Below are 57,537 nucleotides of genomic sequence, written 5' to 3' on the forward strand. Positions count from 1 at the left end.
GATGTTGGGCTCCCGCACCCCGGTCCAGCGCTCCAGGAAGCGGACCACGGAGGTGTGGTCGAAGACCTCGGAGCAGACGTAGCCGCCGACGGACCAGGGCGAGACGACGAGCATCGGCACCCGGACGCCGAGCCCGGTGGGCCGGCCCTGCCACCACTCGGCCGTGACCTCGCTGGGGGCGACGGGCGGCGGCACGTGGTCGAAGAAGCCGTCGTTCTCGTCGTAGGTGATCAGCAGCACGGTGCGCCGCCACACCTCGGGGTGGCGACCGAGCGCGTCCAGCACCCGGTAGACGATCGAGGCGCTGTGGGCGGGCGAGGAGACGCTCGGGTGCTCGGAGTCGACGGCCGACGGCACCAGGTAGGAGACCTCCGGCAGGGTGCCGTCGGCCACGTCCCGGGCGAACTCCTCGGCCAGCGTCCCCGTCGGCACCCTGCGCAGCCCGCGCTCGAAGAGGCTGCGCCGCTCCGCGTCGAGGCCGGCGACGCCTTCCTCCAGCAGGGCCAGCAGCCGGGCCCGCTCGGTCGCGTCGCGCGCGTCGCGCACGGCGGCGTAGAAGGACTCCATGTAGGTGTGGCCGCCGGTCCGGGCGAGCGCGGCGCGGGCGACGCCCTTGAAGGTGGTGAAGAACTCGATCTGGTTGTCGGTGAAGTTCTCCCACTCCGTGTACGTCTTCCAGCTCCGCCCCGCCCGCTCCAGGCGCTCGGCGTAGGTGGTCCAGCCGTAGCCGGGGTGGGTGGCCTCCGCGTACGCGTCGTTGCCGACGGCCCGCGCACCGCTGGCCTCGAAGCCGGTCCAGCCGCTCCACAGGTGGTTGCGGTTGGGGCTGGTGGAGCTGTGGACGGAGGAGTGGTACGCGTCGCAGACGGTGAAGGTGTCCGCCAGCTCGTAGTGCAGGGGCAGGTCGCGCCGGTCGTAGTACGCCATGGTCGCGGCGGACTTGGCGGTGACCCAGCCGTTCATCCATCCGCCGCCCCATGCCTTGGCGCCGCCGCTGAAGGAGTGGTCGAGGGCGCCTATGTGCTGGAGGTCCTTCTGCTGGACCTCGGCGGCCTCGCGCACCGAGAAGGGCAGCACGGCGCCGCCGGGGGCGGGCTGCTCGAAGACGGGGGCGCCGGTGGGCAGCGTCACGGCGTTGCGGTCGCCGAAGCCCCGCACGCCGCGGAGGGAGCCGAAGTAGTGGTCGAAGGAACGGTTCTCCTGCATCAGCACCACGACGTGCCGCACCTGGTCGAGACCGCCGCGCTCCGCCGGGGGTTCGGCGGCGAGCGCCGTGCGCAGGGAGGGCGGCAGGAACGACCCGACGGTGGACGCGGCGACCGCGGAGGCGCCGACGGCCCCGCCGAGGGCGAGGAGCCTACGGCGCGACACGTCGTGCCGGTCTTCCCCGGGCGGTGCTTGGTGCCGTGCGCTGCCCGGGGTGTCCGGGACGCCCGTGTGATCCGTGGACACGTGATCTCCTCCATGGTCCGGTGCCGCAGCGGCGACGCTACGCGGGGCGGGTGGCCCCGCGGCGTCCCGCGCAGAACGGCACGGTGAACACGCGTGGTGCCGAGGGCCGCGGACGCAGGTACTGGTACAGGTTCTCGTTCCGTCGTGGTGCGAATGATCCATGCAAACGCCCGCACTGGCCAGCCACCGACGGCGCATATGCCCCGGTCTTGACGTAACGTCAATTCACTCTGCACGCCCGCCAACCGGGCAGGACGCGACCGACCGACCACCCGTCAGGGCACGCCGTGATTAACCCCGGGACCGTTGTCGGTGACGACTGGCACGATGGGTTCATGGAGACGATGGGGACCAACCAGCCGATCCTGGATCCGTACGCCGCGGCCGAGTTGGCCCGGGTGCTGCACGACTCCCCCGGCGGGTTCCTCGGCCGCGAGCCGGTCCCGGTGCACGCCTTCGCCCCCGGCGCCTCCCTGCGCGAGCGGCGGGAGTCCTTCGCCGAGGTGTACGGCACGATCGTGGCCCGCATCGGCGAGCCGACGCTCTACGGCGGCTCGGCCTACGGCCCCAACGTCCGCTGGCGCAGCGCCGAGCGGACCGTCCTGCTCCACTGCGCCGGTCACTGGGCCCTGCTCTCCGCCCACCACACGGAGTCCCTGGAGAGCGCCGAGGACCGCTCGTTCGCCTGGAGCGGTCCCTGGGCGGCGACCGAGCCGCACGAGTTCGACCTGCTGCCGTACGTCTGGCAGCTCGACCGCGGCGGCCCCGGCGAGCAGCCGTCCGAGCGCCCCGCCGGCCGGATGGCCTCCTGCCTGGAGCACTTCGAGGCCGCCCTGGAGCTGACGCTGGCGGCCTGGGTCGAGCAGCTCCCGGTGCAGGTCGGGGGCGACTGGGCCGGATTCACGCTGACCAGCAGCGCCGACCGCGGCCGCCGCCTCCAGGTGTCGTACGCCCTGGAGGACGGCCTGCACGTCTCCGTCGACGACCGCGACGGCGAGGACACCCCCGAGCGGTCCTCCCTGATGCGCGCCCGCGGCTGGCAGTCCCGCGACCGCGGCTGGTGGCAGGCGGAGTTCCCCGCGCCGGAGCGGCCCGAGACCTCGGAGGCGGCCCGCCTCACCCTGACCGAACTCCGCGCCCGCGGCACCCGCGCCCCGAAGGAGCTCCGCGCGCGCGACGTCAGCTGCAAGGACCGCGGCGAACTGCTCCTGCCCGGCCTGGGCATACGCCACTAGGGTCTTTCGTTTGGATCAGGCATGGGTGAATGGGGGTCCCCCCACGCCCTCCGGGCGCAGGGGGAGGGGTCTGGTGCCGTGGATCGCAAGGCGGAGGATGGGGGCACCTCCGAGGCCGAAGGCCCAGGAGGAATGGTGCCAGGGCATGCGAACCCAGCAAGATCCGGACGAGAGGCCCCAGGAAGCGTACGGGCCGGCGGCGCCCCTACGGGTCGGCCACGACGCGAGGGGCGGCCCCCACCCGGTGGTGGGGGCCGCCCCTGTTGCGTACAGCCCTGAGCGTCAGCCTTCGGTGACGCCCAGCTTCTCCAGGATCAGCTCCTTGACGCGGGCCGCGTCCGCCTGGCCGCGGGTGGCCTTCATGACCGCCCCCACGAGCGCACCGGCCGCCGCCACCTTGCCGCCGCGGATCTTGTCCGCGACCGCCGCGTTCTGGGCGATGGCCTCGTCGACGGCCGCCCCGAGCGCGCCCTCGTCGGACACCACCTTCAGGCCGCGCTTGTCGACGACGGCGTCCGGGTCGCCCTCGCCCTCGAGCACGCCCTCGATGACCTGGCGGGCCAGCTTGTCGTTCAGGTCGCCCGTGGCGACCAGCTCGGCGACCCGGGCCACCTGCACCGGCGTGATCGGCAGCTCGTCGAGCCCGCGACCGGACTCGTTGGCGTTCCGGGCCAGCTCGCCCATCCACCACTTGCGTGCCTGGTCGGCCGGCGCGCCCGCGTCCGTCGTGGCGACGATCAGGTCGACCGCGCCCGCGTTCAGGATCGACTGCATGTCGTGCGCGGAGACCCCCCACTCCTCACGGAGCCGGTTGCGGCGCACCCGCGGCAGCTCGGGCAGGGTGCCCCGCAGCTCCTCGACCCACGCGCGGGCCGGGGCGACCGGGACGAGGTCGGGCTCCGGGAAGTACCGGTAGTCCTCGGCCTCCTCCTTCACCCGGCCGGACGTCGTGGAGCCGTCGTCCTCGTGGAAGTGCCGGGTCTCCTGGACGATCGTCCCGCCCGACTCCAGGACGGCGGCGTGCCGCTGGATCTCGTACGTCGCCGCCCGCTCGACCGAGCGCAGCGAGTTGACGTTCTTGGTCTCGGAGCGGGTGCCGAACGTCGACGAGCCCTTGGGCATCAGCGACAGGTTCACGTCGCACCGCATCTGGCCCATCTCCATGCGCGCCTCGGAGACCCCGAGCGCGCGGATCAGCTCCCGCAGCTCGGCGACGTACGCCCGGGCGACCTCGGGCGCGCGCTCGCCCGCTCCGACGATCGGCTTGGTGACGATCTCGATGAGCGGGATGCCGGCTCGGTTGTAGTCCAGCAGGGAGTGGGACGCGCCGTGGATGCGGCCGGTGGCACCGCCGACGTGCGTCGACTTGCCGGTGTCCTCCTCCATGTGGGCGCGCTCGATCTCCACGCGGAAGACCTCGCCGTCCTCCAGCTGGACGTCGAGGTAGCCGTTGAAGGCGATCGGCTCGTCGTACTGGGAGGTCTGGAAGTTCTTCGGCATGTCCGGATAGAAGTAGTTCTTCCGGGCGAAGCGGCACCACTCGGCGATCTCGCAGTTCAGCGCGAGACCGATCTTGATCGCGGACTCGACGCCGATCGCGTTGACGACCGGCAGCGACCCGGGCAGCCCCAGACAGGTCGGACACGTCTGCGCGTTGGGCTCCGCGCCCAGCTCCGTGGAGCAGCCGCAGAACATCTTGGTCTTCGTACCGAGTTCGACATGGACCTCCAGGCCCATGACGGGGTCGTACTCGGCGAGCGCCGCCTCGTACGACACCAGTTCAGTGACGGTCACAGTAGAAACTTTCCCTCTCAGCCCAGCAGGACGTCGTCATCGCCGATGCGCTTGAGCTCGCGCACCAGCAGGGCGATGCCGGTGACGATGGCGGCCCCGGTGATCACGGCGTCGACCAGCCGCAGCGCGTCGTGCTCGCTACGGGCCTTCTGCACCTGCTTGGCGACGCTGACGGCGCCGAACGCCGTCGTGCCGATGGACAGGTACGTGCCCGCCTTGGACTTCTTGAAGCCCTTGGCCTTGCTCAGTGCGTTCACAGGGACGGTGCCTCCTCCAGGAGTGGGTGACCCCACTTTTCCACGAACGCGGCCTCGACGGCGGCGCCGACCTTGTACAGCCGGTCGTCCTTCATGGCGGGGGCGATGATCTGCAGACCGACCGGGAGGCCGTCCTCGGGGGCGAGGCCGCAGGGCAGCGACATCGCCGCGTTGCCCGCCAGGTTGGTCGGGATGGTGCACACGTCGGCGAGGTACATCGCCATCGGGTCGTCGGCCCGCTCCCCGATCGGGAACGCGGTCGTCGGCGTCGACGGCGAGACGATCACGTCGACCTGCTCGAAGGCCCGCTCGAAGTCCTGCTTGATCAGGGTGCGGACCTTCTGGGCGCTGCCGTAGTACGCGTCGTAGTAGCCGGAGCTGAGGGCGTACGTGCCGAGCATGATCCGACGCTTGACCTCGTCGCCGAAGCCGGCCTCGCGGGTGAGCGAGGTGACTTCCTCGGCCGACTTCGTGCCGTCGTCGCCGACGCGCAGTCCGTAGCGCATGGCGTCGAAGCGCGCGAGGTTCGAGGAGCACTCGGACGGCGCGATGAGGTAGTACGCCGACAGGGCGAGGTCGAAGGACGGGCAGTCCAGCTCGACGATCTCCGCGCCCAGCTCCTTCAGCAGGACGACGGACTCGTCGAAGCGCTGGACGACGCCGGCCTGGTAGCCCTCGCCGCGGAACTGCTTGACGACGCCGACGCGCATGCCCGCCACGCTGCCGTTGCGGGCGGCCTCGACGACCGGGGGGACCGGGGCGTCGATGGAGGTCGAGTCCAACGGGTCGTGGCCCGCGATGACCTCGTGCAGCAGCGCCGCGTCCAGGACCGTACGGGCGCACGGCCCGCCCTGGTCGAGCGAGGACGAGAAGGCGACCATGCCGTAGCGGGAGACGCCGCCGTACGTGGGCTTGACACCGACCGTGCCGGTGACCGACGCGGGCTGGCGGATCGAGCCGCCGGTGTCCGTGCCGATCGCCAGCGGGGCCTCGTACGCGGCGAGCGCGGCGCTGGAGCCGCCGCCGGAACCGCCGGGGATCCGGGTGAGGTCCCAGGGGTTGCCCGTCACGCCGTACGCGCTGTTCTCGGTCGACGAACCCATGGCGAACTCGTCCATGTTCGTCTTGCCGAGGATGACGACGTCCGCTTCCTTCAGCTTGCGCGTGAGGGTGGCGTCGTACGGCGGGATCCAGCCTTCGAGGATCTTCGAGCCGACGGTCGTCGGGATGCCCTCGGTGGTGAAGATGTCCTTGAGCGCGAGCGGGACGCCCGCGAGGGGACCCAGTTCCTCGCCGGCGGCGCGCTTGGCGTCCACGGCGCGGGCCTGCGCGAGGGCGCCCTCCCGATCGACGTGCAGGAAGGCGTGCACCTTCTCGTCGACGGCGGCGATCCGAGCCAGGTGGGCCTCGGTGACCTCGACGGCGGTCAGCTCGCCGGAGGCGATCTTCGCGGCGATCTCGGCCGCGGTGAGCTTGATGATGTCCGTCATGACGTTCTCAGTCCTCCCCCAGGATCTGCGGCACCTTGAAGCGCTGCTGCTCCTGGGCCGGGGCGCCGGAGAGCGCCTGCTCGGGAGTGAGCGACGGACGGACCTCGTCGGCGCGCATGACGTTCGTCAGCGGCAGAGGGTGGGAGGTCGGGGGTACGTCCTGGTCGGCGACCTCTGCGACACGGGCGACCGCGCCGATGATGTCGTCGAGCTGACCTGCGAAGTGATCGAGTTCCTCGCCGGACAACTCCAGACGTGCCAGCCGGGCGAGGTGGGCGACCTCCTCGCGCGTGATGCCAGGCATGCGGAGATCCTCATCAGGGTGAGTGTTGGTTTTCCCCAATCCTATGGGTCGCCCCCGCCCTGGCACGAAACGGCTGCCTCACCACCGCTCTCCAGGACCCCCACCGCCCGGTGACGGCCAACGCGCCCGCAGGACCACGACGAGCTTGCCAGGGCGCGAGGAACTGCGCGAGAACCACCCGCCGGCCCGCGGACGGGCCACGGGCCGAACCTCAACGGCGTACCCCGCACCCCGCCCGCGAAAGCCTCACCGCACCGCCCGCCCCGACGTCTCGCCGGTCTCCAGGTCCGGCGACGGCCGCCCCGCACCCGCCGCGCTCGCCGTGGCCGGCGCGGCCATCGGAGCCGCTGGAGTCCCCGCACTCGCGGGCGCCGAGTCCCCCGAAGCAACCGGCGCAGCCGAAACCGCAGCCGAGACCCCACCGGCTCCGCCGTCCTCCTGCCGGTGCCACCCGCGCTCCCCCCGCGCCCGCAGCCACGCCGTCGTCTCCTGCGGCGGCATCGCCGCGGCGACCAACCATCCCTGGACCGCGTCGCACCCCAGGTCCCGCAGCCGCTCCCAGGTCTCGTCGTCCTCCACGCCCTCCGCGACGACCAGCAGCCCCAACGAGTGGGCGAGATCGACCGTGCAGCGCACGATCTCCGCGTCCTGCGCGTCGACGGCCAGCCGCGCCACGAAGGAACGGTCGATCTTCAGCTCGCTCACCGGCAGCCGACGGAGGTGGACGAGGGAGGAGTACCCCGTACCGAAGTCGTCGAGCGACATGCGCACGCCGTGGTCGCAGAGCCCCGCGAGGGTGTCCGCGGCCCGCTGCGGGTCCTCCAGCAGCACGTGCTCCGTTATCTCCAGTTGGAGCGCCCCCGCGGGCACCCCGTGCCGCGCCAACCGCGCCGCTACGGAACCGGCGAACCCGGGGGTGTGGACGTCGCGCGGCGACACGTTGACCGCCACCGGCACCTTCAGCCCCTGCGAGCGCCACTTCGCCACCTGCGCGAGCGCGGTGTCCAGGACGTACTCGGTGAGGTGCGGCATCAGCCCGGAGGACTCGGCGATCGCGATGAACTCGTCGGGTGGGACGCGCCCGCGCTCCGGGTGCACCCAGCGGACCAGCGCCTCAAGTCCGGCGACCTGACCGTCGAAACGGACCTTCGGCTGGTAGTGCAGCTCCACCTCGTGCGCGTCCAGTGCCCGCCGCAGGTCTCCGAGGAGCCCGAGGCGGTCGGGTGTGTTGCTGTCCCGCTTGGACTCGTACACCTCCACGCCCGTGCGGTCGCGCTTGGCCTGGTACATCGCCACGTCGGCCCGGCGCAGCAGCCCCTCCGCGTCCAGCGCGTGGTCGGGGAAGACGGCGACCCCGGCGCTGGCCTCCAGCACGAGGGTCAGCCCGTCGAGGTCGAGCGGCGACGAGAGCTCCGCGGCGAGTTGACGGGCGACGCGCTGCGCGCTGGTGATGGAGTCCGCCGTCGGCAGCAGTACGGCGAACTCGTCGCCGCCGAGCCGCGCGGCCTCCGCACCGCGCGGCAGCGCCTGCCGCAGCCGCTGGGCTATCTGCAACAACAGTCGGTCACCGGCGAGGTGTCCGAGCGTGTCGTTGACGGAGCGGAAGCGGTCGAGGTCGATCAGGACGAGCGCGGCGCGCGTGCCCTGGCCCTCCGCGTCCTCCAACGCCGTCCAGGTGCGCTCCAGTAGCCACTGCCGGTTCGGCAACCCGGTGAGCGGGTCCCTCAGTTGCTCCTCGGCCCGGACCCGGGCGATCCACAGCGTGGAGTCCAGCGCGATCAGCGGTACGGCGAACAGCGGCAGCAGCAGCGGCCGGGAGACGGCGACCACGCAGATCAGGGGCGCGATCCCGAGGAGTGCGACGGCCACCAGGCCCTGTCGGATCAGGGCGGTGCGGGCGATCGTCGGCAGTCCGCTGCTCTGCGGCGCGAGCACGTACCAGAGCAGCAGCCGGGTGACCAGGAGATAGGTGACGGCGGCGAGCAGGACTTCCGGCGCGGCCCCGATCCCCCAGTCGAGTGGGGACCAGGGCCGCTCGACGCTGGGCAGGCGGTCGAAGAAGGACAGGACGAGGGCCGCGGTCCCGACGCCGAGCACGTCGACGGAGCCGTGCAGCGCGCCGTGGCGCCAGCGGTGGCGCCGGGCCGTGCCGACCAGGGTGACGACGGCGAGGCTCACCAGTCCGGCCGGCACCCAGCCGTACAGGAGGAGCACGGCGAGGGTGAGCGCCGCGCCCGACCCCGTACCGCCCCACCAGCGGTCGCGGCCCATGGCCACCAGATGGGCGACGACGATGCCGGTGAGCACCGCGAGCGACCAGCCGGCGGTGGCGTCGGGGAACAGCGCCCGGCCCTCCTGCACGGCGGCGAAGACGCCGGTGCCCATGACGAGCACCGCGCCGGCGGCCACGGCGACGGGAAGTCCGGGTGACATGCCCGCGAGCCCACTGGCGAGGGCCGCCGCGTACCCCCGGGGCCGCGGGACCGGGGCGGCGCTCTCAGTCGGTTCCATTCCCGTCCCTCTCACAGCCGGTGGTGCCGATGCCTCGCGTGGTTACGTGGTCATGCCACCACGACCGAAATCCCACCACGCAGCCGTGCACGACAGGCGCACGTCTCAACAGTAGGCCGCGGCAGGCTCCGACGGGCAGCGCTCTACAGCTCTTGCCCGAATGCGACCGGACCACCCTTATCCATCTGCTATGCGCCGAACGGGTGACTGTTACCGGTCGCCACCGGGGCGGGCAGGACGTCTGGTTCTCATCCCTTACGCCCTGTTCGACCACTGCTGAGAGGTCGTCACCCACCTTGTCCACGCCGCCCTCACTCCGTGTCAGCGTTCACCGGAGGGCACTCGGACCCCCGCCGTCACTCCTCCACGGGCACAGCAGCCTCACGAGCCGCATCCGCCCCCTGCTCCAGGAGGATCACCAGACCGTCCTCGTTCAAAACCGGCACCTTGAGCTGCATCGCCTTGTCGTACTTCGAGCCCGGGTTGTCACCGACGACGACGAAGCCCGTCTTCTTCGACACGGATCCGGTCACTTTCGCGCCGAGGTTCTGGAGCGCCTCTTTTGCGCCATCCCTGGTGTAGTTGACGAGGGTGCCGGTGACGACGACGGTCAGACCTTCGAGCGGGCGGGGCGCCTGCTCCTCCCCCGCGCCCTCCTCCTCCATCCGGACGCCCGCGGCCCGCCACTTGCGCAGGATCTCCTGGTGCCACTCCTCCGCGAACCACTGCTTCAGCGAGGCGGCGATGATCGCGCCGACGCCGTCCGTGGCCGCCAGCTCCTCCTCGGTGGCCTCCTGGATGCGGTCGATCGAGCGGAACTCCCGGGCCAGCGCCTCCGCCGCGACCGGACCCACGTGCCGGATGGAGAGGCCGGTCAACACCCGGGCGAGCGGCCGGTCCTTGGCCGCTTCGATGCTCTCCAGCAGCGCGAGGGTGTTCTTCTTGGCCTCGCCCTGCTGGTTGGCGAAGACGGTCGCCTTCTTCTCCTGGCCGTCCGGGTCCAGCTTGGGCAGTCCGCTGTCCTGGTCGAGGACGTACGCCACGATCGGCAGCAGTTGCTCGACCTTGAGGCCGAACAGATCTCCCTCGTCCTTCAGCGGCGGCTCCGCGGGCTCCAGCGGCCGGGTGAGCGCTGCGGCGGTGACGTAACCGAAGTGGTCGATGTCGAAGGCCCTGCGGCCGGCGAGATAGAACAGCCGCTCCCGCAACTGGGCGGGGCAGGACCGGGCGTTGGGGCAGCGAAGATCGACGTCGCCCTCCTTCATGGGCCGCAGCGCAGTCCCGCACTCCGGGCAGTCGGCCGGCATCACGAACTCCCGCTCGCTGCCGTCGCGCAGGTCCGCCACCGGCCCCAGGATCTCGGGGATGACGTCACCGGCCTTGCGCAACACGACCGTGTCCCCGATGAGGACGCCCTTGGCCTTGACCACGTCCTGGTTGTGCAGGGTGGCGAACTCGACCTCGGAGCCGGCCACCTTCACCGGCTCCACCTGCGCGTACGGGGTGACGCGACCGGTGCGGCCGACACCGACCCGGATGTTCACCAGCTTGGTGTTGACCTCCTCCGGGGGGTACTTCCAGGCGATCGCCCACCGCGGCGCCCGCGAGGTGGAGCCCAACCGCCCCTGGAGCGGGATCTCGTCCAGCTTGACGACCACCCCGTCGATCTCGTGCTCCACGGAGTGGCGGTTCTTGCCGTAGTACGCGATGAACTCCCGGACGCCGTCCAGGGAGTCGACCACCTTGAAGTGCCGCGAGGTGGGCAGGCCCCACTCGCGCAGCAGCTCGTAGGCGTGCGACAGGCAGTCGATGTCGAAGCCGTCACGGGCCCCGATGCCGTGCACCACCATGTGCAGCGGCAGGGTCGCCGTGACCTTCGGGTCCTTCTGACGCAGGGATCCGGAAGCGGAGTTGCGCGGATTGGCATACGGCTGCTCGCCGGCGGCCACGCGACGCGCGTTGAGCTCCTGGAAGGCGTCCATCGGGAAGAAGACCTCGCCGCGGATCTCGACGAGGTCCGGGATCCGGTCGCCGGACAGCCGTTCGGGGATGTCGGCGATGGTGCGGATGTTGGGTGTGATCTCTTCGCCGACGCGGCCGTCACCCCGGGTCGCGGCCCGTACGAGCCGGCCCTTCTCATACGTGAGGTTCACCGCGAGGCCGTCGATCTTCAGCTCGCACAGGAAGTGGAAGTCCGTGGTGCCGACGTCGCGCGCGACCCGCTCCGCCCAGGCGGTCAACTCCTCCTCGTCGAAGGCGTTGTCCAGGGAGAGCATCCGCTGCCGGTGCTCGACCTTGGTGAGCTCGGTCTCGTAGTGACCGGCGACCTTCTGGGTGGGCGAATCGGGCGTGCGCAGCGCCGGATACCGCTCCTCCAGGGCTTCCAGGGAGCGCATCAGCGTGTCGAACTCGCCGTCGCTGATGACCGGCTGGTCCTTCACGTAGTACCGGAAGCGGTGCTCGTCGATCTGCTCGGCGAGCTGGGCGTGCTCCTCGCGCGCCCGTGCCGGCAGGTCGGCGTCGCCCTGCACCGCCGACAGGTCCGCCTCGTCCGTCCCGTTCCGCACGTCCTGTGAGGGCTCTTCAGTCCGCTCTTCGCCAGTCACCGTCTCGTCCTCCCGATTCCCCGGCATTGCCCCGTCACCCCGTCACTCAGGGTGTTCTGCGAGTGATCTCGCGGCCCGGACGCAGTGGGCGAGCGCGGCCCGTGCGTACGCCGGAGAGGCGCCCGCCAGACCACAGGTCGGGGTGATGACCACGGACTCGCTCAGAGTCCCCGGATTCAGTCCCAGCCTGCGCCACAACGTCCTGACACCCATGACGCTACCTGCCGGGTCTGACAATGCGGTGTCAGTGGACGGCACGACGCCCGCGAAGAGTCGGACGCCGCTCTCGACCGACTCGCCGATCGCCTCCTCGTCACGCTCGGTGAGCAGGCCGAAGTCGAAGGAGATGCCGGCCGCGCCGGCCCGCCGCAACAGCGCGAAGGGCACGTCGGGCGCGCAGGAGTGCACCACGGCGACCTCGTCGCCGATCACGTCCCGCAGCGCCCCTTCCACGATCTGACGGTCCACCGCCCGGTGCGTGCGGTAGCCGCTGGCGGTCTTGACCTGCCCGCGCAGCACGGCGGTCAGCGACGGCTCGTCCAGTTGGAGCGCCAGCCGGGCGCCGGGCACCCGACGGCGCACCTGCGCCAGGTGCGCCCGCAGCCCCTCGGTGAGCGAGCCGACGAGGTCGCGGCAGGCACCGGGGTCGGCGAGCGCCGACTCCCCGTTGCGCAGCTCCAACGCGGCGGCGAGCGTCCACGGCCCGACGGCCTGGACCTTCAGCGGCCCCTGGTAGCCCTGGGTGAACTCCTCCAGGGCGTCCAGGTCCTCGCCGAGCCAGGAGACGGCCCGGCGGGTGTCGCGGCCCGGCCGGTCGCTGATGCGCCAGCCGCTGGGCTCGACGTGCGCGTACACCTCGACGAGGAGCCCCAGGGTCCGTCCGATCATGTCGGCGCCGGGTCCCCGGGCGGGCAGTTCGAAGAGGTGGGGAAAGTCCTCGAAGGACCCCGTGACGGTCTTCGCCGCCTCCCGGGCGTCGCCCCCGGGCATGGACCCGACGCCGGTGGCCGGACCCCAGCTGAACTCGCGCTTCTCACTCACCCCGGCAGCGTACGTGCCGTTCGGCGACGGGTGCTCGCCACGGTCCCGACCGGCCCGGCTTCCCGGCGCCGGAGGCCGGGCCGGTACGCGCTCAGCGACCCGGCCGTACGGTCAGGTCGTTGATCTCGGCGTCCTTGGGCAGGTCGATCGCGGTGATGAGGGCCGTGGCGACCGACTCCGGGTCGATCCAGCGCGCCGGGTCGTACTCCTTGCCCTCCTGCGAGTGGACCTTCGCCTGCATGGGGCTCGCGGTGCGGCCGGGGTAGACGGAGGTGACCCGTACGCCGTTGTCGTGCTCCTCCGCCCGGAGGGAGTCGGCGAGGGCCTTCAGACCGTGCTTGGAGGCGGCGTACGCGCTCCACTCGGCGCTCGCCCGCAGCCCGGCGCCGGAGTTCACGAACACCACGTGCCCCTGCGAGACGCGCAGTTGTGGCAGGAGGAGCCGGGTCAGCTCGGCCGGGGCGACGAGGTTGGTGTTGAGCTGCTGGTGCCAGGTGACGGGGCGCAGGTCGGCGACGGGGCCGAGGTCGACCACGCCGGCGATGTGCAGCAGGGAGTCCAGCCGGTCCGGCAGCTCCTGGTGGGACAGGGCCCAGGAGATGCGGTCGGGGTCGGACAGGTCGGCCACGAGCGTGCGCGCACCCGGGTAGCGCGCGGCGAACTCCTTGGCCCGTCCGGCGTCGCGGGCCAGCAGTACGAGGTCGTCGCCCCGGGCGTGCAGCCGGGCGGCGACGGCGGCACCGATGCCGGAACCGGCTCCGGTGATCACATGGGTCGTCATGGCGCCCATGCTCGCACCCGCGCCCCCGGTGACGGAAAACGTGGCGGCGCCCACGGCGTCCCCCGTGTGTACGACGGGCCGACTACTGGATCCCGATCGACTCCTCCAGGTACGCGAGCGCCGAGACGCCGTCCTCGGCGAAGAACACCAACTCCGTCAGGGGCAGCGGCAGGAAGCCCTCCTCCTCCATCCGTCGGAACTGCGCCTTCAAGCCGTCGTAGAAACCGGCCGTGTTCAACAGCACCACGGGCTTGTCGTGCTTGCCGTGCTTCTTGAGCTCCAGGATCTCGGTGGCCTCGTCCAGGGTCCCGGTGCCACCCACCATGATCACGACGGCGTCAGACTTGGCGAGCAGCAGCGCCTTCCGCTCGGCGAGGTCCTTGGCGACCACCATCTCGTCCGCGTCCTCGCGGGCCACGTGGGACAGGAAGTCCACCGAGACGCCGACGAGGCGCCCGCCCGTCTGCCGCACGCCGTCGGCGACGACCTTCATCAGCCCGCTCTCCGAGCCGCCCCACACCAGGGCGTGGCCCCCCTTGCCGAGGAGTTCGGCGAACTCCCGGGCAGGGCGGGTGTATCGGTCGTCGAGGTCGGCGGCGGAGAGGAAGACGCAAATGTTCATGACGCCACCGTACGGGTCCTCGGCACACCTCGGGGTGACGGCCGTCAAACCTGTGGATGAACCTGTGGATGACGCACGCCCCCACCGTCGGCGGAACACCCGGAACCGGCGCTGACCTGGGGCGTGGGGAGAAACTGAAAAATGTCGTGCGTCAGCGATGAGTTGTGCCGACCCGCCCGGTCAGCACTGCCATGGACTACACGAGCCGTACGCTCAACAGGGCGCGCTCGGCGGACGGCACGCCCATCGCGTACGAGCAGCGCGGTGACGGGCCCGCCGTGGTGCTGGTCAGCGGTGCGCTGGACACCGCTGCGGCCCAGGCACCGCTCGCCGACCTGTTGGCGTCGCACTTCAGCGTCTTCACCTACGACCGGCGCGGCCGGGGCGGCAGCGGTGACACCGCCGGGTACGCGGTGGAGCGGGAGGTCGAGGACCTGGCCGCCGTCATCGAGGAGGCGGGTGGTCGGGCCCGGGTGCACGGCTCGTCGTCGGGCGGTGCGCTCGCGCTGCGAGCCGCGGCCTCGGGTCTGCCGATCACCCAGCTCTCCGTCTACGAGCCGCCGTTCGACCCGGCCACGCCGCCCGGCTGCCCGGTGGGGGACCACTTGGCGCGCACCCGTGAGCTGGTGGCCGACGGCAAGGTCGACGAGGCCCTGGTGCTCTTCCTGGACCTGGTGGGGACGCCGGGCAACGTGATCGAGCACATGCGCGACTTCCCCGTCTGGTCGGAGCTGGCGGCGACGGCGCACACGCTCCCGTACGACTACGCCGTCATGGGCGACGGCGCGGTGCCGGTGGGCCTGCTGCACGAGGTCGCGGTGCGCGTGATGGTGATCGAGGGCGGCGCCAGCGCCCCGTCGATGCGCGAGGCGGCGCGGCTGGTGGCGGAGGCCCTGCCGCGCGGGCGCCACCGTACGTTGACGGGGCAGACGCACGACGTGGCGCCGCACGTACTGGCGCCCGTGGTGGCGACGTTCTTCGCGTCCTGAGCCGGCGCGCGCGGCGTGCGCCGGCGCGTTGAGACCAGAGACTCCCAGGGGTTGCTGAAGGCCGTGGTGGCCGGCGTCGGAGTTCCACGGGGGTGGACTCGGGCACGGCCCGCACGGCCCCTTCGGCGTGCCCGTGGAACCGGCGAGTACCGCGGCGCTCAGGCCACGGAAGCCGTGGCTCGCTGCGTGGCGGAGATCGTCGCCGAGCCCACCACGCGGGTGCCGTCGTACAGCACGATCGCCTGGCCGGGGGCGACGCCGCGCACCGCTTCGGCGAAGGTCACCCGCAGCTCGCCGTCGACCATGACGGCCGTCACCGAGGTCTCGCCGCCGTGGGCGCGCAGCTGGGCGGTGTACGCACCGGGGCCCTGCGGCTCGGCGCCGCACCAGCGGGGCTTGATCGCGGTCAGCCCCGTGACGTCCAGCGCCTCGGCCGGCCCGACGGTCACGGTGTTGTTCACCGGCGAGATGTCGAGGACGTAGCGCGGCTTTCCGTCGGGGGCGGGGTGGCCGATCCGCAGCCCCTTGCGCTGGCCGATCGTGAAGCCGTACGCGCCCTCGTGGGTGCCGAGCCGGGTGCCGGACTCGTCGACGATGTCGCCTTCGGCGGTGCCGAGGCGGGAGGCGAGGAACCCCTGGGTGTCGCCGTCGGCGATGAAGCAGATGTCGTGGCTGTCGGGCTTGCGCGCCACCGCGAGGCCGCGGCGCTCGGCCTCGGCGCGGATCTCGTCCTTGGTGGTCAGGGTGTCGCCGAGCGGGAACACGGCGTGCGCGAGCTGGCGCTCGTCCAGCACCCCGAGGACGTAGGACTGGTCCTTGGCGGCGTCGCTGGCGCGGTGCAGCTCTCGGCGGCCGTCCTCGGTGACGACGACGGTCGCGTAATGGCCCGTGCACACGGCGTCGAAGCCGAGGGCGAGCGCCTTGTCCAGCAGCGCGGCGAACTTGATCTTCTCGTTGCACCGCAGACAGGGGTTGGGGGTGCGGCCCGCCTCGTACTCCGCGATGAAGTCCTCCACGACGTCCTCGCGGAACCGTTCGGCCAGGTCCCAGACGTAGAAGGGGATGCCGATGACGTCCGCCGCGCGGCGCGCGTCGCGCGAGTCCTCGATGGTGCAGCACCCGCGCGCACCGGTGCGGAAGGACTGCGGATTCGCGGAGAGCGCGAGGTGGACGCCGGTCACGTCGTGCCCCGCTTCGACGGCTCGGGCGGCGGCGACGGCGGAGTCCACGCCTCCGGACATGGCGGCGAGCACACGGAGCGGGCGCTGGGGAGTCTCAGTCATAGCCCTACCAGGGTACGGTCACGGAGAACCAAGAGCTCGCGAGTATGCGTTGTAGGGGATATGGGAAGCGAAACGAGACGCGGGCGCGGGGAGCGGGACGGGGGCGACCGGGCCAAGGGCGGCCGGTTGCCGGGGCTGAACCGGCGGGGTCTGCTGATCGGGAGCGCGGCGGCGCTGGTCGGCGGCGGTGTGCTGGCCCGTGACGAGCTGAGTCGGCTGTGGTGGAAGATGCCCGGCATGTCCAAGCCGCGCAAGGAGGGCGAGCTGGACCACGCCGGCGCGGAGTGGACGGCGGCCTCCCGGTCGAACTGGCGGCTCGCGGACCGCCCCGACGACTACCGCATCGACCGGGTGATCATCCACGTCGTGCAGGGCAGCTTCCCGACGGCGCTGCGGGTCTTCAAGGACCCGGGGCACGGCGCCGCGACGCACTACGTGGTGCGCAAGGACGGCCACGTGGCGCAGATGATCCGCGAGCTGGACGTGGCCTTCCACGCGGGGAACCGTTCCTTCAACGAACGCAGCGTCGGCATCGAGCACGAGGGGTTCGTGGACCGTCCGCAGGACTTCACGGACGCGATGTACGAGGGGTCGGCACGGCTGACGGCCGGGATCTGCGCGCGGTACGAGATACCCGTGGACCGCGAGCACGTCATGGGGCACGTGGAGGTGCCGGGGACGGACCACACCGACCCGGGGCCGCACTGGGACTGGGACCGGTACATGAAGCTGGTCAGCGATGCGATGCCGGCGGCACGGCAGGCCTTGGAGACGACGAAGAACGCGAAGGGGTAGCCGCCTGCGCGATGCCCGGCGCGCTGGACGGGGCCGGGGTCGCCGGAGGCACGCTCGGTCGAGGCGCCGCCCGACTGGGGGTCCTCTCTGGCGGTCCGCCAGGGGGAACAGAGCGGGAAACGGGGAACAGGGCGGGAAACAGGGAGGCGGAAGCCGACGCTTCGCTTCCGCTTCTGGCGTGTGGACGCCACACCGCGGTGAACGGGTTCGCCGCGGGGCAGAGTCAGGTCAGACCCGCCGTTCGGGCCCGGTCGACCGCCGGCCCGATCGCCTTCGCGACCGCTTCCACGTCCGCCGTGGTGGAGGTGTGACCGAGGGTGAAGCGAAGGGTCCCTCGCGCCAGGTCCGGGTCGGTGCCCGTCGCGAGGAGGACATGGCTGGGCTGGGCAACCCCGGCGGTGCACGCCGACCCCGTGGAGCACTCGATGCCCTGTGCGTCCAGGAGCAGGAGCAGCGAGTCGCCCTCGCATCCAGGGAAGGTGAAGTGCGCGTTGGCGGGCAGTCGGTCATCGGGGTCGCCACCGAGGAGCGCGTCCGGCACCGCGTCCAGTACGGCACGGACGAGCTGGTCCCGAAGGGAGCCGATCTCTCGCGCGAACTCCTCACGGCGTTCGGCGACCAGCTTGCCGGCCACAGCAAAGGAGGCGATGGCAGGAGCGTCCAGGGTCCCGGAGCGTACGTGGCGCTCCTGCCCGCCTCCGTGGAGCACCGGCACGGGAGCGTAGTCCCGGCCCAGGAGTAGCGCGCCGATCCCGTACGGCCCGCCGATCTTGTGCCCGGAGACCGTCATGGCCGCGAGCCCGGAGTCGGCGAAGCTCACGTCGAGCTGGCCGACGGCCTGGACCGCGTCCGCATGCAGCGGGACGTCGTACTCGCGCGCCACCTCGGCGAGCGCGGCGACCGGCATCACGGTGCCGATCTCGTTGTTGGCCCACATGACGGTGGCGAGGGCGACATCGTCGGGGTTGCGCTCGATGGCCTCGCGCAGGGCCTCGGGGTGTACCCGCCCGTAGGCGTCGACGGGCAGGTACTCCACCGTGGCGCCTTCGTGGTCGCCGAGCCAGTCCACGGCGTCGAGGACGGCGTGGTGCTCCACGGGGCTCGCCAGCACCCGGGTGCGGGCGGGATCGGCGTCCCGTCGCTGCCAGTAGAGGCCCTTCACGGCGAGGTTGTCCGCCTCGGTCCCGCCCGAGGTGAAGACCACCTCGCTGGGGCGGGCACCGAGCGCGTCGGCGAGGGTCTCACGCGCCTCTTCGACGGTGCGTCGAGCACGCCGCCCGGCGGCGTGCAGTGCGGACGCGTTGCCGGTGACGGTGAACTGCGCAGTCATCGCCTCGATGGCCTCCGGAAGCATCGGAGTCGTCGCGGCGTGGTCGAGGTAGGCCATGGTGGCCTCGATTCTACGAGGCAGGAAGGGGGGCGCGGACGCGGCGCAGGGAGGTACGGAAAGGCAGGAGGTGAGGGAGCATCGCACAGAGCGGGTGCACGGCGGGGGTTCGGCGCTGAATACGGGCAGCGCCGGCTCACCCCGTCCCGTACAGAGCGACCACGTCGGCGGCGGTGCGGGCGAGCTGTTCCCGCGCTTCGGGCGGGGTGAGGACGCGTACGGAGGAGCCGAAGGTGAGGAGGGTGCCGACCTCGCCCAGCGCGGAGAAACCGAGCACCAACCGGCGCCATCCGGCGCCCTCAGCGCCCTGGGAGTCCTCGGTCTCATCGGCGTCATCGGCCTGCTCGGTCCGACCAGCCTGCCCAGTCAGCTCTGCCTGCCCTGTCAGCTCTGCCTGCTCGGGGTGGTCGCTGAGGATCCGGTGGGCGTGGAGGCGTAGGAAGAGCTCCAGGCGGTCGTGGTGCACCAGCGCCGTCACGGTGATCAGCGGCGGCCGGGCCTCCAGCCGATGGCGCAGGGTCTCCCAGACCTCGGCGAGTTCCAGGCCGGGGCGGCGGCGCACGTCCTCGTCGACGACCACGGCGCGGACCACCCGGTCCGCCCGGAACAGTCGGGGCGCCCCCTCCTCGTCGGCGACGAGGTACCAGACGCCGGCCTTGACGACCAGGCCGTAGGGGTCGAGCAGATGGCCGTCGGGCGCGGCCGACCGGTTGCGGCGGTAGCTCAGACGCAGCCGGCGGTCGGCGAAGACGGCGGCGGTCAGCACGTCCAGGTCGACGGCGGGCGGCTGCGGGGAGAGCCAGCGGGCCGGGTCGACCAGGATGCGTCGGCTCGTCAGCTCTGCTGCGGGGCGATGGGGTTCGGGTAGGGCGGCCATCACCTTGCGCAGGGCCGAGCGGAGGGCGGCGTCCAGCCCGAGGGCGGCGTGGGTGCCCTGGGCGGCCAGGACGAAGAGCGCCCGGGACTCGTCCTCCGTGAGTCCGGTCACGTCGGTGCGAAAGCCGGGGAGCAGGGTGATCCCGCCATGTCTGCCGCGTTCTGCGTAGACGGGGACGCCGGCCGTGGACAGCGCCTCGACGTCGCGGTAGATGGTGCGTACGGACACCTCCAGGCGCTCCGCGAGTTCGGAGGCGGGGACGAGGTCGCGGGTTTGGAGGAGCAGCAGGATCGAGAGCAACCGGTCTGATTTCACGGGGCGTCCACCGGGGCCTGGAGCTGGGGAAACGGGACGGAGCAGATCAGGCTATCCCGCGCCGTCCGACGGTCCATCGGCACGGCGTCCCCAGGCTGTGTCCGCCCGGGCCGTGTCCGCTCAGAGCTCGCCCACCCGGCCCGGGCACCCGTGAGCCGCGCCCACCCGGCCGGGGCCGGGCGGACGCGGTGGGTGGGCGGGAGGGGTCAGCGGGGCGCCTTCGCCAGTTGTCGGGACTGGGCGACCAGTCGGCCCCGGCTGTCCCAGATCTCGGCGTCCTCTTCCAGGAAGCCGCCCGCCATGTTGCGGGTGGAGATCGCGACGCCGAGCGGGCCGGGGGCCGGGCGGCAGCGGATGTGGGTGGTCAGCTCGACGGTCGGGGTCCACCCCTTGAGCCCCAGGTCGAAGGAGGTCGGCGGCATGGCGTCGACCGTGAGCAGCAGGGAGAGCGGGTCGGCGTCCCGGCCGTCCGCGAGGCCGAACCAGCCCCGCACCTCCCCCTTGCCGGAGGGGGCTCCGACGGCCCAGCCGACGGTGTTCGGGTCGAGCCGGAGGTCCAGGCGGCCCAGGATCGCCCACTTCTCGGCGAACTCGGGGTCGGGTGCGTCGGCCGAGCTGAAGCACTGGTCGTACGGGGATATGGAGGGCGGGGTCGCCGAGGTGCGGACCTCGTCGGTGAGGCCGTTCAGATCGCCGTGGGTGGCCAGCACCCGGATCCGCTCGACCTCCGTGCCGTCCTCGGCGTACTGGAAGAGGGATGCCTGGCCGGTGGAGAGCGTGCGGCCGGTGCGGACGGTCTGCGTCCGGATCACCGCGGGGCCGGGGGTGCTCGCGCTCACGAAGTGGGCCGAGGTCGTGAAGGGGTCGGGGTGCGGTAGGGCCTGTCCGAGGGCCCGGCCGATGACCGCCAGCAGATAACCGCCGTTGACGGCGTGGGCGATCGTCCAGCCCGCCGAGAGCTGGGCTTCGTAGACGCCTGGTGTGCGCAGGGTGACGGCGGTGTCGCGGTCGAACTCGCTGTCGCCGATGGATGCCTGAACTGCCTGTGCCATGTCGGCACGGTACCCCAGGAGCATACTAAGCAGTAGCTTTTGAGGTTCGCGGCCTTCGTCAGACTTCTTCCACCGCCGTGGAGCGACGGTTCCAGGCACGGGGGGCGCGCCAGTGGAAACGTATGGCCAGCAGCCGCAGCGTGAAAGCGGTGAGGGCAGCGAATCCGCTGGTCAGCCCGTTGAGGGTGTCGAACTGGATGAAGAGCGCCACCATCGTCGCGCCGACGATGGCCGGGACGGCGTACAGGTCGCGGTCCCAGCGCAGCAGGGACGGCACCTCGTTGGCCAGGACGTCCCGGAGCACACCGCCGCCCGCGGCGGTCGCCACACCCAGCGCCGCCGACGAGGTCAGCCCCAGCCCGTACTCGTACGCCTTGGTGGTGCCGGTGACGCAGAAGAGGCCGAGGCCGGCGGCGTCGAAGACGTTCACCCCGGTCTGGATGCGTTCGACGACGGGGTGCAGGAAGAAGACGAGGGCCGTGGCGACCAGGGGCATCAGGAAGTACCCGAGGTCGGTGAAGGCCGCCGGCGGGACGGCCCCGATGATCAGATCGCGCAGCAGCCCTCCGCCCAGCGCGGTGACCTCGGCGAGCACCGCCATGCCGAAGACGTCGAAGTTCTTGCGGACGGCGAGCAGTGCGCCGGAGATCGCGAAGACGAAGATTCCGGCGAGGTCGAGCGCGTGCTGGACGGAGGGCGTGAACAGTTCTTGGAGCACCGGACGATTGTGCCGTCTTCGCCCCGGTGCTCCGGACCGGCGGCTAAGCCTTCGAGGTGCCCCCTTCGCCCCCTTCGTCGCCTGCGTCGCCTGCGTCTCCCCGTGCCGCCTCGTCCGTGGCGTCCTCGGCGGCCGCCTCCTCGGACTTCGAGACCGCGGTCACCACCTCGATCGCCTCCTTGGCCGAGGCCAGCCGGGACTCGTCGGGGGCCTGGTCCGGTGCGTTCTCCGGGTGGTGGCAGGCGACCTGCTGCCCGGGGCGCAGCTCGATCAGCGGGGGCTCCTTCGTCGTGCAGAGCTCCGTCGCCTTCCAGCACCGGGTGTGGAAGCGGCAGCCCGTCGGCGGAGCGATCGGCGACGGCACGTCGCCCTTCAGCAGGATGCGCTCGCTCTTCGCACCGCGCCTGCGCGGGTCCGGCACCGGCACCGCGGAGAGCAGGGCCTTGGTGTACGGGTGCATCGGCGCCTCGTACAGCGACGCGCGGTCCGCCAGCTCCACGATCTTGCCCAGGTACATCACCGCGATCCGGTCCGAGACGTGCCGGATCACCGAGAGGTCGTGGGCGATGATCACGTACGTGAGCCCCAGCTCGTCCTGGAGGTCGTCGAGCAGGTTCACCACCTGCGCCTGGATCGACACGTCCAGCGCGGAGACCGGCTCGTCCGCCACCACCAGCTTCGGCTTCAGCGCCAGCGCCCGTGCGATCCCGATGCGCTGGCGCTGACCGCCGGAGAACTCGTGCGGATAGCGGTTGTAGTGCTCCGGGTTCAGGCCCACCAGCTCCAGCAGCCGCTGGACCTCCTTCTTCACCCCGCCCTCCGGAGTGATGCCCTGGAGCTTGAAGGGCGCGGAGACGATGGTGCCGATGGTGTGCCGGGGGTTCAGCGAGGAGTACGGGTCCTGGAAGATCATCTGGACGTCACGGCGCAGCGGGCGCATCCGCCCCACGCCCATGTGCGTGATGTCGTGACCCTGGAACTCGATCCGGCCGCCCGTGGGCTCCAGCAGCCTGGTGATCAACCGGCCCATGGTGGACTTGCCGCAGCCCGACTCCCCCACCACGCCCAGCGTCTCGCCCGGGCGCACGTCGAAGGAGAGTCCGTCCACCGCCTGCACGGCGCCGGTCTGCCGCCGCAGCAGCCCCGAGCGGATGGGGAAGTGCTTGACCAGCCCCTCGACCTTGAGCAGCGCGTCCGGTGCGGTGGTCGATCCGGTCTCCGCCGCCTGGTGGGGAATCTTCACGTTGTCACTCACAGCTTGGGCGCAATCTCTTCGGTCCAGATCCGCGTCCGCTCCTCCTGCGCCATGTGGCAGGCGGAGAAGTGCCGGCTGCCGACCTCGGTCAGTTCGGGGCGGACGGTGCGCGTCACGTTGTCCTTCGGTACGTCCGCGTAGGGGCACCGCGGGTTGAAGGCGCAGCCGTCGGGGATGTTGATCAGGCTGGGCGGGGAGCCCTTGACCGGGATGAGCCGTTCGGTCTGGTCGCGGTCGATGCGCGGCATCGAGCCGAGCAGCCCCCAGGTGTAGGGGTGCTGCGGTTCGTAGAAGACCTGCTCGGCGGGGCCCCGCTCCACGCACCGGCCGCCGTACATCACCAGGATGTCGTCGGCCAGTTCGGCGACGACGCCCAGGTCGTGGGTGATGATGATGACCGCCGAGCCGAACTCCTTCTGCAGGTCCCGCATCAGGTCGAGGATCTGCGCCTGGACGGTGACGTCCAGAGCGGTCGTCGGCTCGTCGGCGATCAGCAGTTCGGGGTTGTTGACCAGCGACATCGCGATCATCGCGCGCTGGCGCATGCCGCCGGAGAACTCGTGCGGGTAGCTGTCCACCCGCTTGTCGGGCTGTGGGATGCCGACCCGGTCGAGCATCTCGACGGCCCGGGCGCGCGCCACCTTCTTGTCGACGTCGTGGTGCACCCGGTACGCCTCCACGATCTGCCGCCCGATCGTGTAGTACGGGTGCAGCGCGGACAGCGGGTCCTGGAAGATCATCGCCATGTTCCGGCCGCGGAGCTTGCGCACCTCGTCCGGTTCGGCGCCCAGGAGTTCCTGGCCGTCCAACCAGATCTCGCCGGAGATCCGGGCCTTGCGGCGACCGTACTGGCCGGCGGTGTGCAGGCCCATGATGCCGAGCGAGGTGACGGACTTGCCGGAGCCGGACTCGCCGACGATGCCGAGGGTCTTGCCCTTCTCCAGCTGGAAGCTGAGGCCGTCGACGGACTTGACCACGCCGTCGTCGGTCGGGAAGTGGACCTTGAGGTCGCGCACTTCGAGGAAGGCCTCGGGGGCGGGTGCGCCGGCTCGGGCGACCTCGCCGGGGGCGGTGGCCGGGCCGGTGGCGGCCCCGGACTTGTTCAGGTCGGTCATCCGAGCCTCACTCGTGGGTCGACGACGGCGTACAACATGTCCACGACGAGGTTCGCCACGCAGATGAAGAGGGCCGCGAAGAGGGTGACGCCGAGAATCAGCGGCAGGTCCTTGGTCTGGATGGACTCGATCGCCAGCTTGCCGAGCCCGGGCAGGTTGTACGTGGACTCGGTGAGCACGGCACCGCCGAGCAGCGCCCCGAGGTCGAGCCCGAGCAGGGTGAGCACGGGCGTCCAGGTGGAGCGCATCGCGTGCCGTCCGATGACGACCCGCTCGGTGAGCCCCTTGGCGCGGGCGGTGCGGATGTAGTCCTCGCCCATGATCTCCAGCATGGTGGCCCGGGTGAGCCGGGCGTACATCGCCGCGTACAGGAACGCGAGGGTGATCCACGGCAGCACCAGGGTCTGGAACCACTGGGCGGGGTCCTGGTCCAGCGGTGCGTACTCGCCGCTGACCCAGTCGAGTTGCCAGCTGAAGACGGCGAGCGAGAGCAGCCCGGTGAAGTAGATCGGGAGCGAGACGCCGGCGAGCGCGACCGTCATCGCGGCCCGGTCCCACAGGGTGCCCCGGCGCAGCGCCGAGACGACGCCGGCCGCGACGCCGCCGCCGACCCAGAGCAGACAGGCGCCGGCCGCGAGCGAGAGGGTGACCGGGATCGATTCGGAGAGCTGGGGCCAGACGGCCTGCTCGGTACGGAAGGAGTAGCCGAAGCAGGGGGCAGGGCACTTCGTGACGTCCGTGCCGTTGGCGTACTCACGGCCGGCGAAGATGCCCTGGACGAAGTTCCAGAACTGCACCAGCACCGGGTCGGCGAGGCCCAGCTTCTCCCGGATGCCCTCGATCGCGGCGGGGTCGGCCTGCTTCCCCGCGAACAAGTACGCGGGATCGGCCCCGGCCCACTTGGGGAGCACGAAGAAGATGACGAAGGTCGTCAGGGTCACGACCAACAGCATCATGGCGACGGCGAACAATCGCCGGATGACGTAAGCAAGCACTGTGCGCGGCCCGACGGCGGCCCCGTGAGCCCGGATGACGGGTCGTGGGGGTCGCCGCCCGAGGCCATCACCTGCCCTTCGGGACTGGCGGTTTGGGCGTTGGCGGTGTGGTGCCGGTGGTGACCCGCGGCTCGGGGCAGCGGGTCACCACCGAGGATCCTCGGGAGGGGTGAGGACTACTTGACGACGCCCAGCGAGACGTAGTCGTAGCGACCGCTGTACGCGCCCGTGGAGTAGGCGTTCGTCAGCCGCGAGCTGCGCCAGGTGATGTTCTTCTCGTAGACGAGCGGCATCTGGACGGCGAGGTCGGAGACCGCGTGGTTCATCTGCTGGTAGATCTCACCGGCCTTGTTGGGGTCGGTCTCCAGCAGCGCGTCGTCGAAGAACTTGTTGATCTTCGGGTCGTTCGTCTGCGACATGTTGTAGTTGCCGTTTTCGGAGATGAAACGGCCGTCGATGATCGGCTGGGAGAAGCCCTGACCGGTCGGGAAGTCCGGGCCCCAACCGCTCATGATCAGACCGAGGTTGCGCTGCTTGACCACGGCCGGGGAGCCGGTGATGCTGGCGGACTCGGCGCCGTCGATCGACTCGACCTGGGTCTTGATGCCGACGGCCCGCAGGGACTCCTGGAGGGCCTCGGCGGCCGGGACTTCCTGCGGGTTGTTGCTGCGGGCGCTGATGTTGGTGGAGAAGCCGTCCGGCCTGCCGCACTTCTTCAGCGCGTCCTTGGCCTTGGCGACGTCCGGCTTGCCCTTGCGCTCCAGCACGCCGTACGGGTCGTAGTCGTCGGCGCCCTTGACGTCCTTCGGCAGCATGTTGGGCGCGATGTCACCACCGGCCTGCGGGCCGCCGCGGACCTGCTGGATGGAGGCGAAGTCGGTCGCGTAGATGACCGCCTTGCGGCACTCGATGTTGTTGAAGGGCTCCAGCGCGGTGACGAAGTCGACGTACCGGACGAAGGCCGTCTGGATGTTGTCGACGTTGTCCTTGCTCTCCTTGAGCGCCTTGCCGCGGCCGGCCTGGCCCATGCCGGTGGCGTTCAGGTCGAGGTCGTACTCGCCCTTGATCAGCAGCTCGTCGATCGCCTCGATGTTGGAGTTGATCGTGACCGTGATCTTGTCCGGCAGCGCGGGCCGGATCGGGTCGGACGCCTTGGCCCACTTGTCGTTGCGGACCAGGCTGATGCTCTTCTTCGGCTCGTACTTCTCGAACTTGTACGGACCCGAGGAGAAGGGCTTGAGCTGGTACTTGGCGCCCTCGTCCTTCTCCTTCTTCACCGGGGAGCCGGCCGGCATGGCGAGCATCTGCTCGAAGTCGCCGTTGGCCTTCGGGAGGTTGAAGACGATGGTCTTGTCGTCCGGCGTCTGGATCGCCTTCAGGCCGAGCTTGTCGGGCGCGGTGTCCTTGTACGGGCCCTTGTAGGTGTTGCCCGGGTCGAGGACCTGGCGCAGGTACTGCGGGCCGCCGGTGATGACGTCGGTGGCCCAGATGCGCTGGATGCCGTACTTGATGTCCTTGGAGGTGATCGGCGAGCCGTCCTCCCAGGTGATCCCTTCGCGCAGCTTGTAGGTGTACGTCTTGCCGTCGTTGGTGATCGCGGCCTTGTCCTGGGCCAGGTCGGGCACCAGCTCGGCGCCGGCGGGGCCCGGCTTGGTGGCGTACGTGACCAGCTGGCGCGAGTAGAACCGGCTGAAGTCCCAGGCCATGCCGTAGTACTGGCGCTGCGGGTCCGCGGAGTCCAGGTCCTGCTTGCCGATGAACTTCAGCGTGCCGCCCGCCTTGGTGGACGGGTTCGCGATGCCCTTGACGCCGGCGTTGAACCCGGCCGCCTTGCCGCCACCGCCGCCGTTGTCGTCGTTGTCGCCGCCGCCGCAGGCCGCGGTGGCCGTGAGAGCGGCCACGACGACGGCCGCACCGGCGACCCGCCTGGCCCTCGACGAACGTTGGGGAGTCATGGTTACAACCTCCGGAGTAGCGCGGTCCCTGCTCGACGCCGGGAAACCATTCGGGAGCCGCCTGACAGGGGTGGCAGGGGCACGTTCAGTTGTGTGCGGCCGTCCTCGGCCGCCGCGGGCCGTCACCGGGTGCCCTTGGGGTCGAGCGCGTCGCGCACGCCGTCGCCGAAGAGGTTGAAGGCCAGCACCGTGATGAAGATGGCGAGTCCCGGGATGACCATGAAGGTCGGGTCGGCCTCGTAGGTCTTCACCGCCGTGGAGAGCATCTGGCCCCAGGACGCGGTCGGCGGACGGACGCCGGCGCCGAGGAAGCTGAGCGCGGCCTCGGTGAGGATGTTCGTCGGGATCATCAGCGTGGCGTAGACGGTGATGGGGGCGACCAGGTTCGGCAGCAGCTCCTTGAAGAGCACGTAGCGCGATCCGGCGCCCAGGCTGCGGGCGGCCTCGATGTACTCCTTCTCGCGCAGCGAGAGGGTCTGGCCGCGCACGATGCGACCGACGTAGGGCCAGCCGAAGAAGCCGATGACCGAGACGAGGATCGCGATGCGCACGCTCGAACCGGTCAGTCCGAACAGGTCGTTGGGTAGCACCGCGACCAGGGAGATGATGAAGAGCAGCTGCGGGAAGGACAGCAGCATGTCCATGACCCGGCTGATGATCGCGTCGACCCAGCCGCCGAAGTAGCCGGCAATGATGCCGAAGACCGTGCCGAGCAGTACGGCGACGACCGCGGCGAGGAAGGCGACCAGGAGCGAGATCCGGGCGCCGTACACGATCCGGCTGAAGACGTCCCGCCCGTTGTTGGGCTCGACGCCCAGCAGGTGCTCGGAGCTGATGCCGCCGAAGGAGCCCTTGGGCGTGTTGAACAGCGGATCGAGCTTGTCCTGGTGGAACTTGTTCGGCGGATGCCCGAACAGGTCGACGATCAGCGGAGCGAAGATCGCGACGAGCACCAGGAAGATGACAACGATGCCGCCGGCCAGCGCCAGCTTGTCCTGTTTCAGCCGTGACCAGGCGATCTGCCGTAGCGATCGCCCCTCGACCGACTTCCTGACTACAGCCGCCGCGACATCGGTGGACGCGGCCTTGTCCGCTTCCGTGCCCGTGTCGTGCATTGGTGCCGTCATCGTGGTGGGGACCCCTCCCGGCCGGAGGTGACCGGCCCGTACCCGCCGCTGTAGCGGCTTGCTGTGAACTTCTGGTGCACGAGGAGCAGTTGGTACGAGATGTACGAGTTACCCGGCCGTACACGCGGGCGAATCTCCCCTTGGTGCGGGAGTCTTCAACGGTCGCGCGATCAGCCGCCAGACCCCCAAGCCAATGGTTGCCCAAACGTGATGCGCGTAGAGGGATTCCGTTATCCGGACTGTGCCACGGGCTGAGCGGGGACCCATCTCCCCCTGCACCAACGACAGTTGAGCCACCGTCCGATAATCGGTGTCAAGATGTCCCGGGGATTTACCTGCACTTCCAAGGGGTTACGTCCGCAGAATCCCTGAATCCAGTGCTCGAACCCCGAAAACGGGTGAGGAAACGGGGAGCGCCCCTTCGGGGTAGGGCCCGAGAAGAGGTGTCGGCGTGGGAGCGGGAGCCGGGCCCGGTCGGTCAGTGACCGGCCACCGACGGGTAGCCGTAGCCGCCGGGGGTGGCGCCGGGAGCCGCGCCGGGCGCGCCGCCGTGGGCGTCCCGGTCGTAGAACGGCCGGGCGTTGGCCCGCAGCCACATCCCCACCGGGTCGTACTCGTCCGACAGCGCCACCGTCGACACCGGCAGCCCGTCGGGCACTGCCGTGATGGACTGCTGCATCATCGCCCGCACCGCGTCCACCGACTGCCGGCTCGTGTCGTACAGGTCGAGGCCGATGGCCAGGTACGGGGCGCCCAGCGCGGGCTGCACCCAGGCGCGGCGCAGGGAGCGGACGGCGGGCGTGTGGTGCGCGTTGCGCGACAGCAGGGCGTAGAAGTGCGGGATCTCCAGGGCGGGCTCGGACAGCCGCAGCGGCCCCGCGGGCATCCGGTCGAGGCCGGTGGCGATCCGGCGCAGATCCGGCCAGGGGATGCCGACGCCGCCGCCGGGCGCGTGCGGGTTCAGCCAGATGCCCCAGCGGTCGGGGTAGAGGGCGCGGGCCGCGTCGAGCCCGGTGACGACCTCGTGGGCGCGGTTCCAGCCGGAGACGGACAGCTCCTGGGCGGAGGTGACCGCGGGGGCGTAGCCGACGCCGTCGACCTCCAGGTTTCCGTACTGGGCCTCGGGGGAGCCGGGGCGGCCGTGCCACAGGAGCATCCAGATGCGTCCGCCGGTCGGATCGGCGAGGGCTTGGAGCAGTGCCTCGTACGCGTCGTACCGTCCCGGGGTCACCTGGCGGAGCATGTGCTCGATCTGCCCGGTCGCCGCGGTGCCTGACGCGCTCACCCTGTTCCGCCCCTTCGTCCCGACCCTGTCTCGAACCTGCCCCGCTGCTCGTCCCGTGGAACAACCGGTGGTGACGGAGCCAGCTTAATCGGGCCGCCCGACAGCCCGCGGCCTCTCGTGACCGCTTCACCCGCGTCGGGCCGCGAAGCCGCTACCGCCGCTCGTAGAAGGGGCGGACCTTCTCCAGCATCCACTCGCCCACCGGGTCCCGGGCGACGTCCAGCAGGACCAGGTTCACCGGCCAGGGGGATGCGGTCCGGCCGAGGGCGCGGCCGAGGGCGTCCAGCGGGGCGGCCTGCTCGGCGGGCCCCCAGGCGGAGAGTTGGACGCCGACGAAGAGGGACGGGGCGTCGCCCTCGACCGAGGCCAGTGCCCGACGCGCGGTCATCACCACGCCCGTGTCCTGGAACTCCTCCGCGGCGGCGCTCAGGAACTCCACCGGGTCCTCCTGCCAGTCCGGCTCGAACAGCCGCACCCGGCCGCCGCTCGCCAGCCCGGCGCCCGGGGCGCCGTCGGGGAGGGCGTCCGCGAGCGGGGGCCGACCGCCGCGGCACAGCTCCGCGACCGCGGGCGGCGGCAGCGGGACGCCGACCGTGCCGCCCGGATTCACCGCGATGCCCACCTGCGGCTGGAGCCCGCGGGCGAACTCGCGCGCCGGCGCGACGACATACGAGACGTAGTCGCCGACGCAACTGCGGTACTGCTGCTCGGAGCTGAACACCGGTACGTACGCGGCGCCGTCGATCTCCATCATCGGCAGGTCGAGCTCCCGGCTGTCCGGGGCTCCGCCCTGCGGCAGCGGCACCCATATCTCACTGCGGCCCAACACCTCGACGAGCCGCGCGCCCGCCCCCGGGTCCCCCAGCGAGGCGGCGAGCACCCGCTCCAACTCGTTTGCGGGCCACGCGCCCGTCTCCAGCAGGTCCATGTGTCCCAGCATGCCCATCCCGCTTCGCGCCTCTCCCCGACTCACCAACGACCGACTCGCCACGGCCGACTCACGGCCCGTCCCGTACTCCTGGAGCCCGCACTGCATGAGCCCGTGCGACGTGGACCCGTACGACGTGGGCCCGCGCTGCTTGAGCCCCGACTGCTTGAGGCGGACGGCCCCACCGTACGGACCCGTCGACCTCTCCCCCTACGCCCGGAGGGCGCGGGGGACCCCATGACTCTAGGGCCTGTCCGGTCCAGGGCCGTCCGCTCGGTGCCGCGGGCCGGCTACTCGGCCCGGAAGCCGATGCGGGTCAGGGTCGTGGCGGCCGGGCGGTCGAGGAGTGTCACCGAGGCGCAGCCGAAGGGGGTGCGACCCGCCTCCGCGTCCGCGATCAGCCGGCCGGCGGCCCGCCGGTGGCGCGCGAAGGCGTAACCGGAGACTCCGCGTCCGCGCTCGCGCTGCCCCTCCCGGGCGACGTCGGGCGGGACGTCCAGCAACAGCAGATGGAGCGCCGCGCCGCGCCGCCGGGCCTGGCGGGCGAGCCAGCGGCGGACCCACGCCTGGGTGCCGCAGTCGTGGACCACGACGCTGTGGCCCGAGCGCAACGCCTTGCGCAGTCCGGCGTAGTGCGCCATGCGGACGAAGGGGCGGTACAGGGCGTACGGGAGGAAACGGGGCGTCGCCGCGTCCCAGCGGTCGCGGGTGTCCTGGGAGTCGATGCGCGGGCTGCGGACCGTGCGCTTGATCAGGGTCGACTTGCCGCTGCCGGGCAGTCCGGAGACCACGACGACGTCTCCCGCCGCGAAGGCGAGCGCGCGGGGGCTGCACCCCGAGCGGCCCCTGAGGTCCCGTAGGGCGGATGTTTCCGAAAGCGCGGCCAGGGCGGCGGGCACTGGCTCCCCCACCCGCTGCCGCACGGGCACCTGTGGCTGTGCGGGCACCCCCGCGGTAGTGGCGTAGGCACCGGAGTGCTGCAACGTCATCACACCCTCCTCCCCCGGTTCAGGTCACCCACACACATGCCCATGGAGCGTAAAGAAATGGTAATGCGCTGCCACCTATTTCTTCGGTGATCCCCGGCGGCCGGTGTTGCGCGCGGTTTCGGGCGCGCTCCGGGCGCGAACGATCCGGTCCGCACTCCCCCTTCCCGCCCGCGCGTGCAATGATGTGCGCGCCAACTGCATACCGGCCGCTTGAATCCACGCGGGAGAGTCCCGGCACGTCCGCCGGGCGCCGAAGGAGCAAGTTCCTCCCTTGAATCTCTCAGGCCCCGTACCGCGTGCGATGAGGCAGATCTGAAAAGCGGGCCGCATCCGTCGGCTCCACCCAAGGTGCAAGTCACGACCGTACGCCCATCAGTACGTACGATCGCGACGAACCTCTCAGGTTCCGATGACAGATGGGGAGGATCGTCCTCGTCGTCATGTGTTTTCGTCATGTCCCTGGGAGAAGCGTCCATGAGCCCGTCCGCGAACACCGTCCCCCGCCGAACCGCCCTCGACGCGCTGCACCGCTCGCTGGGCGCCACCATGACCGACTTCGCCGGCTGGGACATGCCGCTGCGGTACGGCAGCGAGCGCGACGAGCACAACGCCGTGCGCACCACCGCGGGGCTCTTCGACCTCTCCCACATGGGTGAGATCACCGTCTTCGGCCCGCAGGCCGCCGCGCTGCTGGACCACGCCCTGGTCGGCAACATCTCCACGGTCGGCACCGGCCGCGCCCGTTACACGATGATCTGCCGCGAGGACGGCGGCATCCTCGACGACCTGATCGTGTACCGCACCGGGGCCACGGAGTACATGGTCGTCGCGAACGCGGGCAACGCCCAGATCGTCCTCGACGCCATCGTGGAGCGGGCCGCGGGCTTCGACGCCGAGGTGCGCGACGACCGCGACGCGTACGCCCTGATCGCCGTCCAGGGCCCGGCCTCCCCCGGCATCCTGAAGTCCGTCACCGACGCCGACCTCGACGGTCTGAAGTACTACGCGGGCCTGCCGGGCACGGTCGCCGGCGTGCCCGCGCTGATCGCCCGCACCGGCTACACCGGCGAGGACGGCTTCGAACTCTTCGTCGCGCCGGAGCACGCCGAGGAGCTGTGGCGGGCGCTGACCGAGGCCGGGGCACCGGCGGGCCTGGTGCCGGCCGGGCTGTCCTGCCGGGACACCCTGCGCCTGGAGGCGGGCATGCCGCTGTACGGGCACGAGCTGACGACCGCGCTCACCCCCTTCGACGCCGGCCTCGGCCGGGTGGTGAAGTTCGAGAAGGAGGGCGACTTCGTGGGGCGCGCCGCGCTGACCGAGGCCGCCGCGCGCGCCGAGTCCGCGCCCCCGCGCAAGCTGGTCGGCCTGATCGCCGAGGGCCGGCGGGTGCCCCGCGCCGGCTATCCGGTGGTCGCCGGCGGCGAGGTGATCGGCGAGGTCACCTCGGGCGCGCCGTCCCCCACCCTCGGCAAGCCGATCGCGATGGCGTACGTCGACGCGGCGCACGCCGCGCCGGGGACGGCGGGCGTCGCGGTCGACATCCGGGGTGCGCACGAGCCGTACGAGGTCGTGGCGCTCCCCTTCTACCGTCGCGAGAAGTGAGCCGGCGCAACCCCCTCAGGGCGTGTCCAGACAGGCCCTAGCGGGCCGCGGCCCACAAGGCCCCGCGGCCCCGCCGTACGGCGGTGACCGCCGCCGCGCACCGGCCGGTCAGCCACCCCGTCCGGCCCTCGAAGTGACCAGCGGCACGTCAGCGCGCCGCCCGTCCGTCCGTTCGCCCTTTCCGCATACAGGAGAATTCAGGTCATGAGCAACCCCCAGCAGCTGCGCTACAGCAAGGAGCACGAGTGGCTGTCGCCCGCCGAGGACGGCGTGTCGACGGTCGGGATCACCGAGCACGCCGCGAACGCGCTCGGTGACGTCGTCTTCGCCCAGCTCCCCGCCGTCGGCGACGACGTCACCGCGGGCGAGTCCTGCGGCGAGCTGGAGTCCACCAAGTCCGTCAGCGACCTGTACTCGCCGGTCTCGGGGGAGGTCACGGAGGTCAACCAGAACGTCGTGGACGACCCGTCGTTGGTGAACAGCGCCCCCTTCGAGGGCGGCTGGCTGTTCAAGGTGCGGGTCACCGGCGAGCAGGACGAGCTGCTCACGGCCGACGAGTACACCGCGTTCTCCGCGGGCTGACGGTCACGCTCCGTACGACCACAGACAGCACACAGGGATCAAGGGACACAGGGACTCACACATGTCGCTTCTCAACACCCCTCTCCACGAGCTGGACCCGGACGTCGCCGCCGCCGTCGACGCCGAGCTCCACCGCCAGCAGTCGACCCTGGAGATGATCGCCTCGGAGAACTTCGCTCCGGTCGCGGTCATGGAGGCCCAGGGCTCGGTCCTGACCAACAAGTACGCCGAGGGCTACCCCGGCCGCCGCTACTACGGCGGCTGCGAGCACGTCGACGTGGTCGAGCAGATCGCGATCGACCGCGTCAAGGAGCTCTTCGGCGCCGAGCACGCCAACGTGCAGCCGCACTCGGGCGCCCAGGCGAACGCGGCGGCGATGTTCGCGCTGCTGAAGCCGGGCGACACGATCATGGGTCTGAACCTCGCCCACGGCGGGCACCTGACCCACGGGATGAAGATCAACTTCTCCGGCAAGCTCTACAACGTGGTCGCCTACCACGTGGACGACGCCACCGGTCAGGTCGACATGGCCGAGGTCGAGAAGCTGGCCAAGGAGTCCCGGCCGAAGCTGATCGTGGCCGGCTGGTCCGCCTACCCGCGCCAGCTGGACTTCGCCGCCTTCCGTCGGATCGCGGACGAGGTCGGCGCGTACCTCATGGTCGACATGGCCCACTTCGCGGGTCTGGTGGCGGCCGGGCTGCACCCGAACCCGGTGCCGCACGCCCACGTCGTGACCACGACCACGCACAAGACGCTGGGCGGCCCCCGCGGCGGCGTGATCCTCTCCACCGCCGAGCTGGCGAAGAAGATCAACTCCGCGGTCTTCCCCGGCCAGCAGGGCGGTCCGCTGGAGCACGTCATCGCGGCGAAGGCGGTCTCCTTCAAGGTCGCCGCGTCCGAGGAGTTCAAGGAGCGCCAGCAGCGCACCCTGGACGGCGCGAGGATCCTCGCCGAGCGGCTGGTCCGCGAGGACGTCACCCAGCACGGCGTCTCGGTGCTCTCGGGCGGCACGGACGTGCACCTGGTCCTGGTGGACCTGCGCGACTCCGAGCTGGACGGGCAGCAGGCCGAGGACCGGCTGCACGAGGTCGGCATCACGGTCAACCGCAACGCCGTCCCGAACGACCCGCGGCCCCCGATGGTGACGTCGGGCCTGCGGATCGGCACCCCGGCGCTGGCCACCCGCGGCTTCGGCGAGGAGGACTTCCGCGAGGTCGCGGACGTGATCGCGCAGGCCCTGAAGCCGTCGTACGACGCGGCGGCGCTGCGCGACCGGGTCTCGGCGCTGGCGGCGAAGCACCCGCTGTACCCCGGCCTGTAACCCGTACGTTTGTACGAGGTGCGGGGGCATCGCGCACACTGAACGGTGAGCCGGTGCCCCCGCTCGTACGTCAGCCCCCACCCCTTACGTCACACCGGCCCCACCCTGCACAGCCCGCACCGCCTGCACAGCCGGCAGACAACGGCGTCTACCAACCCGCTAGGAGTTCTCCGTGGCCATCTCGGTCTTCGACCTGTTCTCGATCGGCATCGGCCCGTCCAGCTCGCACACGGTCGGCCCGATGCGTGCGGCCCGGATGTTCTCCCGGCGGCTGAAGAACGAGGGCCTGCTCGCCCACACCACCGCGGTCCGCGCCGAGCTGTTCGGCTCGCTCGGCGCCACCGGCCACGGCCACGGCACCCCCAAGGCGGTGCTGCTGGGCCTGGAGGGCGCCTCCCCCCGCACGGTCGACGTCGAGGGCGCCGACGAGCGCGTGGCGACGATCAGGGCGGCGGGCCGGCTGAACCTCCTCGGGGCGCACGAGATCGCCTTCGACGCCGACGAGGACCTGGTCCTGCACCGCCGCAAGGCGCTGCCGTACCACGCGAACGGCATGACGATCACGGCGTACGACGCCGAGGGCGCCACCGTGCTGGAGAAGACGTACTACTCGGTCGGCGGCGGCTTCGTCGTCGACGAGGACGCGGTGGGCGAGGACCGGATCAAGCTCGACGACACCGTGCTGAAGTACCCCTTCCGCACCGGCGACGAACTGCTGCGGCTCACCAAGGAGACCGGACTCTCCATCTCCTCGCTGATGCTGGAGAACGAGAAGGCGTGGCGCACCGAGGACGAGATCCGCACGGGCCTGCTGGAGATCTGGCGGGTGATGCAGTCCTGCGTGACCCGCGGCATGACCCGCGAGGGCATCCTCCCCGGCGGCCTCAAGGTCCGCCGCCGCGCCGCCAACACCGCCCGCCAGCTGCGCGCCGAGGGCGACCCGCTGGCCCGCGCGATGGAGTGGATCACCCTCTACGCGATGGCGGTGAACGAGGAGAACGCGGCGGGCGGCCGGGTGGTGACCGCCCCCACGAACGGCGCCGCCGGCATCATCCCCGCCGTGCTGCACCACTACGTGAACTTCGTCCCCGGCGCCGACGAGGACGGCGTGGTCCGCTTCCTCCTCGCGGCCGGCGCGATCGGCATGCTCTTCAAGGAGAACGCCTCGATCTCCGGCGCCGAGGTCGGCTGCCAGGGCGAGGTCGGCTCCGCCTGCTCGATGGCGGCCGGCGCCCTCGCGGAGGTCCTGGGCGGCACCCCGGAACAGGTCGAGAACGCCGCGGAGATCGGCATGGAGCACAACCTGGGCCTGACCTGCGACCCCGTCGGCGGTCTGGTGCAGATCCCGTGCATCGAGCGCAACGGCATGGCGGCGGTCAAGGCCGTCACGGCGGCGAAGATGGCGATGCGCGGCGACGGAAACCACCTCGTCTCCCTGGACAAGGTCATCAAGACGATGAAGGACACCGGGGCGGACATGTCGGTGAAGTACAAGGAGACCGCCCGGGGCGGGCTCGCGGTGAACATCATCGAGTGCTGACGCTCTCGGGTGCGCTTCCCCCCCTCGCGGCGAGGTCGGAACGGCCCTGCCACGTGGAGGGTGGTCACCTGCGCGAATCCGTCGGCCTGGGGCCTGTTTGATGGATCTTGCTGGGCTCGCCGTACTGCCCTGAGAGGTTGGTGACACGGCCGGCGGGTGCGTGGCCTGCGACGCCGGTGCGGGGCCGGTGGTCGCTGGGCCCGCATCCGTCGAGCCGTCCCGCCCCGCTCCGTCCCCGGGCAGCGGGCGGCCTGTAGCTGCCATGAGCGCACGTGATCTCCCGGATGCCGCGATGCGGCCAAACTCGCCGCCCGCGCCTGATTCCTCGTGCCACTGAGGGCCCACCACACGGGCCGCATCAGGCGATGTCGATGACGGTGCGCAGTGCCTCGCCGGTGTGCATCTGCCGGATCGCCTCGTTGATCCCGGTCAGCGGCACATGATGGGTGATCATCGACTCCAGGTCGATGCGGCCGGTCCGCCACAGGTCGAAGATGGTCGCGTAGGTGCGGCGGATGTCGTCACCGCCGTAGAAGGAGGGGAGCACCTTCTTCTCGTTGAGGACCAGCTCGGCCATGCTCAGGTCGTTCCGGTCCGTGCGGGAGCCGGCGCCGACCAGGCACACGGTGCCACCGAGGCGGACGGCGTCGTACGCGGACCGCAGCGTGGCCGCCTTGCCGACGGCCTCGAAGGCGTAGTCGAAGCCGTGGCCGTCGGTGACGCGCTGGGTGACCTCGGTCAGTTCGTCCGGGGCGACGGCTTGGGTGGCGCCGAACTTGAGTGCCATGTCACGGCGGTTCGCGGTCGGGTCGACCGCGATGATCTGCGCGGCTCCGGCGACCTTCGCTCCTTGGAGGATGCTCACTCCGACGCCGCCCAGGCCGATGACGACGACCGAGGAGCCCGGTCGCACCCTCGCGGTGTTGAGGGCGGCACCGATCCCCGTGGTGACGCCGCAGCCGACGAGCGCGGCGATGTCGTACGGGACGTCGTCGGGGATCGGGATGGCGGCATAGGCCGCGATCACCGTCTCCTCGGCGAAGGTACCGGCGCCCAGCATGCCGGGCAGTACCTTCTCGCCGTGTCGGAAATTCGGGTTCGCGAGGTTGCCGTAGCCACTGCGGCACAGGTGGCCGTCGCCCGCCTTGCAGGCGCGGCACCGGTCGCAGGGCGGCATCCAGCAGACGATGACGCGGTCGCCCGGCTTGACGTGAGTGACGCCTTCGCCGACCTCGACGACCTCACCGGCGCCTTCGTGGCCAGGGACGAAGGGCGCGGGGTGGCTCAGCACCCCGTTCATCGCGGACAGGTCGGAGTGGCACAGACCGGCCTTGTGCATTCTGATGCGCACCCGGCCGGCGCCGAAGGACACGGAATCGACCTCGGTGACGTCGAGGGTGTCGTCACCGGTCTTGTGGAGTATCGCTGCGTGCATGAGGGGCTCTCCTCGTGAAGGGCGGGGATCAGCTCGGGTTCGGGGCGGGAAGGTTGACGGCCTGGTACTCGAAGTAGGCGGCGAGCCCCTCCGGGCCGAACTCCCGCCCGATGCCCGAGTTCTTGAAGCCGCCGAAAGGGGCGGCCAGATCGAGGCGGAAGCCGTTGACCGTGACGGTGCCGGTGCGCACGCGTCGGGCGACCTCGGTCGCCCGTTCCGGATCGGCGCTGAAGACGGCCCCGGACAGGCCGAACGCGGAGTCGTTGGCGAGGGCGACCGCCTCGTCCACGGTCTCGTAGCGCAGAAGACAGACGACCGGGCCGAAGATCTCCTCACGGGCGATCCGCATGTCGTTGGTGACGTCGCCAAACAGCGTGGGACTGACGTACCAGCCGGTGCTCAGCCCCTCCGGAACCCCGCCGCCAGTGAGGACCTTCGCCCCCTCCTCCCGCCCGATCCTGATGTACTCAAGGTTCCGCTCCTGCTGCTGCCTGGTCACCATCGGTCCGACCACGGTCGTGGGGTCTGCCGGGTCTCCGACCTTCAGTCCGGCGAACGCGCCGGTCAGCGCGGTGGCGACCTCGTCGTAGCGGGAGGCCGGGACCAGGACCCGGGTGAGGGCCACGCACGCCTGACCGCTGTTGGCCGCGCAGGTGCCGCCGACGACGGCGGGCACCGCCACCGCGAGGTCGGCGTCGTCCAGCAGGATCGCGGCGGACTTGCCGCCGAGTTCCAGGGAGACGCGGGTGAGGTTCTCGGCGGCGGCGGCCATGATGGCCTTGCCCGCGGCGACCGAACCGGTGAAGGCGACCTTGTCGACGTCGGGGTGGGCCACCAGGTACGCGCCGGTCTCACGGCCGGCGGGAAGGACGCTGAGCACCCCGTCGGGGAGTCCGGCCTCCGCACAGACGTCCGCGAGCCAGTTGGCGTCGAGCGGGGTCTCCGGCGACGGCTTGAGGATGACGGTGCAGCCGGCGAGCAGTGCGGGGGCGAGCTTCCCGGCGATGGTGAGCTGGGGGACGTTCCACGGGGTGATCGCGGCGACCACCCCGACCGGCTCCCTGCGCACCAGGACCGGGCCGCCGGTGCCGGGACGCTCGTCCTCCTGCGAGAACCGTTCGGCGGCGAGTGCCACCGCGAACGCACCGACGGCGGAGAGCGCCTGGCCGCGCACCGAGAAGAGCATCGGGGAACCGTTCTGCAGGGTGACCAGCTCCGCCAGTTCCCGGTGGCGGGCCGCGATGGCGTCCTTGATTCGGGTGACCACCTCGGCGCGCTCCACGAGGGACAGCCGCGGCCAGGGGCCGTGGTCGAATGCGGCCCGCGCCGCGGCCACCGCCTTGTCCACGTCCGCGGGGGTGGCGTGCGGAACCCGCCCGACGACCTGCTCGGTCACCGGTGAGACCACCTCGATGGTCTCGGTGCCCGCGGGTTCGACCCACTGTCCGGCGATGAAGAGGGTGTCGTGTTCCACGATGTCGCTCATGTGCTGGCTGCTCCTCGACGGGGGTGGGGTGGGCGGGCTCACGGGAGCGCGATCGGGAAGTGCAGCGGGGGCTCTTCCAAGAGGCCGAAGAACGTGGCGAGGACGTTCGCGTCACCTTCGAGCGCGACCGTTCCGGCGTCGGTGGCCTCGGCGAACGTGGTCCGCCTCGCCAGCACCAGGTCGAAGGTGGCACGGTCCAGGCGCAGGGCGAGGTGTGGTGCCTCCCCGCCCGGTGCGTCACCGCGCATGGGGGTGAGCACGCCGTTGCCGACGAGGACGGTCCACGCCTCGTCCTTGTCCGGGAACTCCCAGCGCATCAGCAACCGGTGGGCCGCTGCGCGCGGTCCGTCCAGGCGCACCGCGAGGGACTGGAAGATCTGTTCGGTGGTCAGCCCGGCGAGCATGTCGAGGCTCTGGTGGTGCGGCTCGCTGCCGGCCGGGCCGTCGGCGTCGGCTCGCAGTTCCTGGGCTCCGGTGAGGTAGAAGTTGCGCCAGACGCCGTTCTCCTGGGCGTGTCCCAGCGCCTCGTAGGTGCGGGTCTGGAGTTCGCGTGCAGCGACGTGCTCGGGCTCCGCGAACAGCACGTGGTTGAGCACTTCCGCCACCCAGCGCAGGTCGCCCTGTTCGTACGAGTCGGCGGCCTTGGTGACGACGGTGTCGGCGCCGCCCATGAAGGCCACGTACCGTCGGGCCTGTTCGACCGGCGGGTGCTGCCACAGGTGCGCGGGGTTGCCGTCGAACCACCCCATGTACCGCTGGTAGACGGCCTTGACGTTGAGGCTGAGGGAGCCGTAGTAGCCGCGGGTGTGCCATGCCGAGCCCACCTGGCCGGGGAAGGAGGTCAGCTCCTCCGCGATCTCCGTGCCGGTGAGACCGCGGTTCATCAGTCGGACGGTCTGGTCGTGCAGATACGCGTAGGCGTCGCGCTGCTGGGTGAGGATCTCCAGCACCTCGGAGTGGCCCCAGGTGGGCCAGTTGTGCGAGCCGATGAGGATGTCGGCGTCGTGGAAGAGCTGGATGCACTCGGTGATGTACCCGGCCCAGGCCCGGGCGTCGCGCACCAACGCGCCGCGTGGAGTGAGCGTGTTGTGCAGGGTGTGGTTGACCATCTCGGCGACGAGCAGGACCTTGTGGTCGGGGAAGTAGAAGTTCATTTCCGAGGGCGCTTCGGAGTCCGGCGCCAGTTGGAAGACGAACCGTATGCCGTCCAGCGTCAGTTCCTGGCCGGTGTGGGTGACGGTGGCGGTCGGGGGCACCAGGCCGATGGTGCCGGTGGACAGGGCCTGTGCGATGCCGAAGCCCACCGTTCCCTGCGGTCCGGCGGGGAGGGACTTGCCGTACATGTAGACGGCGCGGCGGCGCATGGCGGGCCCGGCGAAGACGTTCTCGCTGACGGCGTGCTCCATGAAGCCCTCGGGTGCGACGACGGCGACCTCGCCCGCGGTGACCGCGGCGGCCGTGGTCACACCGAGCGCCCCGCCGAAGTGGTCCCCGTGACTGTGGGTGTAGACGACGGCCTTGACGGGGCGCGCACCGCGATTGCGTCGGTACAGTGCCAGGCCGGCCGCCGCGCACTCCTTGGAGACCAGCGGGTCGATCACCACCACGCCCGTCTCCCCCTCGACGATCGTCATGTTGGAGACGTCGAGGCCGCGCACCTGGTAGAAGCCCGGGGCGACCTCGAACAGGCCCTGCGCGGTGTTGTGTCCGGCCTGGCGCCACAGGCTCGGGTCGACCGTCGGGGGGCAGGTGTCCGTGGTCAGGAAGTCCCAGCGGTCGTTGTCCCAGACCACGCGGCCTTCGGCGGTGCGGATGACGCAGGGTTCGAGCTTGTCGATCAGCCCGCGGGTCGCATTGGTGTGGTCGGTGCGGTCGTCCCAGTTCAGGTCCGGTGTGGTCGTCATGGTTCCTCATCCAGTCGGTGCCGAGGAGATACGGGTCAAAGGGGGATGCGGGTGGGAGCGGGTCAGCCGCGGAGCAGCGCGCGGCCGATGATGAGCTTCTGGATCTCGCTGGTGCCTTCGTAGATGCGCATGACGCGCACGTCGCGGGAGATGCGCTCGACGGTCGTCTCCCGCATGTAGCCCATGCCGCCGTGGATCTGCACGGCGCGGTCGGCGACCCGGCCGGCCATCTCGCTGGCGAACAGCTTGGCGGTGGACGGTCCGATCTTGGTGTCCTCTCCGGTGTCGTACTTCCGGGCGACGTCCAGGACCAGCGCGCGTGCGGCGTCGAGTTCGGCCCTGCTCTCGGCCAGCAGCGCCTGGACGAGTTGGAACCGGCCGATGGGCGCGCCGCCCTGCTTGCTCTCGCGGGCGTGGGCGATCGACTCCTCCAGGGCCCGTTCCGCCTGTCCGACGCAGAGCGCGGCCACGTGGACCCTGCCCTTGGCCAGGGAGCGCATCGCGGCGCTGAAGCCCTTGCCCGCCATGCCTCCCACCAATGCGGAGTGCGGGACGCGGACCTGGTCGAGGAAGACCTCGGAGGTCCAGGCCCCGGCCTGGCCCGTCTTGGCGTCCTTCGGGCCGACGGTCAGACCGGGGGCGTCCTTCTCGACGAGGAAACAGGAGATCCCGTCCGTGCCCTTCGCCTCTTCGTCGGTGCGGGCGAACACCATGAGGACGTCGGCGACGGCGGCGTTGGTGATGAATCGTTTGGCGCCCGAGATCTCGTAGAACCCGTCGCCGGTGTCCACCGCGCGGGTCGTCATCCCCGACGGGTCCGAACCCGCCTCCGCTTCGGTGAGCGCGAAGGACGCCACCGCGCCCTCGGCCAACCGCGGCAGCCAGCGGTCCCGCTGCTCGGGCGAACCGTAGTTGACCAACACCTGCCCGGCGATCCCGATGTTGGTGCCGAACATGGAGCGGAAGGCGAGGCTGGTGTAGCCGAACTCGAAGCAGAGTCGGGCGTCCTCCTCGACGGAGGCGTTCATGCCGCCGTACTCCTCGGGCAGGGTGTAGCCGAACAGGCCCATGTCGACGGCCTTGCGCCGGATGTCGGCCGGGACCTCGTCGTCGAGTTCCATCTCCCGCTCGCGGGGCACGACGTCCTCCCGGACGAGACGGCGGACGGCGGCCAGGACGGACGCGAATTCGGTGGCTTCCACGGTGTTTCCTCTTCTCGGGACGTGGGTGATGGCAGCGGGCGGGGTTCAGGCGCACCGGTCCTGGAGGCGCTGTCTCAATTGCGTCTTGAGGACCTTTCCGGTCGGGGTGAGGGGGAGGGCTTCCACCACGTGCAGCTCGCGAATCCGCTGGTAGGGCGCGACCCGGGCGGCGACGTGGGCCATGACCTCGTCCAGGAACTCCTGGCCCCGCTCGGCCTCGGCCGTCGACCGCGGGTGCAGCACCACGAATCCGACCGGGATCTCGCCCGAGGCGGGATGGGGACGGCCCACCACCGACGCCTGCGCGATCGCCGGATGGGAGCAGAGGAGTTCCTCCAGCGGCTGGGGGTAGACGTTGTAGCCCTTGTAGATGAGCATGTCCTTCGCCCGTCCCACCAGGAAGAGGAAGCCGTTCTCGTCCAAGCGGCCCAGGTCCCCGGTGCGCAGCCAGCCGTCCACGAACTGCTCCGCCGTCAACGCGGGCGCGTCCTGGTATCCGTCGGTGATCTGCGGACCGCGCGCCCAGATCTCTCCGGTCTCACCCCGCGGGTGCACCGTGACACCGTCCTCGGCACGGATCTCGACCTCGGTGTTGGCGATCGCGACGCCCACGCTGCCCGGGGGCGTGTCGACGTCGGCCCCCGGCGGTGACATGGTCAGGCCCATGGTCGCCTCGCTCAGTCCGTAGCCCTCGGTGACGCTCGCCGCGGGGAACGCCCGGCGCAGCGCCGCCAGGGCGCCGGTGTCGATCGGGGCCGCGCCCGAGGTGATCATGCGTACGGAGGAGAGGTCGTGCCTCCCCAGCTCCGCGCTGCGCAGCATCCCGTAGTACATGGCCGGAGAGCCGGACATGTGGGTCACGCCGTACTGCTCGATGTCGCGGATGAACTGGTCCGCGTCAAACCGTCCGCCGGTGATGACGGCGGTGGCTCCCAGGAGCGTGTTGACGTTGTGGCCGACCAGGCCGAGGCCGTGGAAGAGGGGGGCGATGGCGATGTTGCAGCCTTCGCCGGGAACGATCGTCCTGGGCGCCGGGTCGCTGAGGCGGCGGACCCGGACGCCGCCGTCCTCGTCCAGGTGCGGCAGCGAAGCAGAGCGCCAGCATCCGGTCTGCACCACATTGGCCACCAGGTTGCGGTGCAGGACGCGGACGGCCTTGGTCCTTCCGGTGGTCCCCCCGGTGAGTTGGAGGTGGGCCACGAGGTCGGGATCGACGCGGTAGTCCAGCGGGTCCGAGGCCAGCAGCTCGGCCAGCGGGACCGAACCCTCCGGTCCGGCCCCGCCGCCGTCCGGGGCCGGGCCCGCGGCCGTGGCGGGGACGAGGACGACGAGCCGGACCGCGTCGGAGACGGCGTCGACGAGCCCGGGCGCGCCGGCCGGATGGCTGACGACGGCCTTGGCGCCGCAGTCGGCGAGTTGGGACCGGAGCGGGCCGAGCGGCTGAGCGGGGTTGAGCGGTGCCACCGCGAGCCCGGCGCAGAGCGCGCCGTAGTAGACGACGACGTACCAGTACGTGTTGGGCATGTGCAGGGCCACCACGTCACCCGGCTCAAGTCCGCGCTCGCGCAGCCCGCCGGCCACCCGTCGGGCCGCGTCGTGGAGTTGGGCGAAGGTCAGCGTCTCCTCGCCGTCCACCAGTGCGGTTCGGTCCGGGTAGGCGTGGGCCGCTCCCGCGAGCAGGGCGTCCGCTCCGACTCTCGGGATGTCGAGGGACGGCGGCATGTTCTTCGGCCGAACGGGGGTCACGAGTTCTCCTGGCGGCTGTCGAGGGAACGGGCGCTGGGCGTCCGGGAGCGTGGGCGGCAGATCGTTTCGGTGAGCAGTGCGCGCGCGGACGCCCAGGTGAGGCCGTTGAGCAACTGGGGCACGTCGGCACCGCAGGCCGTGAACTTGCGCTCCAGATCGTCCTGGGACGGTGCGCGGAGCGGCGCGCCCGGTGGCTGCGCGAGCCGGGTGTGCAACGTGCCGCCCCGGACGAGTTCCAGCCGGATGTCCGTCTCGCCCGACAGCAGGCCGTCGCCGCCGGGGACGAGCACGGTCTCGGTCGCGGCGACCAGGCGCCGGGTCTCCGCTCTGGCAACGGCGGCATCGGTGAAGGAGTCGAAGTCCGGGAAGGGGTCCAACAGCGCGGTCGCAACGGCGTACGGCAGGCTGAACTTGCCCTCCAGTCCGGTCGACGGCCGATCGTGGATCAACGGCCGCACGCTCGCCTCGGGCGTGGTGACCACGATGCGGTCGACGTCCGCGGGGTCGAGGGGGCCGTGGCGCGCCCGTAGTTCGCGGACGGCGGCGATGGGCCGCTGCATGGCGTAGCAGCAGGGGTGCAGTTTGACGGCCAGACCGCCGGGGATCGCAGGGCCGCCGAGGTCCACCGGGGATGCGCCCGCGCCCACCAGCCGCATCCAGGCTTCGAGGGCTCGCGGGTCGGCGGTCGCGCCGGCCCGCGCCAGCCGCGCGGCGCGCACCCCGGCCTCGGCCGCGAACCCGACTTGGAGGGATTTTCCCTGCGTGCCGAAGGCAGCTTGCACTCCCCCCGCCGCCGGGAGGGCCAGCACCAGCGCGGTCGTCAGTTGCCGCGGGGAGAGGCCGAGGGCGACGCCGGCGGCGATCGCGGCAGCCGGCGCGCCCTGGGTGCAGGTGGCGTGCCACCCGGCCGCGTAGTGCGGCCAGCCGAGGGCCGTGCCGAGCCGGGTCATCACCCCGGCCCCGGCCAGATAGGCGCGGGCGTCGCCGCCGACGGCGAGGGCCGCGGAGACCACCACCACGCTGACGTGGCTGGTCGATTCGAGCTGCACGTCGTCGAAGTCCAGTACGTGGCCGACCGCCGCCCAGCGTGCGGCGTCCGGCAGGGGCCCGGCGATGCGTGCCACCTCGTGGTCCCGGGCGGCCAGTGCGACGGCCAGCGTGTCCCGCAGCGAGCGGTCGGCCAGTGCGAAGTCAGGGGCGGCGGGTTCGTACGAGTGCGCCCAGCGGGCGAGGGTCTCGGCGAGGGACGACATGGTCGGTCCTTGGTTCCGGTCAGCGCTGGGGCTGGTAGTCGGTGTGCTCTTCTACGTGCCGGAACAGGGCTTGCGCGGTGCTGTCCGCGGCGCCGCGCGCCGCTTCCTCGGCGATGTGGCCCACGAGGCCGACGGCACGGGCGGCCACCACGACCGTGCGGACCTGCTGCCAGGCGAAGCCGAGGTCGGCGAGGACCCCGCCGAAGGCGCCGGCTCCGTTGAGGGTGATGGGCTTGCCCCGGCGGCGCTCCAGCTCGGCGTGCACGGCTTGGAGGAGGAGGCTGTGGCGGCCGAGGAACCCCCACTCCTCGGCGAGTTGGAAGAAGCGGGCGGTGCGGGGGTCGCGCGGCCGGTGGACGGGGTGACCGAAGCCGGGCACCTTCTCGCCGCTCTTCTCGTACGCGTCGAGGATCGCCGAGGCGGTCGACTCGGCGCTCTGGCCTTCCGGCGCCGAGTCCAGGGCCTCCTGGAGGGTGCGGGCGGTCAGCTCCATGGCACCGAGGTACACGCTGCCCGCGCCCAGGAGTCCGGCGGCCACGGCCGCCTGGGTGGCCTCGGGGGCGCCCAGCCAGGTGAGGCGGGTGGCCAGGGAGCTGGGGGTGAAGCCGTGCTCGGCGATGCCCACCATCAGGGCGTTGAGCATGTGGGACTCGTTCGCGGTCGGCAGCCGTCCCCGGGCGCCGAGGAAGACGAGGTCGGCCAGGCTCGTGTGGCCGATGACCTCCGAGCACAGGTCGTAGCCGTAGATGTTGATGGAGTCGGTGGTGGAGTGGCCGATGCGGGTGGTGTACATGACTGCCCTTTCACGGTGGCGCCTGCGTGTTTCCGCTCTGGTTCAGACGGAGGGGACCAGGGTCGGCGGAGCCGACGGGAGGTTGGCCAGCGCCGCGTCGAGGGCCGTGAGCGTCCAGCGGCCCGGGCTCTGATGGGTCTCCCGCACCGCCCAGCCGTCGTACACGTCGATCCGGCCGCCCCGGATCATCAGCAACTGGCCGTTGGCCCGGCACTCCTTCGCCGCGAGCCAGGCGACGAGCGGGGAGACGTTCGCCGGGTCCCAGGCGTCGAACTCACCCTCCCGGGGTGCGAGCTTCTCGGCGAGCCCCGGGGTTCCCATCGTCATCCGGGTGCGGGCGACCGGCGCGATGGAGTTGACCCGTACGCCGTAGCGCTCCAGCTCACGGGCGGCGACCACGGTCATCGCCGCGATGCCGGCCTTGGCTGCGGCGTAGTTGAGCTGGCCGGGGTTGCCACGCAGGCCGGACCCGGACGAGGTGTTGATCACCGAGGCGCGGACGGCGCGCCCCGCCCTCGTCCGCTCGCGCCAGTGGGCGGCGGCGTGGTGGAGCGGGGCGAAGTGGCCCTTGAGGTGGACCGAGATGACCGTGTCCCACTCGGCCTCGGTCATCTTCGCGATGGTCGCGTCGCGGGTGACGCCGGCGTTGTTGACCAGGATGTCCAGGTCGCCGTAGTGCTCGACGGCACGGTCGACCATCGCGCGGGCGGCGGCGAAGTCGTCGGCGCGGCCGGTGTCGGCGACCGCCCGACCGCCCGCCGCCAGGATCTCCGCGACGACCTCATGGGCGGGTCCTTGGTCGGCGCCTTCGCCGTCCCCCGCGATGCCGGGGTCGTTCACCACGACGCTGGCGCCCTCGGCGGCGAGCAGAAGGGCGTGTTCCCGCCCGAGTCCGCGCCCGGCGCCGGTGACGATCGCCACGCGCCCTTCGAGGCTTCCCATGGAGCATCTTCCTTCGGGTGTAAGGGGCCGTTGAGAGGGGTCAGGGCGAGCCGGGGGCGCCGACGGCCCCGGTGGCCCGCAGCCGGGCTATCTCGTCGTCCGCGTATCCGGCCCGGCGCAGGACGTCGTCGGTGTGTTCGTCGAACAGGGGCGCACGGCGTACGGCGGGCGGCCCGTTCCCCGCGAGACGGATGGGGGTCGCGGCGATGGTCACCGGCCGCTCCACGCCCGGGTGTTCGACCTGTTGGAGCATGCCGCGGGCGGCGAGGTGCGGGTCGTCGAAGAGCGCGTCCGCGGTGTTGACCGGTCCGAAGGGAACCCTGCCGCCGAGGAGGTCCGCAACTCGGCGCGGGTGTGACGGGCGGACCACGCGCCCACCACCTCCAGGACGTCGGCCTGGTGTGCCACCCGGTCGGTATTGCGGGCGTAACGCGGGTCCGTGCCCAGCTCGGGCCGGCCCATCGCCTCGCACAGCAGCCGCCAGTGGTGGTCGGCGGGCGCCGCCGCCAGGGCGACGAAGCCGTCGGCGGCGGGAAAGAGGCCGAAGGGGCAGAGCAGGGGGTGCGCGTTGCCCTCGGGGCCAGGCACCCCACCGGTGTACGAGTGCTGGTAGACGATCCGCTCACAGGCGGCCACCACCGCGTCGTACATCCCCACGTCCACGAACCGGCCGCGCCCGGTGATCTCGCGTTCGCGGACCGCCGCCAGCGTCCCGACGGCCGCGAACAGTGCGGGCAGGATGTCGCCGAAGCCGGGGCCCGTCTTCACGGGCGGACCTCCGGTCGGGCCGGTGATCCCGAGCAGTCCGCCCATCGCCTGGGCGACGATGTCGAAGCTGGGCCAGTCCTGGATCGGGCTGCTTCCGGTGCGCGGGTCGCCGAAGCCGCGCACCGCCGTGTAGACCAGCCGCGGGTTGATCCCGGCGAGTTCCTCGTAGCTCAGGCCGTGCCTCTCCATCACGCCCGGTCGGAAGTTCTCCACCAGGACGTCCGCCGTGGTGGCCAGGCGGCGGATCACGGCTCCGCCGCCTGGTGAGGTCAGGTCGACGACGAGGCCCTGCTTGTTGCGGTTGACGCTCTGGAAGTACCCGCCGTACGCCTTCAGTTCGTCGTTCTCGTCGTAGGGGCCCTGGTCGCGGACCATGTCGCGGAAGGGCGGCTCCACCTTGAGGACGGTGGCGCCGAGATCGGCGAGGACCATGGTGCAGAACGGTCCGGCGAGCATACGGCTGAGGTCGAGGACGGTCAGCCCCGCCAGCGGCCCGGTGGCCGGCGTCCGGGCGGTCATCGTCCGCGGCTCAGCAACGCGTCGGAGATGATCTTCAGCTGGATCTCCGAGGTGCCCTCGAAGATCTTGGTGAGCCGGGCGTCGCGCCAGTGGCGCTCCACCGCGAAGTCCGTGGTGTACCCGGCGCCGCCGTGGATCTGGATGCCCTCGCTGGTGACGCGCTCGGCCATCTCGGTGGCGTGCAGCTTCACCATGGACGCCTGGAGGTTCGACGGGCGGCCCGCGTCGTAATCGGCGCAGATCTGGTGCAGCAGCGCCCGGGACGCCTCGATCCGCGTCGCCATGCCGGCGATCTTGAAGCGTATCGCCTGCTTGTCCGCGATCGGCTTGCCGAACTGCACCCGCTCCTTCGCGTACGCCACCGAGTCCTCCAGCGCGCCGCGGGCCAGGCCGATGGCGCGGGCGGCCGTGTGGATCCGGGCGATCACCAGGTCGCCCATGGCCACCTTGAAGCCGTGTCCCTCCTCGCCCACGGTCATCCCGGGCTCGACGGGGGCGTTGTCGAACGACAGTTCCCAGGTCTTCCAGCCGTGGTAGCCGATCTTGCGCACCGGCGTCCCGGTGACGCCCTCGGGGAGCGTGCCGCGCTCCTTGGGCAGCAGGAAGCAGGTGATGCCGCGGGAGCGGTGCAGCGGATCCACCGGCCGGGTGCGGGCGAACACCTGGAGGTAGTCGGCGCCGTCGGCAAAGGTGCACCACATCTTCTGCCCCGTGATCCGCCAGCCGCCGTCACCGTCCGGCTCGGCGCGGCAGCTCAGGTTCGCCACGTCCGAGCCGGCATCGGCCTCGGAGAGCGCGAACGCGCTGAGGAACTCCCCGCGTGCCATCTTCGGCAGGTATTCGGCCCGCTGCTCGGGGCTGAAGCCGTGCGTGAACTGCTGCCCCCGGGCGATCAGGCTGGCCACGCTCATCCAGCCGCGCGCCAACTCCTCGACGATCAGGGCGTACTCGGACACGCCCATGCCCAGCCCGCCGTACTCCTCGGGGATGAGCACTCCGAAGAATCCGAGGTCGGCCATCTTGTCCCGCAGCTCCATGGGGATCTCGCCGGCGACCGGGTCGAGCGCGTCGGCCGTCGGCAGCACCTCGCGGGCGACGAACTCCCGAGCCAGGTTCCTGATGGCCAGTCGGTCCGCCGTCAGAAACGTTTCTGCGCGGGATTCGGTGTGCAGGTCCATCCCGTGTTCCTCCCTTCGCGCCGCGGGGGCGCCGATGTGGGGTGGGTCGTGTTCTCAGTCGGCGAGCGCCGCGGTGACGGCCATCGCGGTCGCCCGGAGCTGCCGCGCCCACCGAGGCACTCGTCGGGGATCGAACCGGCTGTCGGGCAAGGAGAGGCCGATCCCCGCGACGGGACGGCCCCTCGGGCCGACGACGGCGGTCCCGACCGCGGACACCCCTTCGCGGTTCTGACCCCGGTTCACCGCGTATCCCTTCACGCGGGTCTCGGCGACCGCGGCCCGCAGCTCGCACGGCTCGGTGACGGTGTTCGGGGTGAGTCTCGGCACGGGCCGGGCGAGCACCCGCTCCACCTCGTCGTCCCCCAACAGGGCGAGGAAGGCGAGACCCGTGGAGGTCGCGGTGATCGGGGAGGTCGTGCCGAGCTGGTTGATCGTGCGGACGGGGTGGAGGCAGTCGACCCGTTCGATCAGCACCATGCGGAACGGACCGTCGGGAACCTGCAGGGTGACCGTCTCACCGGTGAGCTCCCCCAGCTCCCGCATCGGACCGATCGCCGCCTCGCGCACCCCACCGTCCCGCAGGGCTGCCGTGCCGAGGGTGAGCATCCGCGTCGTCAGCACCCACCGGGTCTGCTCCTGGCCCACGGACCGGAGCCACCCCTCGGCAGCCAGCGACTGGACGAGGCGCTGCACCGTCGACTTGGGCAGCGCACAGCGGCGGGAGAGTTCGCCGACACCGATGGGCTGGTGCCCGGCGACCGTTTCGAGGATGCGCAGGGTGCGATGGACGGCCTGCACCGGATTCCCCCTCGGCTCGACGGTTCGTTGACCGGCACGCTATGCCGCTCATCGGCACTGGTGAAGCCTTGAGATTCCTTGAGAAGGGGTAGGCAGTGCCTATGGAAAGACGTCACCTCGCCTACTTCGTCGCCACCGTGGAGGCCGGCAGCATCTCGGCCGCGGCCCGTCAGCTCCACCTGAGCCAGCCCTCGGTCTCCCAGGCCATCCGGGAACTCGAACGCGAACTGCGCACCCCGCTCGTCGTACGGGGGCGGAGGTTGACCCTGACCCCCGCCGGCCGGGCCCTCATCGGCCCCGCCCGACGGACCCTGCGAGCCTTCGACGGCGTACGGGCGGCGGTGGAGGAGGTGGACCGGCTGGCGGCCGGACAGCTCGACCTGGCGGTGGTCCCCGCCTGCGCGGTGGACCCCGCGGTGCGGCTCATCACCGCCTTCCGGGAGCGCCATCCCGGTGTCCGCGTACGGGTGCGCGAGGCCGCCAACGGCACGGGAGGCTTCGACGCGCTCCGCCGCGCCGAGGCGGAACTGCTGCTCCACGACCATCCCGCGCCCTACCCGAAGCATCGGGCCGTCCCGGTGGCGCCCGGCCCCCTCATGGCGGTCTTCCCGCCCGGTACCCGTCTGCCCGACGGTCCCGTGGGGCTGGCGGAGCTGTCCCGGCACGAGGTGGTGATGGGCGCCTCGGCCGACTCCGCGGTCGGGACCTGGATCAGCACCGAACTCGCGGCGAGCGGGCTTCCCGCCCTCACCGTCGCCGTGGACAGCGCGCACCGCGACGCCGTCGTCCACTTCGTCCTGGCGGGCGCCGGAGCCACGGTCCTGCCGGAGCCGGCGGCGCGGCCGGCCGGTCTCCTGGGTGCGGTGATCAGGGACGTGGACTTCACCGTTCCGCGCCACTGCTTCCTCTACCACCGGATCGGCCCGCTCTCGCCCGCGGCGCGGGCACTGGTCGCCCTCGCCGAGGAACAGGCGGAGAACCCGCCCGCACACGGTTGAGCCGGCCCGGGCGACCCGAGGAGTCCCCGAGACGGGGAGCGACGCACGGCCGGCGACGGTACGGGCCGGGCGCCCTCGTCCCCAGGGCCCTTGTTGTGGATCTTGCGGGGCTCCGCAGCCAGCGATCGAGGGCGGCGCGGTAGCGGGCGCCTGCGGCCAGATCGTCGGGGTGCACACCCCGGCGTCGTGGGAGACCCACGCCGCGCACGCCGCCGAAGCCGCGGCATCGTCCTCAGGCGTACGCCGCAGAGCGGCCCGGGTGAGCACCGTGCACCCATCTTCCGCCGGGATTGAGCATCGTGCCTGGTGGTGGTGGGCACGAGCAGTGCATAGCGTCACTGACCGGTCGGCCCCTCCGCGGACCCGACCGCGGCATCAGCTCCATCCGCGCGCTTCGGCCGCGGAGTCCCGAACGGTCAGGAAGCACAGTGAAGAAGACGGTCACCGCCCTCTCCCGGGGCATGCTCGCAACGGCGCTGGCCGCCGGAGGGCTGCTGGTCTCCGGTAGCCCGACGGCGGCGGAGACGGCGGCGCGCAAGGGGTGTTCCGCGCAGCAGCACAAGGAGTTCGCCACCTCGGGGTACAACACGGACGTGTACCTCACGCTCTGCGTGGCACGCCGCGGCGGCGGCGTCATCGCCAGCGCCGACGGGTACTACATCGACGGCGGCGGAAAGCGGAAGTTCGACAACTTCGACATCCAGATCCGGCTCGAACGCAACAACAAGGACCTCACGGTCTCGCTCTGCGACATCACCGCGGAGATCAACCGGGCCGAAGACGGGCCGATCCAGTGCCAGACGAAGTTCTTCGCGACGGGGAACGAAAAGGGCCTCACCGCCGACGGGAAGGTCAACTACGACCTGGACGCGGACGGCAAGGGCGGCTACACGTGGGCGCTCACGGGTTCGTCGCCGCTCCAGTAGGGCGGCGTTCGCCGGGACCTGCGGTCTCCTGCGTCCGCCGCGGCTGGGGCGGCGAACCGCCCGTCGGGGGGCCGGCGGTTCCGGACTCGGCCGCGAGGGCGTGGACCAGGTCGTAGACGCCCGAGTGGGTGCCCAACAGGTCGCGGTGGAGCAGTCGCCCGGCGGTGCGCAGGCGGTCGCCGACCGTGTTGCGTCCGACGCCGAGGGCGCGGGACGCCTGGCGGGCGTCCGTGTTGGCCTCGACCCAGGCCGACAGGGTGCCCCGGAGGTCGCGGGGGCCGTCCGGGAGCGGGGCGAGGAAGGTACGGGCCCAGCTCACCGCGGGCGGAGTGCACAGCAGGTCTTCCAGGACAGGGGCGGGGCGCGACACGGGGGTGCGCGCCCCGCCCCCGGGAACGGACAGGGCCAGGGCGAGCGCCGCTCGGGAGCGGACGTCGCCCAGGTCCAGGCCGAGGGCCTGCCCGGCGCGGTCGAGGTGGGCGGCGACGCTGTTGCGGCTGACGCCCAGCAGGCGGGCGACGCCGGACCGGGGGAAGGTCAGCGACAGCCGGGTGATCTCGTGCGTCAGCTTCGGAACGGTCGCCAGCGGTCGCAGTACGTCGTGGGCCCAGGCCCCGGCCGGGTCGGCCGGCAGCACCCGCCCCAGCGACACCGCGCCGCCGGACAGCGCGACCCGGCCGGGGGCGCGGCGCGCGACCGCCAGGGCGTGGCGGGCCTGTTCGTAGGCGTCGGACGTCGCGTCGAGGGGGTGGGGATCGCTCACGCCCAGCGCGTAGTGGCCGTGCTCCGCCACCAGGCGCCGCAGTGCGGCCCGGGGGCCGTCGGGCTCCTCGGGCGCGTCCTCGGCGATCAGGCAGATCAAGTGGTCGTCGTAGACCGGGCAGCGGACCATCAGGGCCGGGCCGTGGTAGCCCGAGGCGTCCTGGAGTTCGCGGGCTATGCGGTCGCGGTCCTCGGCGCCGCAGCGCAGCAGTTCGACCCGGAGCCAGTCAGCGCCCAGCAGGTCCGGGACGGCGCCGGCGGTCATCCGCCGGGCCAGTACGGGATCTCCGGCCATCAGGGCCATGAAGACCGCCAGCCGCAGCTGCCCGGCCTTGCGGTGGTACTCGCGCGAGGCCGCGTCGGCGCGGTTGGCCCGGCGCAGCAGCACCATCAGGCCGCCGGTGTGCGCGGCGAGGAGGGCGGCCTGACGGCCTAGGGCGTTGGGTGCGGCCACCACCAGCACGGGGCGGGGGACCCGTTCGCCGAGGGCTTCCAGACGTACCTTCACGGGGCCCGCGTCGGTGGCCGCCTCGGTCGCCGCGGCGTCCAGGGCGCCGTCCGACAGCCGTTCGAGCAGGGGCCGCAGCGCGCGCAGCACCTGCCGGGGGAACGCGGCCCCCGCCACCTCGACCGTGCCGGCGCGGTCGACCAGCGCGACGTCCGCGCCGAGCTGGCCGCCCAGCCACTCGGCCAGTTCGCGCGGGTCAAGGGCCGCGTCCTCGGACTGCCGGCGCCCGACCAGGCGCAGGAGTTCGTGGAGCGGTCTCGCCCCGTCGTGCCCGTCGACGTCGCCCGAAGCCACGCGCATGCCCCCCTCGTCCGGACGTCCCTGGGTCCGGGCCTTCCCGTGCGTCGATTGATTGCCGCTCGTACCCCGCCGCCCTGCGCGGGCGGCCCGGCCGCTCCGGTGCTCCAGGAGCCTCGGACCGCCGCCGGGCGCGGGCCGCGGTGCGCCCGGGACGGGGCGACAGGCGAACGGGGTTCCGAACGGGACATCGAATCACGTTGGCCCGGTGATCGCCACGGTCGTCCACGTACGGAAGGCGTGCCACCGAGTGCTCCGGGGCGTCTCCCGTCACCCCTTACTGATCAACGGTTCAGCAGGACGACCGCTTCCGCATCGTAAGGGGTCGGGTCAGGGAGCGGCGAGGGCGGGCCCTTCGCCCCGGCCGGGGCCAGGCCGAAAAGGGTCCCGTCAGCCGGTGATCTGCTGCATGAGCGTCGCCATGTCCGGCGCGACCCACTCCTCGGCGATCTTGTCGCCTTCCATCCGGTAGAGCTCGATGCTGTGGAAGCTCACGGGGCGGTGCGTCGCCGGCACGCCCTGGAAGGTGCCCTCGTGCGTGCCGTGCATACGGACGCGGGTGGCCACCCTGTCGCCGGCGGCGAACAGCTCCTCGACGTCGATCCGCAGGTCGGGGAAGGCTTCGTGCATGGCCGCCACGCCCGGCCTCCAGTGCTCCCGACCGCGCAGCGGCTCGGGCAGCCCCGGCAGGTTGGCGACGAAGTCCTCCGTCAGCATCCCGTAGACGGCGTCGACGTCGCCGTCCTGCAGCGTCGCGAACGCCGTGCGCAGCAGGGCCATGTTCCTCCCCGTGGCGTCAGCGGGCGGGGGCGCTGCGGTCGGGTGGGCATCGGTCGTCATGGCGTCCTCTTTTCGGTGGATCGGTGGAGCGGACCGTACGCCCTTCAGTAGAGGAGCTGCCGTCGCGTCAAGGTCAAGCGACGGCGTCCCGCCGCCCGCCGCCGCGCCGCAGATAGACCGCCCACGTCACCGTCGCGCACACCGCGTACGCGCCGAGGAACGTCCAGTACGCCGCGTCCCCGCTGCGGCTGCTCAAGAACGCCTGCCGGAAAGCGACGTTCACCAGCACCCCGCCGAACGCGCCGATCGCCCCGGCCAGCCCGATCAGCGCCGACGCCCGCCGCCGGGCGTCGCGCTCCGCGCCCGGCACGTCCGCTCCGGCGGCGATCGCGGCCCGCGCCCTGGCCTGGAAGACCGCCGGGATCATCGTGTACGTCGAGCCGTTGCCGACGCCGCTCAGCGCGAACAGCGCCACGAAGCCCACCAGGAACAGCGGCAGGGAGCCGTGGTGGGAGGCCGCCAGCACCGCCGCCGTGCCGCCGGCCATCGCGACGAACGTCCACAGCGTCACCGCGGCCCCGCCCCAGCGGTCCGCGAGCCGCCCGCCGACGGGCCGCGTCAGGGACCCCAGCAGCGGGCCGAGGAAGGTCAGGTAGGCCGCCTTCACCGGGGTGTCGAAGTGCTCGGGGAACTGCACCTGGAGCACCTGTCCGAAGGCGAAGCCGAAGCCGATGAACGAGCCGAAGGTGCCGATGTACAGCAGGGACATGACCCAGCTGTGCGGCTCCCGGACCACCTCGCGCAGCGCGCCCCGGTCGTTCTTCAACTGCGTCAGGTTGTCCATGCGCAGCGCCGCGCCCAGCGCGGCCAGCACGATCAGCGGCACGTACACCAGCGGGACCAGCCGCGGGTGCGCCGTGCCCGCGGTGGCGAGGACGAGCAGGCCGACCAGTTGCACGGCGGGCACCCCGAGGTTGCCGCCGCCCGCGTTGACGCCGAGCGCCCAGCCCTTGAGGCGCTGCGGATACAGCGCGTTGACGTTCGCCATCGAGGAGGCGAAGTTGCCGCCGCCGACGCCGGCGACGCAGGCCACGGCGAGCAGGGTGCCGTACGAAACCCCGGGCTGGAGCACGAGCCCGGCGAGCACCGTGGGCACCAGCAGCAACAGCGCGCTGAACACGGTCCAGTTCCGGCCGCCGAACCGCGCCACCGCGTAGGCGTACGGCAGGCGCAGCACGGCGCCCAGCACCGTCGGCAGCGCCGTGAGCGTGAACTTGCCCGCCGCGTCGATGCCGTACTCCGGGCCGAGGAAGAGCACGAGCACCGACCACAGGCTCCACACGGAGAAGCCGATGTGCTCCGAGAGCACGGAGAAGACCAGGTTGCGGCGGGCGATGCGGGCGCCGTGCCGCCGCCAGAACTCCTCGTCCTCCGGGCGCCAGTCCGCGATGTCGCGCGAACCGCCCGCCGCGGCCGGAGCGTCCGGCGCGGCCGGGGCCGTGGGCGTGCGTTCGGTGTCGACTGACGTGCTCATCGGCAGCCCTTCATTGGCACGGAAGCCGGCACGGAAGCCGGCACGGAAGCCGGTACGGAACAGGGGTCGGCGGCGCCCGTGCGGACCGGCCAGACGCGCAGCGCCGCGGGGCTGCCGTCGGGGGCCGTGTCCTCGTCCAGGCAGCGGCCGTCGCGCAGGTCGAAGACCTGCTTGTACATGGGGGACGCGACGGTCGGGGCGTCGCCGCGGCTGCCGAGGATGCCGCGCGCGATCACGTACGCGCCGCTGAAGGGGTCGCGGTTGTCGACGACGTACAGCGCGCCGGACCGGTCGCGGAAGAGCGCGACCTGCTCGCCGTTCCCGCTGAGCGCGGCCACGCCGCGGCCGGGCACCAGGTCGTCGTAGTCGCAGATCCGGGTCCACGACGTGCCGTCGAAGATCTCCACGGGGACGGAGACGGGAACGGAGACGGGAACGGGAACGGGGGTGCTCATGCGGTGCGCACCTCCAGCCGGGCGCCGGCCACGAGCGGCCGGCCGTCCTCGTCCGCGCGGGCGGGCCGGACCTGGCCCCGTTCGGGCACGAAGGTGACGGCGGGGTCGGGCGTGCCGGGCGCGTTCACGAACGACGCGAAGCGGCGCAGCCGTTCGGGGTCGTCCAGCACGGCCGCCCACTCGTCCCGGTAGCCGCCGACGTGGCGCGCCATCGCCGCGTCCAGTTCGGCGCAGATGCCCAGCGCGTCGTCCAGGACGACCGCCCGCACGTGGTCGAGGCCGCCCTCGATGCGCTCCAGCCAGACCGAGGTGCGCTCCAGCCGGTCGGCGGTGCGGATGTAGAACATCAGGAACCGGTCGACGGTGCGGATCAGCGTGGCGCGGTCGAGGTCGGCGGCGAGCAGGTCGGCGTGGCGCGGCGTCATGCCGCCGTTCCCGCCGACGTGGAGGTTCCAGCCGCTGGAGGTGGCGATGACGCCGAAGTCCTTGCTCTGGGCCTCGGCACACTCGCGGGCGCAGCCGGAGACGGCGGACTTGAGCTTGTGCGGGGAGCGCAGCCCCCGGTAGCGCAGCTCCAGCTCGATCGCGAGGGCGACGGAGTCCTGTACACCGTAGCGGCACCAGGTCTCGCCGACGCAGGACTTCACGGTCCGCAGGGACTTGCCGTAGGCGTGGCCGGATTCGAAGCCGGCGTCCACCAGCCGGCGCCAGATCGGGGGCAGTTGGTCGACGCGCGCGCCGAACAGGTCGATCCGCTGCCCTCCGGTGATCTTGGTGTAGAGGCCGAAGTCGCGGGCGATCTCGCCGATCGCGATCAGCCCGTCGGGGGTGATCTCGCCGCCGGGGATCCGCGGCACCACCGAATAGGAGCCGTTGCGCTGGAGGTTGGCGAGGAAGTGGTCGTTGGTGTCCTGGAGCGCGGCCCGTTCGCCGTCCAGGACGTGGCCGTCGGCGAGGCCGGCGAGGATCGAGGCGACGGCCGGTTTGCAGACGTCGCAGCCCTCGCCGCTGCCGTGGGCGTCGATCAGGGCGGAGAAGGTGGTGGTGCCG

The 57,537-nt window shown here is 71.6% G+C and carries 48 protein-coding genes, 1 pseudogene and 1 riboswitch (2 of these 50 running past the window's edge); of the genes and pseudogenes, 9 read left to right on the forward strand and 40 right to left on the reverse strand.

Annotation, left to right across the window (positions count from 1 at the left end; all coding sequences use genetic code 11):
* Positions 1-1,371, reverse strand: partial view of a phosphocholine-specific phospholipase C gene (locus AB0E05_RS09215; RefSeq protein ID WP_361961081.1) — the 5' portion only. Its footprint begins 744 nt before the window's first position; 1,371 of the gene's 2,115 nt are visible here — the first part of the coding sequence; its start codon is at positions 1,369-1,371; its stop codon lies off the left edge, out of view.
* 416 nt (positions 1,372-1,787) lie between these two features.
* On the opposite strand from AB0E05_RS09215, the gene AB0E05_RS09220 reads away from it, so the two are divergent.
* Entirely contained in the window at positions 1,788-2,687 is a 900-nt protein-coding gene (locus AB0E05_RS09220; RefSeq protein ID WP_361960939.1) for a hypothetical protein, read from the forward strand.
* A gap of 282 nt (positions 2,688-2,969) precedes the next feature.
* On the opposite strand, the gene gatB is transcribed toward AB0E05_RS09220, so the two are convergent.
* The 9 genes from gatB to AB0E05_RS09265 all read right to left on the reverse strand — a co-directional run bounded on the left by gatB (position 2,970) and on the right by AB0E05_RS09265 (position 14,093).
* Entirely contained in the window at positions 2,970-4,481 is a 1,512-nt protein-coding gene (gatB, locus tag AB0E05_RS09225) for an Asp-tRNA(Asn)/Glu-tRNA(Gln) amidotransferase subunit GatB (protein ID WP_361960941.1), read from the reverse strand.
* 17 nt (positions 4,482-4,498) lie between these two features.
* Positions 4,499-4,738, reverse strand: coding sequence for a hypothetical protein (locus AB0E05_RS09230; RefSeq protein ID WP_361960943.1), 240 nt, complete (start codon positions 4,736-4,738; stop codon positions 4,499-4,501).
* Positions 4,735-6,228 carry an Asp-tRNA(Asn)/Glu-tRNA(Gln) amidotransferase subunit GatA gene (gene gatA / locus AB0E05_RS09235; RefSeq protein ID WP_361960945.1) on the reverse strand — a complete coding sequence of 498 codons (1,494 nt, stop codon included), beginning with the start codon at positions 6,226-6,228 and terminating at the stop codon, positions 4,735-4,737. Before gatA ends, AB0E05_RS09230 begins: the two co-directional genes overlap by 4 nt.
* A gap of 7 nt (positions 6,229-6,235) precedes the next feature.
* The gene (gatC, locus tag AB0E05_RS09240) at positions 6,236-6,532 is read right to left on the reverse strand and encodes an Asp-tRNA(Asn)/Glu-tRNA(Gln) amidotransferase subunit GatC (protein ID WP_018845281.1); all 297 of its coding nucleotides are present in this window, start codon (positions 6,530-6,532) and stop codon (positions 6,236-6,238) included.
* Between the two features lie 246 nt (positions 6,533-6,778).
* Positions 6,779-9,043, reverse strand: coding sequence for a bifunctional diguanylate cyclase/phosphodiesterase (locus tag AB0E05_RS09245; protein WP_361960947.1), 2,265 nt, complete (start codon positions 9,041-9,043; stop codon positions 6,779-6,781).
* Between the two features lie 356 nt (positions 9,044-9,399).
* Positions 9,400-11,676, reverse strand: a complete 2,277-nt coding sequence (gene ligA / locus AB0E05_RS09250; RefSeq protein ID WP_361960949.1) for an NAD-dependent DNA ligase LigA — start codon at positions 11,674-11,676, stop codon at positions 9,400-9,402.
* A gap of 15 nt (positions 11,677-11,691) precedes the next feature.
* Positions 11,692-12,690, reverse strand: a complete 999-nt coding sequence (locus tag AB0E05_RS09255; protein WP_361960951.1) for a methionine synthase — start codon at positions 12,688-12,690, stop codon at positions 11,692-11,694.
* A gap of 91 nt (positions 12,691-12,781) precedes the next feature.
* A complete protein-coding gene (locus AB0E05_RS09260) occupies positions 12,782-13,471 on the reverse strand; it encodes an SDR family oxidoreductase (RefSeq protein ID WP_361960953.1) in 690 nt (229 codons plus the stop codon).
* An 82-nt stretch (positions 13,472-13,553) separates the two neighbouring features.
* Positions 13,554-14,093 (reverse strand): TIGR00730 family Rossman fold protein, encoded by a 540-nt coding sequence (locus AB0E05_RS09265; protein ID WP_361960955.1) that lies wholly within the window; start codon positions 14,091-14,093, stop codon positions 13,554-13,556.
* A gap of 191 nt (positions 14,094-14,284) precedes the next feature.
* Between AB0E05_RS09265 and AB0E05_RS09270 the strand changes: the two genes are divergently transcribed.
* Positions 14,285-15,082, forward strand: a complete 798-nt coding sequence (locus tag AB0E05_RS09270; RefSeq protein ID WP_361960957.1) for an alpha/beta fold hydrolase — start codon at positions 14,285-14,287, stop codon at positions 15,080-15,082.
* A gap of 158 nt (positions 15,083-15,240) precedes the next feature.
* Here the strand turns inward: AB0E05_RS09270 and mnmA are convergent, their stop codons facing one another.
* Positions 15,241-16,365 carry a tRNA 2-thiouridine(34) synthase MnmA gene (mnmA, locus tag AB0E05_RS09275; protein ID WP_361960959.1) on the reverse strand — a complete coding sequence of 375 codons (1,125 nt, stop codon included), beginning with the start codon at positions 16,363-16,365 and terminating at the stop codon, positions 15,241-15,243.
* Between the two features lie 60 nt (positions 16,366-16,425).
* Here mnmA and AB0E05_RS09280 point away from each other — a divergent pair, with 60 nt between their 5' ends.
* Positions 16,426-17,160, forward strand: coding sequence for an N-acetylmuramoyl-L-alanine amidase (locus AB0E05_RS09280; RefSeq protein WP_361960961.1), 735 nt, complete (start codon positions 16,426-16,428; stop codon positions 17,158-17,160).
* Between the two features lie 223 nt (positions 17,161-17,383).
* On the opposite strand, the gene AB0E05_RS09285 is transcribed toward AB0E05_RS09280, so the two are convergent.
* From AB0E05_RS09285 to AB0E05_RS09340, 12 genes are all read right to left on the reverse strand, one after another.
* Positions 17,384-18,547: a cysteine desulfurase family protein gene (locus AB0E05_RS09285; protein ID WP_361960963.1), complete on the reverse strand. Its 1,164-nt coding sequence runs from the start codon at positions 18,545-18,547 to the stop codon at positions 17,384-17,386.
* A gap of 136 nt (positions 18,548-18,683) precedes the next feature.
* Positions 18,684-19,739, reverse strand: coding sequence for a WYL domain-containing protein (locus AB0E05_RS09290; RefSeq protein ID WP_361960965.1), 1,056 nt, complete (start codon positions 19,737-19,739; stop codon positions 18,684-18,686).
* Positions 19,740-19,945: 206 nt separating this feature from the next.
* Positions 19,946-20,791 (reverse strand): thioesterase family protein, encoded by an 846-nt coding sequence (locus AB0E05_RS09295; protein ID WP_361960967.1) that lies wholly within the window; start codon positions 20,789-20,791, stop codon positions 19,946-19,948.
* A 58-nt stretch (positions 20,792-20,849) separates the two neighbouring features.
* Positions 20,850-21,509 carry a trimeric intracellular cation channel family protein gene (locus AB0E05_RS09300; protein WP_361960969.1) on the reverse strand — a complete coding sequence of 220 codons (660 nt, stop codon included), beginning with the start codon at positions 21,507-21,509 and terminating at the stop codon, positions 20,850-20,852.
* Between the two features lie 43 nt (positions 21,510-21,552).
* Positions 21,553-22,752 carry a dipeptide ABC transporter ATP-binding protein gene (locus AB0E05_RS09305; protein WP_361960971.1) on the reverse strand — a complete coding sequence of 400 codons (1,200 nt, stop codon included), beginning with the start codon at positions 22,750-22,752 and terminating at the stop codon, positions 21,553-21,555.
* An 8-nt stretch (positions 22,753-22,760) separates the two neighbouring features.
* Entirely contained in the window at positions 22,761-23,879 is a 1,119-nt protein-coding gene (locus AB0E05_RS09310) for an ABC transporter ATP-binding protein (protein WP_361960973.1), read from the reverse strand.
* Positions 23,876-24,874: an ABC transporter permease gene (locus tag AB0E05_RS09315; RefSeq protein ID WP_361960975.1), complete on the reverse strand. Its 999-nt coding sequence runs from the start codon at positions 24,872-24,874 to the stop codon at positions 23,876-23,878. The genes AB0E05_RS09310 and AB0E05_RS09315 overlap by 4 nt, the downstream gene beginning before the upstream one ends.
* A 176-nt stretch (positions 24,875-25,050) precedes the next feature.
* Positions 25,051-26,829, reverse strand: a complete 1,779-nt coding sequence (locus AB0E05_RS09320) for an ABC transporter substrate-binding protein (protein WP_361960977.1) — start codon at positions 26,827-26,829, stop codon at positions 25,051-25,053.
* A 122-nt stretch (positions 26,830-26,951) separates the two neighbouring features.
* Entirely contained in the window at positions 26,952-27,956 is a 1,005-nt protein-coding gene (locus tag AB0E05_RS09325) for an ABC transporter permease (protein ID WP_361960979.1), read from the reverse strand.
* Between the two features lie 478 nt (positions 27,957-28,434).
* Entirely contained in the window at positions 28,435-29,241 is an 807-nt protein-coding gene (locus AB0E05_RS09330; protein ID WP_361960981.1) for an enhanced serine sensitivity protein SseB C-terminal domain-containing protein, read from the reverse strand.
* Positions 29,242-29,392: 151 nt separating this feature from the next.
* Positions 29,393-30,169: an enhanced serine sensitivity protein SseB gene (locus tag AB0E05_RS09335; protein WP_361960983.1), complete on the reverse strand. Its 777-nt coding sequence runs from the start codon at positions 30,167-30,169 to the stop codon at positions 29,393-29,395.
* Positions 30,170-30,459: 290 nt separating this feature from the next.
* On the reverse strand, positions 30,460-31,158 hold the full coding sequence (locus AB0E05_RS09340; protein WP_361960985.1) for an AAA family ATPase: 699 nt from the start codon (positions 31,156-31,158) through the stop codon (positions 30,460-30,462).
* Between the two features lie 211 nt (positions 31,159-31,369).
* A riboswitch (glycine riboswitch) is annotated at positions 31,370-31,463 on the forward strand.
* Positions 31,464-31,632: 169 nt separating this feature from the next.
* On the opposite strand from AB0E05_RS09340, the gene gcvT reads away from it, so the two are divergent.
* The 4 genes from gcvT (at position 31,633) to AB0E05_RS09360 (ending at position 36,203) form a co-directional block, all read left to right on the forward strand.
* On the forward strand, positions 31,633-32,760 hold the full coding sequence (gene gcvT / locus AB0E05_RS09345) for a glycine cleavage system aminomethyltransferase GcvT (protein WP_361960987.1): 1,128 nt from the start codon (positions 31,633-31,635) through the stop codon (positions 32,758-32,760).
* A 204-nt stretch (positions 32,761-32,964) separates the two neighbouring features.
* Positions 32,965-33,342: a glycine cleavage system protein GcvH gene (gene gcvH, locus AB0E05_RS09350; RefSeq protein ID WP_361960989.1), complete on the forward strand. Its 378-nt coding sequence runs from the start codon at positions 32,965-32,967 to the stop codon at positions 33,340-33,342.
* Between the two features lie 61 nt (positions 33,343-33,403).
* On the forward strand, positions 33,404-34,663 hold the full coding sequence (gene glyA, locus AB0E05_RS09355) for a serine hydroxymethyltransferase (RefSeq protein ID WP_361960991.1): 1,260 nt from the start codon (positions 33,404-33,406) through the stop codon (positions 34,661-34,663).
* Between the two features lie 172 nt (positions 34,664-34,835).
* Positions 34,836-36,203 (forward strand): L-serine ammonia-lyase, encoded by a 1,368-nt coding sequence (locus tag AB0E05_RS09360; RefSeq protein ID WP_361960993.1) that lies wholly within the window; start codon positions 34,836-34,838, stop codon positions 36,201-36,203.
* 358 nt (positions 36,204-36,561) lie between these two features.
* On the opposite strand, the gene AB0E05_RS09365 is transcribed toward AB0E05_RS09360, so the two are convergent.
* From AB0E05_RS09365 to AB0E05_RS09420, 12 genes and pseudogenes are all read right to left on the reverse strand, one after another.
* Positions 36,562-37,638, reverse strand: coding sequence for a zinc-binding dehydrogenase (locus AB0E05_RS09365; RefSeq protein WP_361960995.1), 1,077 nt, complete (start codon positions 37,636-37,638; stop codon positions 36,562-36,564).
* A 28-nt stretch (positions 37,639-37,666) separates the two neighbouring features.
* A complete protein-coding gene (locus tag AB0E05_RS09370; RefSeq protein ID WP_361960996.1) occupies positions 37,667-39,124 on the reverse strand; it encodes an aldehyde dehydrogenase in 1,458 nt (485 codons plus the stop codon).
* Between the two features lie 38 nt (positions 39,125-39,162).
* Positions 39,163-41,028, reverse strand: coding sequence for an alkyl sulfatase dimerization domain-containing protein (locus tag AB0E05_RS09375; protein ID WP_361960998.1), 1,866 nt, complete (start codon positions 41,026-41,028; stop codon positions 39,163-39,165).
* A gap of 62 nt (positions 41,029-41,090) precedes the next feature.
* Complete coding sequence (locus AB0E05_RS09380; protein ID WP_361961000.1) at positions 41,091-42,230, reverse strand: acyl-CoA dehydrogenase family protein; 1,140 nt, start codon at positions 42,228-42,230, stop codon at positions 41,091-41,093.
* Positions 42,231-42,275: 45 nt separating this feature from the next.
* Positions 42,276-43,976, reverse strand: a complete 1,701-nt coding sequence (locus AB0E05_RS09385) for a class I adenylate-forming enzyme family protein (RefSeq protein ID WP_361961002.1) — start codon at positions 43,974-43,976, stop codon at positions 42,276-42,278.
* Positions 43,973-45,229, reverse strand: a complete 1,257-nt coding sequence (locus AB0E05_RS09390; RefSeq protein WP_361961004.1) for an MmgE/PrpD family protein — start codon at positions 45,227-45,229, stop codon at positions 43,973-43,975. The genes AB0E05_RS09385 and AB0E05_RS09390 overlap by 4 nt, the downstream gene beginning before the upstream one ends.
* A gap of 19 nt (positions 45,230-45,248) precedes the next feature.
* On the reverse strand, positions 45,249-46,022 hold the full coding sequence (locus AB0E05_RS09395; RefSeq protein WP_361961006.1) for a citryl-CoA lyase: 774 nt from the start codon (positions 46,020-46,022) through the stop codon (positions 45,249-45,251).
* A gap of 42 nt (positions 46,023-46,064) precedes the next feature.
* Positions 46,065-46,964 carry an SDR family oxidoreductase gene (locus tag AB0E05_RS09400; protein WP_361961008.1) on the reverse strand — a complete coding sequence of 300 codons (900 nt, stop codon included), beginning with the start codon at positions 46,962-46,964 and terminating at the stop codon, positions 46,065-46,067.
* 40 nt (positions 46,965-47,004) lie between these two features.
* The gene (locus tag AB0E05_RS09405) at positions 47,005-47,334 is read right to left on the reverse strand and encodes a CoA transferase (RefSeq protein WP_361961010.1); all 330 of its coding nucleotides are present in this window, start codon (positions 47,332-47,334) and stop codon (positions 47,005-47,007) included.
* A pseudogene (locus tag AB0E05_RS09410) lies at positions 47,313-48,251 on the reverse strand (CoA transferase); the annotation flags it as partial. The pseudogene AB0E05_RS09410 and the gene AB0E05_RS09405, both read right to left, overlap by 22 nt.
* Complete coding sequence (locus AB0E05_RS09415; protein ID WP_361961012.1) at positions 48,248-49,429, reverse strand: acyl-CoA dehydrogenase family protein; 1,182 nt, start codon at positions 49,427-49,429, stop codon at positions 48,248-48,250. The gene AB0E05_RS09415 and the pseudogene AB0E05_RS09410, both read right to left, overlap by 4 nt.
* Positions 49,430-49,483: 54 nt before the next feature.
* Complete coding sequence (locus tag AB0E05_RS09420) at positions 49,484-50,227, reverse strand: IclR family transcriptional regulator (RefSeq protein ID WP_361961014.1); 744 nt, start codon at positions 50,225-50,227, stop codon at positions 49,484-49,486.
* A 101-nt stretch (positions 50,228-50,328) separates the two neighbouring features.
* Between AB0E05_RS09420 and AB0E05_RS09425 the strand changes: the two genes are divergently transcribed.
* Both AB0E05_RS09425 and AB0E05_RS09430 read left to right on the forward strand, forming a co-directional pair.
* Positions 50,329-51,225, forward strand: coding sequence for a LysR family transcriptional regulator (locus AB0E05_RS09425; RefSeq protein ID WP_361961016.1), 897 nt, complete (start codon positions 50,329-50,331; stop codon positions 51,223-51,225).
* A gap of 428 nt (positions 51,226-51,653) precedes the next feature.
* A complete protein-coding gene (locus AB0E05_RS09430; RefSeq protein WP_361961018.1) occupies positions 51,654-52,151 on the forward strand; it encodes a hypothetical protein in 498 nt (165 codons plus the stop codon).
* Here AB0E05_RS09430 and AB0E05_RS09435 read toward each other — a convergent pair.
* The 5 genes from AB0E05_RS09435 to nirB form a co-directional block, all read right to left on the reverse strand.
* Entirely contained in the window at positions 52,126-53,721 is a 1,596-nt protein-coding gene (locus tag AB0E05_RS09435) for a helix-turn-helix domain-containing protein (RefSeq protein WP_361961020.1), read from the reverse strand. The genes AB0E05_RS09430 and AB0E05_RS09435 overlap by 26 nt on opposite strands.
* A gap of 387 nt (positions 53,722-54,108) precedes the next feature.
* Positions 54,109-54,558 carry an ester cyclase gene (locus tag AB0E05_RS09440; RefSeq protein WP_361961022.1) on the reverse strand — a complete coding sequence of 150 codons (450 nt, stop codon included), beginning with the start codon at positions 54,556-54,558 and terminating at the stop codon, positions 54,109-54,111.
* 73 nt (positions 54,559-54,631) lie between these two features.
* Entirely contained in the window at positions 54,632-56,032 is a 1,401-nt protein-coding gene (locus AB0E05_RS09445) for a nitrate/nitrite transporter (RefSeq protein WP_361961024.1), read from the reverse strand.
* A complete protein-coding gene (gene nirD, locus AB0E05_RS09450; RefSeq protein ID WP_361961026.1) occupies positions 56,029-56,487 on the reverse strand; it encodes a nitrite reductase small subunit NirD in 459 nt (152 codons plus the stop codon). The genes AB0E05_RS09445 and nirD overlap by 4 nt, the downstream gene beginning before the upstream one ends.
* Positions 56,484-57,537, reverse strand: partial view of a nitrite reductase large subunit NirB gene (gene nirB, locus AB0E05_RS09455; RefSeq protein WP_361961028.1) — the 3' portion only. Its footprint extends 1,553 nt past the window's final position; only the last 1,054 of its 2,607 coding nucleotides appear in the window; the start codon falls outside the window, past its right edge; the stop codon is at positions 56,484-56,486. Before nirB ends, nirD begins: the two co-directional genes overlap by 4 nt.

The sequence above is a fragment of the Streptomyces sp. NPDC048057 genome, from assembly GCF_040653095.1.
In the GTDB taxonomy this organism is placed as follows: Bacteria; Actinomycetota; Actinomycetes; order Streptomycetales; family Streptomycetaceae; genus Streptomyces.

Excerpts from the sequence above, each read along its gene's own strand:
- AB0E05_RS09365 (WP_361960995.1), bottom strand. The coding sequence starts at position 37,638 with ATGCACGCAGCGATACTCCACAAGACCGGTGACGACACCCTCGACGTC.
- AB0E05_RS09245 (WP_361960947.1), bottom strand. The coding sequence starts at position 9,043 with ATGGAACCGACTGAGAGCGCCGCCCCGGTCCCGCGGCCCCGGGGGTAC.
- AB0E05_RS09285 (WP_361960963.1), bottom strand. The coding sequence starts at position 18,547 with ATGGCCTACCTCGACCACGCCGCGACGACTCCGATGCTTCCGGAGGCC.
- AB0E05_RS09310 (WP_361960973.1), bottom strand. The coding sequence starts at position 23,879 with ATGACCGACCTGAACAAGTCCGGGGCCGCCACCGGCCCGGCCACCGCC.
- gcvT (WP_361960987.1), top strand. The coding sequence starts at position 31,633 with ATGAGCCCGTCCGCGAACACCGTCCCCCGCCGAACCGCCCTCGACGCG.
- AB0E05_RS09375 (WP_361960998.1), bottom strand. The coding sequence starts at position 41,028 with ATGACGACCACACCGGACCTGAACTGGGACGACCGCACCGACCACACC.
- AB0E05_RS09335 (WP_361960983.1), bottom strand. The coding sequence starts at position 30,169 with ATGGACCTGCTGGAGACGGGCGCGTGGCCCGCAAACGAGTTGGAGCGG.
- AB0E05_RS09395 (WP_361961006.1), bottom strand. The coding sequence starts at position 46,022 with ATGTACACCACCCGCATCGGCCACTCCACCACCGACTCCATCAACATC.
- AB0E05_RS09295 (WP_361960967.1), bottom strand. The coding sequence starts at position 20,791 with ATGGCACAGGCAGTTCAGGCATCCATCGGCGACAGCGAGTTCGACCGC.
- AB0E05_RS09400 (WP_361961008.1), bottom strand. The coding sequence starts at position 46,964 with ATGGGAAGCCTCGAAGGGCGCGTGGCGATCGTCACCGGCGCCGGGCGC.
- AB0E05_RS09260 (WP_361960953.1), bottom strand. The coding sequence starts at position 13,471 with ATGACGACCCATGTGATCACCGGAGCCGGTTCCGGCATCGGTGCCGCC.
- nirD (WP_361961026.1), bottom strand. The coding sequence starts at position 56,487 with ATGAGCACCCCCGTTCCCGTTCCCGTCTCCGTTCCCGTCTCCGTCCCC.
- AB0E05_RS09320 (WP_361960977.1), bottom strand. The coding sequence starts at position 26,829 with ATGACTCCCCAACGTTCGTCGAGGGCCAGGCGGGTCGCCGGTGCGGCC.
- gcvH (WP_361960989.1), top strand. The coding sequence starts at position 32,965 with ATGAGCAACCCCCAGCAGCTGCGCTACAGCAAGGAGCACGAGTGGCTG.
- gatC (WP_018845281.1), bottom strand. The coding sequence starts at position 6,532 with ATGCCTGGCATCACGCGCGAGGAGGTCGCCCACCTCGCCCGGCTGGCA.
- AB0E05_RS09280 (WP_361960961.1), top strand. The coding sequence starts at position 16,426 with ATGGGAAGCGAAACGAGACGCGGGCGCGGGGAGCGGGACGGGGGCGAC.
- AB0E05_RS09435 (WP_361961020.1), bottom strand. The coding sequence starts at position 53,721 with ATGCGCGTGGCTTCGGGCGACGTCGACGGGCACGACGGGGCGAGACCG.
- AB0E05_RS09370 (WP_361960996.1), bottom strand. The coding sequence starts at position 39,124 with ATGAGCGACATCGTGGAACACGACACCCTCTTCATCGCCGGACAGTGG.
- AB0E05_RS09325 (WP_361960979.1), bottom strand. The coding sequence starts at position 27,956 with ATGACGGCACCAATGCACGACACGGGCACGGAAGCGGACAAGGCCGCG.
- AB0E05_RS09445 (WP_361961024.1), bottom strand. The coding sequence starts at position 56,032 with ATGAGCACGTCAGTCGACACCGAACGCACGCCCACGGCCCCGGCCGCG.
- AB0E05_RS09390 (WP_361961004.1), bottom strand. The coding sequence starts at position 45,229 with ATGTCGTCCCTCGCCGAGACCCTCGCCCGCTGGGCGCACTCGTACGAA.
- AB0E05_RS09425 (WP_361961016.1), top strand. The coding sequence starts at position 50,329 with ATGGAAAGACGTCACCTCGCCTACTTCGTCGCCACCGTGGAGGCCGGC.
- AB0E05_RS09440 (WP_361961022.1), bottom strand. The coding sequence starts at position 54,558 with ATGACGACCGATGCCCACCCGACCGCAGCGCCCCCGCCCGCTGACGCC.
- AB0E05_RS09340 (WP_361960985.1), bottom strand. The coding sequence starts at position 31,158 with ATGACGTTGCAGCACTCCGGTGCCTACGCCACTACCGCGGGGGTGCCC.
- AB0E05_RS09270 (WP_361960957.1), top strand. The coding sequence starts at position 14,285 with ATGGACTACACGAGCCGTACGCTCAACAGGGCGCGCTCGGCGGACGGC.
- AB0E05_RS09220 (WP_361960939.1), top strand. The coding sequence starts at position 1,788 with ATGGAGACGATGGGGACCAACCAGCCGATCCTGGATCCGTACGCCGCG.
- AB0E05_RS09415 (WP_361961012.1), bottom strand. The coding sequence starts at position 49,429 with ATGGACCTGCACACCGAATCCCGCGCAGAAACGTTTCTGACGGCGGAC.
- AB0E05_RS09265 (WP_361960955.1), bottom strand. The coding sequence starts at position 14,093 with ATGAACATTTGCGTCTTCCTCTCCGCCGCCGACCTCGACGACCGATAC.
- gatA (WP_361960945.1), bottom strand. The coding sequence starts at position 6,228 with ATGACGGACATCATCAAGCTCACCGCGGCCGAGATCGCCGCGAAGATC.
- ligA (WP_361960949.1), bottom strand. The coding sequence starts at position 11,676 with ATGCCGGGGAATCGGGAGGACGAGACGGTGACTGGCGAAGAGCGGACT.
- glyA (WP_361960991.1), top strand. The coding sequence starts at position 33,404 with ATGTCGCTTCTCAACACCCCTCTCCACGAGCTGGACCCGGACGTCGCC.
- mnmA (WP_361960959.1), bottom strand. The coding sequence starts at position 16,365 with ATGACTGAGACTCCCCAGCGCCCGCTCCGTGTGCTCGCCGCCATGTCC.